Source organism: Mitsuaria sp. GD03876 (assembly GCF_029840635.1).
GTDB lineage: Bacteria > Pseudomonadota > Gammaproteobacteria > Burkholderiales > Burkholderiaceae_C > Roseateles.
Genome location: NZ_JAOCCU010000013.1, coordinates 56,188 through 113,324, shown reverse-complemented (window position 1 = coordinate 113,324; position 57,137 = coordinate 56,188). Strand labels below are relative to the sequence as shown.

At 70.7% G+C, this 57,137-nt stretch carries 46 protein-coding genes (2 of these 46 only partly in view); 31 read left to right on the top strand and 15 right to left on the bottom strand.

Annotated features, from left to right (window positions below):
• A protein-coding gene (locus N5D62_RS10610) for a heavy metal translocating P-type ATPase (protein WP_279757687.1) crosses the window boundary here: on the bottom strand, nt 1–1,070 show its start. It extends 1,156 nt beyond the left edge of the window; the window shows 1,070 of its 2,226 coding nt (coding positions 1–1,070); it begins with the start codon at nt 1,068–1,070; the stop codon falls past the left edge of the window.
• Between the two features lie 372 nt (nt 1,071–1,442).
• Here N5D62_RS10610 and N5D62_RS10605 point away from each other — a divergent pair, with 372 nt between their 5' ends.
• On the top strand, nt 1,443–1,637 hold the full coding sequence (locus tag N5D62_RS10605; protein ID WP_279757686.1) for a heavy-metal-associated domain-containing protein: 195 nt from the start codon (nt 1,443–1,445) through the stop codon (nt 1,635–1,637).
• 10 nt (nt 1,638–1,647) lie between these two features.
• On the opposite strand, the gene N5D62_RS10600 is transcribed toward N5D62_RS10605, so the two are convergent.
• Nucleotides 1,648–3,801: a xanthine dehydrogenase family protein molybdopterin-binding subunit gene (locus N5D62_RS10600; protein ID WP_279757685.1), complete on the bottom strand. Its 2,154-nt coding sequence runs from the start codon at nt 3,799–3,801 to the stop codon at nt 1,648–1,650.
• 2 nt (nt 3,802–3,803) lie between these two features.
• Nucleotides 3,804–4,274 carry a 2Fe-2S iron-sulfur cluster-binding protein gene (locus tag N5D62_RS10595; protein ID WP_279757684.1) on the bottom strand — a complete coding sequence of 157 codons (471 nt, stop codon included), beginning with the start codon at nt 4,272–4,274 and terminating at the stop codon, nt 3,804–3,806.
• Nucleotides 4,275–4,817: 543 nt separating this feature from the next.
• Between N5D62_RS10595 and N5D62_RS10590 the strand changes: the two genes are divergently transcribed.
• On the top strand, nt 4,818–7,571 hold the full coding sequence (locus N5D62_RS10590) for a TonB-dependent receptor (protein WP_279757683.1): 2,754 nt from the start codon (nt 4,818–4,820) through the stop codon (nt 7,569–7,571).
• A gap of 448 nt (nt 7,572–8,019) precedes the next feature.
• Complete coding sequence (locus N5D62_RS10585) at nt 8,020–10,947, top strand: TonB-dependent receptor (protein WP_279757682.1); 2,928 nt, start codon at nt 8,020–8,022, stop codon at nt 10,945–10,947.
• A gap of 76 nt (nt 10,948–11,023) precedes the next feature.
• Here N5D62_RS10585 and N5D62_RS10580 read toward each other — a convergent pair whose 3' ends face one another.
• Complete coding sequence (locus N5D62_RS10580) at nt 11,024–11,968, bottom strand: LysR family transcriptional regulator (RefSeq protein ID WP_279757681.1); 945 nt, start codon at nt 11,966–11,968, stop codon at nt 11,024–11,026.
• Nucleotides 11,969–12,117: 149 nt separating this feature from the next.
• On the opposite strand from N5D62_RS10580, the gene N5D62_RS10575 reads away from it, so the two are divergent.
• Complete coding sequence (locus N5D62_RS10575) at nt 12,118–13,386, top strand: MFS transporter (RefSeq protein ID WP_279757680.1); 1,269 nt, start codon at nt 12,118–12,120, stop codon at nt 13,384–13,386.
• Here the strand turns inward: N5D62_RS10575 and N5D62_RS10570 are convergent.
• Nucleotides 13,355–13,621 carry a hypothetical protein gene (locus tag N5D62_RS10570; protein WP_279757679.1) on the bottom strand — a complete coding sequence of 89 codons (267 nt, stop codon included), beginning with the start codon at nt 13,619–13,621 and terminating at the stop codon, nt 13,355–13,357. The two genes, N5D62_RS10575 and N5D62_RS10570, sit on opposite strands and share 32 nt — an antisense overlap.
• 149 nt (nt 13,622–13,770) lie before the next feature.
• Nucleotides 13,771–14,541, bottom strand: coding sequence for a TetR/AcrR family transcriptional regulator (locus N5D62_RS10565; RefSeq protein ID WP_279757678.1), 771 nt, complete (start codon nt 14,539–14,541; stop codon nt 13,771–13,773).
• Nucleotides 14,542–14,712: 171 nt separating this feature from the next.
• Here N5D62_RS10565 and N5D62_RS10560 point away from each other — a divergent pair, with 171 nt between their 5' ends.
• The 10 genes from N5D62_RS10560 to N5D62_RS10515 all read left to right on the top strand — a co-directional run bounded on the left by N5D62_RS10560 (nt 14,713) and on the right by N5D62_RS10515 (nt 26,374).
• Nucleotides 14,713–16,320, top strand: coding sequence for a carboxyl transferase domain-containing protein (locus N5D62_RS10560; RefSeq protein WP_279757677.1), 1,608 nt, complete (start codon nt 14,713–14,715; stop codon nt 16,318–16,320).
• Nucleotides 16,321–16,351: 31 nt separating this feature from the next.
• Nucleotides 16,352–16,897: a GNAT family N-acetyltransferase gene (locus tag N5D62_RS10555; protein WP_279757676.1), complete on the top strand. Its 546-nt coding sequence runs from the start codon at nt 16,352–16,354 to the stop codon at nt 16,895–16,897.
• On the top strand, nt 16,894–18,102 hold the full coding sequence (locus N5D62_RS10550; protein ID WP_279757675.1) for a dienelactone hydrolase: 1,209 nt from the start codon (nt 16,894–16,896) through the stop codon (nt 18,100–18,102). The genes N5D62_RS10555 and N5D62_RS10550 overlap by 4 nt, the downstream gene beginning before the upstream one ends.
• Nucleotides 18,099–18,914, top strand: coding sequence for an enoyl-CoA hydratase/isomerase family protein (locus N5D62_RS10545; protein WP_279757674.1), 816 nt, complete (start codon nt 18,099–18,101; stop codon nt 18,912–18,914). Before N5D62_RS10550 ends, N5D62_RS10545 begins: the two co-directional genes overlap by 4 nt.
• A gap of 53 nt (nt 18,915–18,967) precedes the next feature.
• On the top strand, nt 18,968–20,299 hold the full coding sequence (gene bioA, locus N5D62_RS10540; RefSeq protein ID WP_279757673.1) for an adenosylmethionine--8-amino-7-oxononanoate transaminase: 1,332 nt from the start codon (nt 18,968–18,970) through the stop codon (nt 20,297–20,299).
• A complete protein-coding gene (gene bioF / locus N5D62_RS10535; RefSeq protein WP_279757671.1) occupies nt 20,289–21,494 on the top strand; it encodes an 8-amino-7-oxononanoate synthase in 1,206 nt (401 codons plus the stop codon). Before bioA ends, bioF begins: the two co-directional genes overlap by 11 nt.
• Entirely contained in the window at nt 21,491–22,216 is a 726-nt protein-coding gene (gene bioD / locus N5D62_RS10530; RefSeq protein ID WP_279757670.1) for a dethiobiotin synthase, read from the top strand. Before bioF ends, bioD begins: the two co-directional genes overlap by 4 nt.
• Before the next feature lie 17 nt (nt 22,217–22,233).
• Nucleotides 22,234–23,313, top strand: coding sequence for a biotin synthase BioB (gene bioB, locus N5D62_RS10525; RefSeq protein WP_279757669.1), 1,080 nt, complete (start codon nt 22,234–22,236; stop codon nt 23,311–23,313).
• 79 nt (nt 23,314–23,392) lie between these two features.
• Complete coding sequence (locus tag N5D62_RS10520) at nt 23,393–25,378, top strand: acetyl/propionyl/methylcrotonyl-CoA carboxylase subunit alpha (protein ID WP_279757668.1); 1,986 nt, start codon at nt 23,393–23,395, stop codon at nt 25,376–25,378.
• Nucleotides 25,379–25,462: 84 nt separating this feature from the next.
• Nucleotides 25,463–26,374, top strand: a complete 912-nt coding sequence (locus N5D62_RS10515; protein ID WP_279757667.1) for a hydroxymethylglutaryl-CoA lyase — start codon at nt 25,463–25,465, stop codon at nt 26,372–26,374.
• 28 nt (nt 26,375–26,402) lie between these two features.
• Here the strand turns inward: N5D62_RS10515 and N5D62_RS10510 are convergent, their stop codons facing one another.
• Nucleotides 26,403–26,849, bottom strand: coding sequence for a VOC family protein (locus N5D62_RS10510; RefSeq protein ID WP_279757666.1), 447 nt, complete (start codon nt 26,847–26,849; stop codon nt 26,403–26,405).
• Between the two features lie 114 nt (nt 26,850–26,963).
• Here N5D62_RS10510 and N5D62_RS10505 point away from each other — a divergent pair, with 114 nt between their 5' ends.
• Nucleotides 26,964–27,545 carry a ComF family protein gene (locus N5D62_RS10505; protein WP_279757665.1) on the top strand — a complete coding sequence of 194 codons (582 nt, stop codon included), beginning with the start codon at nt 26,964–26,966 and terminating at the stop codon, nt 27,543–27,545.
• An 88-nt stretch (nt 27,546–27,633) separates the two neighbouring features.
• On the opposite strand, the gene N5D62_RS10500 is transcribed toward N5D62_RS10505, so the two are convergent.
• On the bottom strand, nt 27,634–28,131 hold the full coding sequence (locus N5D62_RS10500; protein WP_279757664.1) for a hypothetical protein: 498 nt from the start codon (nt 28,129–28,131) through the stop codon (nt 27,634–27,636).
• Nucleotides 28,132–28,278: 147 nt separating this feature from the next.
• On the opposite strand from N5D62_RS10500, the gene N5D62_RS10495 reads away from it, so the two are divergent.
• From N5D62_RS10495 to N5D62_RS10485, 3 genes are all read left to right on the top strand, one after another.
• Nucleotides 28,279–29,778 (top strand): C25 family cysteine peptidase, encoded by a 1,500-nt coding sequence (locus tag N5D62_RS10495; protein WP_279757662.1) that lies wholly within the window; start codon nt 28,279–28,281, stop codon nt 29,776–29,778.
• Nucleotides 29,768–30,094, top strand: a complete 327-nt coding sequence (locus N5D62_RS10490) for a hypothetical protein (RefSeq protein WP_279757661.1) — start codon at nt 29,768–29,770, stop codon at nt 30,092–30,094. Before N5D62_RS10495 ends, N5D62_RS10490 begins: the two co-directional genes overlap by 11 nt.
• Before the next feature lie 196 nt (nt 30,095–30,290).
• Nucleotides 30,291–30,596: a DUF883 family protein gene (locus tag N5D62_RS10485; protein WP_279757660.1), complete on the top strand. Its 306-nt coding sequence runs from the start codon at nt 30,291–30,293 to the stop codon at nt 30,594–30,596.
• Between the two features lie 96 nt (nt 30,597–30,692).
• On the opposite strand, the gene N5D62_RS10480 is transcribed toward N5D62_RS10485, so the two are convergent.
• Entirely contained in the window at nt 30,693–33,053 is a 2,361-nt protein-coding gene (locus N5D62_RS10480; protein ID WP_279757658.1) for an EAL domain-containing protein, read from the bottom strand.
• A gap of 164 nt (nt 33,054–33,217) precedes the next feature.
• Here N5D62_RS10480 and N5D62_RS10475 point away from each other — a divergent pair, with 164 nt between their 5' ends.
• Nucleotides 33,218–33,607: a phage holin family protein gene (locus tag N5D62_RS10475; protein ID WP_279757657.1), complete on the top strand. Its 390-nt coding sequence runs from the start codon at nt 33,218–33,220 to the stop codon at nt 33,605–33,607.
• The gene (locus N5D62_RS10470; RefSeq protein ID WP_279757656.1) at nt 33,607–33,981 is read left to right on the top strand and encodes a hypothetical protein; all 375 of its coding nucleotides are present in this window, start codon (nt 33,607–33,609) and stop codon (nt 33,979–33,981) included. Before N5D62_RS10475 ends, N5D62_RS10470 begins: the two co-directional genes overlap by 1 nt.
• On the opposite strand, the gene N5D62_RS10465 is transcribed toward N5D62_RS10470, so the two are convergent.
• Nucleotides 33,972–36,380, bottom strand: coding sequence for a YgiQ family radical SAM protein (locus tag N5D62_RS10465; RefSeq protein ID WP_279757715.1), 2,409 nt, complete (start codon nt 36,378–36,380; stop codon nt 33,972–33,974). The two genes, N5D62_RS10470 and N5D62_RS10465, sit on opposite strands and share 10 nt — an antisense overlap.
• Before the next feature lie 106 nt (nt 36,381–36,486).
• On the bottom strand, nt 36,487–37,272 hold the full coding sequence (locus N5D62_RS10460; protein WP_279757655.1) for a TetR family transcriptional regulator: 786 nt from the start codon (nt 37,270–37,272) through the stop codon (nt 36,487–36,489).
• Nucleotides 37,273–37,498: 226 nt separating this feature from the next.
• On the opposite strand from N5D62_RS10460, the gene N5D62_RS10455 reads away from it, so the two are divergent.
• The 3 genes from N5D62_RS10455 to N5D62_RS10445 are packed head-to-tail and all read left to right on the top strand — an operon-like array spanning nt 37,499 to nt 43,325.
• Nucleotides 37,499–38,689 carry an efflux RND transporter periplasmic adaptor subunit gene (locus N5D62_RS10455; RefSeq protein WP_279757714.1) on the top strand — a complete coding sequence of 397 codons (1,191 nt, stop codon included), beginning with the start codon at nt 37,499–37,501 and terminating at the stop codon, nt 38,687–38,689.
• A gap of 29 nt (nt 38,690–38,718) precedes the next feature.
• The gene (locus N5D62_RS10450) at nt 38,719–41,904 is read left to right on the top strand and encodes an efflux RND transporter permease subunit (protein ID WP_279757654.1); all 3,186 of its coding nucleotides are present in this window, start codon (nt 38,719–38,721) and stop codon (nt 41,902–41,904) included.
• Between the two features lie 2 nt (nt 41,905–41,906).
• Nucleotides 41,907–43,325 (top strand): efflux transporter outer membrane subunit, encoded by a 1,419-nt coding sequence (locus tag N5D62_RS10445; protein WP_279757653.1) that lies wholly within the window; start codon nt 41,907–41,909, stop codon nt 43,323–43,325.
• A 146-nt stretch (nt 43,326–43,471) separates the two neighbouring features.
• Here N5D62_RS10445 and N5D62_RS10440 read toward each other — a convergent pair whose 3' ends face one another.
• The 3 genes from N5D62_RS10440 to N5D62_RS10430 all read right to left on the bottom strand — a co-directional run bounded on the left by N5D62_RS10440 (nt 43,472) and on the right by N5D62_RS10430 (nt 46,722).
• On the bottom strand, nt 43,472–44,374 hold the full coding sequence (locus tag N5D62_RS10440; RefSeq protein WP_279757652.1) for an NAD(P)-dependent oxidoreductase: 903 nt from the start codon (nt 44,372–44,374) through the stop codon (nt 43,472–43,474).
• A gap of 55 nt (nt 44,375–44,429) precedes the next feature.
• Nucleotides 44,430–45,566 (bottom strand): PilT/PilU family type 4a pilus ATPase, encoded by a 1,137-nt coding sequence (locus tag N5D62_RS10435; protein WP_279757651.1) that lies wholly within the window; start codon nt 45,564–45,566, stop codon nt 44,430–44,432.
• Between the two features lie 112 nt (nt 45,567–45,678).
• Nucleotides 45,679–46,722 carry a type IV pilus twitching motility protein PilT gene (locus N5D62_RS10430; RefSeq protein ID WP_279757650.1) on the bottom strand — a complete coding sequence of 348 codons (1,044 nt, stop codon included), beginning with the start codon at nt 46,720–46,722 and terminating at the stop codon, nt 45,679–45,681.
• A gap of 25 nt (nt 46,723–46,747) precedes the next feature.
• Between N5D62_RS10430 and N5D62_RS10425 the strand changes: the two genes are divergently transcribed.
• The 4 genes from N5D62_RS10425 (at nt 46,748) to N5D62_RS10410 (ending at nt 51,318) form a co-directional block, all read left to right on the top strand.
• Nucleotides 46,748–47,515 carry a YggS family pyridoxal phosphate-dependent enzyme gene (locus N5D62_RS10425; protein ID WP_279757649.1) on the top strand — a complete coding sequence of 256 codons (768 nt, stop codon included), beginning with the start codon at nt 46,748–46,750 and terminating at the stop codon, nt 47,513–47,515.
• The gene (locus N5D62_RS10420; protein WP_279757648.1) at nt 47,512–49,035 is read left to right on the top strand and encodes a diguanylate cyclase; all 1,524 of its coding nucleotides are present in this window, start codon (nt 47,512–47,514) and stop codon (nt 49,033–49,035) included. Before N5D62_RS10425 ends, N5D62_RS10420 begins: the two co-directional genes overlap by 4 nt.
• A 322-nt stretch (nt 49,036–49,357) precedes the next feature.
• The gene (locus N5D62_RS10415; RefSeq protein ID WP_279757647.1) at nt 49,358–50,914 is read left to right on the top strand and encodes a methyl-accepting chemotaxis protein; all 1,557 of its coding nucleotides are present in this window, start codon (nt 49,358–49,360) and stop codon (nt 50,912–50,914) included.
• A gap of 65 nt (nt 50,915–50,979) precedes the next feature.
• On the top strand, nt 50,980–51,318 hold the full coding sequence (locus N5D62_RS10410) for an energy transducer TonB (protein ID WP_279757646.1): 339 nt from the start codon (nt 50,980–50,982) through the stop codon (nt 51,316–51,318).
• A gap of 96 nt (nt 51,319–51,414) precedes the next feature.
• Here the strand turns inward: N5D62_RS10410 and N5D62_RS10405 are convergent, their stop codons facing one another.
• The gene (locus tag N5D62_RS10405) at nt 51,415–54,234 is read right to left on the bottom strand and encodes a hypothetical protein (RefSeq protein WP_279757645.1); all 2,820 of its coding nucleotides are present in this window, start codon (nt 54,232–54,234) and stop codon (nt 51,415–51,417) included.
• A 190-nt stretch (nt 54,235–54,424) separates the two neighbouring features.
• On the opposite strand from N5D62_RS10405, the gene N5D62_RS10400 reads away from it, so the two are divergent.
• The 4 genes from N5D62_RS10400 to N5D62_RS10385 form a co-directional block, all read left to right on the top strand.
• The gene (locus N5D62_RS10400) at nt 54,425–54,946 is read left to right on the top strand and encodes a hypothetical protein (RefSeq protein ID WP_279757644.1); all 522 of its coding nucleotides are present in this window, start codon (nt 54,425–54,427) and stop codon (nt 54,944–54,946) included.
• A 103-nt stretch (nt 54,947–55,049) separates the two neighbouring features.
• Entirely contained in the window at nt 55,050–55,475 is a 426-nt protein-coding gene (locus N5D62_RS10395; RefSeq protein ID WP_279757643.1) for a hypothetical protein, read from the top strand.
• 10 nt (nt 55,476–55,485) lie between these two features.
• A complete protein-coding gene (locus N5D62_RS10390; protein WP_279757642.1) occupies nt 55,486–56,916 on the top strand; it encodes a TolC family protein in 1,431 nt (476 codons plus the stop codon).
• A gap of 23 nt (nt 56,917–56,939) precedes the next feature.
• Nucleotides 56,940–57,137 carry the start of a copper oxidase gene (locus N5D62_RS10385; protein WP_279757641.1) on the top strand. The gene runs 1,215 nt beyond the window's last position, so the window shows 198 of its 1,413 coding nt (coding positions 1–198); its start codon is at nt 56,940–56,942; its stop codon lies off the right edge, out of view.

Below are 57,137 nucleotides of genomic sequence, written 5' to 3'. Positions count from 1 at the left end.
GCCGCGATGCCGAGCACGGCGGGGACGAACACCGCGCTGACGCGGTCCACCAGCCGCTGGATGGGGGCCTTGTGCGCCTGCGCCGACTCGACGAGACGCACGATCCGCGACAGCGTCGATTCGGCGCCCAGGGCGGTGACTTCCACCAGCAGCAGGCCGTCGCCGTTGACGGCGCCGCCGATCACGCGATCGCCCTCGGCCTTGTCGACGGGCAGGCTCTCGCCGCTGATCAGCGACTCGTCGACGGGGCTGTGGCCTTCGCGGATGCGGCCGTCGGCGGGGATGCGCTCGCCGGGGCGCACGACCATCAGGTCCTTCATCCGCAGCTGCGCCAGCGGCACGTCGAGTTCCACCTCGGCGCCGAGGGGGCCGCGACGCACGCGGGCGTGTTCGGGGCGGAGCTGCTTGAGCGCGGCGAGGGCGCTGAGCGTCTGGCGCTTGGCGCGGCCCTCGAGCCACTTGCCCAGCAGCACCAGCGTGATGACGGCGGCGGCGGATTCGAAGTAGAGCGCGCCGCTCATCGATCCCTGGCGAATGAGTTCGTAGAGGCTGAGCCCGTAGGCGGCGCTGGTGCCCAGGGCGACGAGCAGGTCCATGTTGCCGCTGCGGTCCTTCAGCGCGGCCCAGCCGGCGCGATAGAAGCGCGCGCCGAGCCAGAACTGGACGGGGGTCGCGAGCGCGAGCTGCCACCAGCCGTCGAGCATCCAGTGCGTGCCCCAGAGCATGGCGACCATGGGCGCGACCAGCGGCAGGGTGAGCAAGGCGGCCACGAGCACGGGCCAGCCGGTGGCGGACCAGGGAACGGGGGCGGACGGGGTGTCGTCCTCGCCGACGATCTCGTGCGCCTGATAGCCGGCTTTGCCGATGGCGGCGACGAGCGTGTCGGCGCCGACACCGCCGGTGGCGCGGACGATGGCGGACTCGGTCGCGAGATTGACCTGGGCGTCTTCGACGCCGGGCACCTTGCGCAGGGCGCGTTCGACGCGGCCGACGCAGCTGGCGCAGGTCATGCCGGAGACGGCGAACTGCAGTTCGCCGGACGACGTTGGGGCGGTGGTGGCGGTGTTCATGGCTGAAGTCTCAAGCTTGCCATGATGGGAAGGTCAACACCATGCCTCGGATGGCAGAGGGGGACGTTGGCTCGATGGCGGACGGCTCGATGGTGGATGTTGGGTGTTGGATGTTGGATGTTGGATGTTGGATGTTGGATGTTGGATGGCTCGGTGGTGGATGACTCGGTGGTGGATGACTCGGTGGTTCGGTCGAAGGGACCCGGGGCCGCCCGACCGATTTGCGGAACATGTGGAGCGTATGAGGGCGGGGGGCCCCGGGTCCCGGAGACGTGCTCGTTCTCAGGGGTATTCGATCGCGGGGCTTCTTGACCTTCCCATGATGGAAGGGTTTAACCTCTCCGCCGTCGATTTGAAATGAAGGAGTCCGACATGCATGAATTCAAGCTGCCTGACATGAGTTGCGGCCACTGCCTGGCGGCGGTGACGACGGCGGTGAAGGAGGCGGATGGCCAGGCTGACGTGGAGGTGGATCTGGCGCAGAAGACGGTGAAGGTGGAGAGCGACCTGAGCCGGGAGGAATTGGCGGAGGTGCTGGCGGAGGCCGGCTATCCGCCGGCCTCCTGAGGGCGCGTGATCAGCCCTGCTTGAGCGCGTCGCTGTCGAACGGCAGCTGACGCAGCCGTTTGCCGGTGGCGGCGAAGATCGCGTTGGCGACGGCGGGGGCGATCGGCGGGGTGCCGGGTTCGCCGATACCGCCTGGGGCTTCGCTGCTCTGGACGATGTGGACGTCGACCTTGGGCATCTCGTTGAGGCGCAGGACGGGGTAGTCGTGGAAGTTGCTTTGTTCCACCTTGCCGTCCTTGAACGTGATGCGTCCGTACAGCGCGGCCGAGAGGCCGTAGACCACGGCGCCCTCGATTTGCCGGGCGATCGTCTGCGGGTTGACTGTCTGGCCGCAGTCGACGGCGGCGGTCACGCGATGGATCTTGATGGTGCCGTCCTTGCCGACGGAGACCTCGGCGACTTCGGCGACGAAGGTGCCGAAGCTTTCCGCCACGGCCAGGCCGCGGTACCGCCCCTTGGGCGCGGGCCGATGCCAGCCGGCCTTCTCGGCCGCCAGTGCCAGCACGCCGCGGGCGCGGGGTTGCTTTTCCAGCAGCGCCAGCCGGTACTTCAGCGGATCCGCCTTGGCCGCATGCGCGAGTTCGTCGATGAAGCTTTCGATGAAGAACGCGTTCTGCGAATGTCCCACCGAGCGCCAGAACCAGACCTGCGGCCCCGGCTCCGCGCGGCCGTAGGCGATGCGTTGATGGGGGATCTCGTAGGGATGGTCGGCCAGGCCTTCGACGGCCATCGAGTCCACGCCGTTTTCCGGGATTTTCATGAAGCCCGAGGCGGCCATGATCGACGGGCTGGCCACGTCGGCGCGCAGCATCAGCGGCTGGCCCTTGTCATCGAGGCCGGCCTCGAAGCGCACGCGCGAGGTGGGCCGGTAGTAGCCGGCGGCCATGTCGTCCTCGCGGGCGTAGACCAGCTTGACCGGGCTGCCGCTGAGCTTGGACAGCAGCGTCGCGTCGATGGTGAAGTCCGGCGCGAAGCGGCGTCCGAAGCCGCCGCCCAGCAACAGCGTGTTGACCTTCACCTTGGCCGGCGTGACCTGCGCGACCTGCGACAGAATGCCTTGCGCCGGTCCCTGGCTCTGCGTGCCGGCCCAGATGGTGACCTCGTCGCCGCGCACCCAGGCCAGGCAGTTCAGCGGTTCCATGCAGGCGTGCGCGAGGTAGGGCACGTCGTATTGCGCCGACAGCGTGCGGGCCGAGGTCGCCGCGCCGTCCTTCACGTTGCCGGTCTCGCGCGCGATCGCGGTCGCGTTCTGCAGTCCTTCGTCGAGCGTGGTCGAGACCTTGTCGCTGGACAGGTCCGCGTGCTCGCCCAGGTCCCATTCGATGCCCAGCGCGTCGCGGCCCTGCTTGGCGGCCCAGTAGCCGTCGGCCAGCACCGCCACGCCCGACGGGATCGCGATGACCTTGCGCACGCCCTTGACGGCCTTGGCCTTGCCTTCGTCGAAGGCCTTGGGCTTGGCCCCGGCGATCGGCGCGCGCGCCATCACCGCGACCAGCATGCCGTCGACATGCGCGTCGATGCCGAACTTGGCGCTGCCGTTGATCTTGGCGGCGGTGTCGAGCCGCCGCGTCGGCTTGCCCATGATGCGGAAGTCCTTGCGGTCCTTCAGCGCGGGTTTCTCGGGCACCGGCTGCCTGGCCGCGGCGTCCACCAGCGAGCCGTAGGTCGCCTTGCGGCCGTTGGGCCCGATCACCTGGCCGCGTTCGGTGCGCAGTGCCGCGGCGTCCACGCCCCATTGCTGCGCCGCGGCCGCCACCAGCATCTGGCGCGCGGCCGCGCCGGCCTGCCGCACCGGCGTCCAGTGCGCGCGCACCGTCGTGCTGCCGCCGGTGGCCTGCATGCCGAACATCGGGTTGTTGTAGGCCGTGTTGGCCGGCGCCTGCTCGACCGACACCAGCGCCCAGTCGGCGTCCAGCTCCTCGGCCACCATCATCGGGATCGCGGTCAGCACGCCCTGGCCCATCTCGGCCGAGCCGCACACGACGGTGACCTTGTTGTCGGGCGTGATGCGCAGCCAGGCATTGGGCGCGAAGGTGTTGCTCGGGGAGCCGGCCTGCGCCAGCGCCGCGCGGGTCGCCGCCAGCGGCAGCGCGAAGGACACGGTCAGCGCCGCGCCGCCCTTGAGCAGCGCGCGGCGGCTCGGGGATTCAACGGTGATGCCCATGGTCAGCCTCCCTTGGCCAGCGTGGCCGAGGCGTCGTGGATCGCCGCCCGGATCTGGTTGTAGGTGCCGCAGCGGCAGACGTTGCCGCTCATCGCGCCGTCGATGTCGGCGTCGCTGGGCTTCTTCTTGCCGGCCAGCAGCGCGCTCGCGCTCATGATCTGGCCGCTCTGACAGTAGCCGCACTGCGGCACGTCGATCTTGAGCCAGGCCGCCTGCACCGCGCGGCCCGCCGGCGTGGCGCCGACGCCCTCGATCGTGGTGATCTTCTTGCCGGCCGCCGCCTCCAGCGGCGTCTGGCAGGCGCGCACCGGCTGCCCGTCCAGGTGGACGGTGCAGGCGCCGCACAGCGCCATGCCGCAACCGAACTTGGTGCCGGTCAGCTGCAGGTCTTCGCGCAGCGCCCACAGCAAGGGCATCTGCGGATCGGCATCGAGCGTCACCGCCTTGCCGTTCACGGTCATCGAAATGGACATGGGGGGTTCCTCCTGGGGACGCCTGGGCGGACCGCCGCGCCGTCCCTTCTGCAGGGGGTCGGGTCTTGCGGCGGGGTGCGCAAGGGTAGCGCTTTCGTCCCGTCGACGTGCGCCGCCGGTTCATGTCCGGCGCGAGGGCCCGCGGCCTCCGGGATAACCCTGCGGTGAGAACCCGGCCGGGAGAACCCGGCAGGGAATACACGCATGAAAGGGCGCTCAGCGCACCTTGATGGTGCCTTCACGGCCCAGGAGGGTTTTCCCTCGCTTCCGGTGAGGTAACCACCTGTCCCCGACCTTGAATGGCCTGCTTTTGAAGCGGTCGGGCGATGGTCGCCCGAATTGGCGAATAGCGACAGTTTCGTCGTGAAGCTTTGTTGCTGATTTGCAATGCGTGACGGCAGGCATGGGGGATCCCCATCCCCAGAATCCGCCCCCTCGCACCCTCGGGCAACCCCCGCGGCTGCGATCCCGGCGCCGACATGGCGGCCGGTCTCCTCGGCCGATGCGATCCATCCGGCCTTTCATCAAATCGGAAGTGGAAGTATGAGAAAGAACAACCAGCTCTCCCTGTCCCTGAGCGCCGCCGCGGCGCTGCTGTGCTGCGCCCAGGTCGCGCGTGCGCAGGAACAGGACACGACCCAGCTCCAGCGCGTCGAGGTGACCGGCTCCAACATCAAGCGTCTGGCCTCGGAAACGGCCTCGCCGGTGCAGGTCTACAACCGTGACGAGATCCGCCGCACCGGTGCCAACACCGTGCGCCAGGTCCTGGACACGCTGACGTCGACGTCGAGCAACGAGATCAAGGACGACGGCAGCAACACCAGCTTCGCCTCGGGCGCCTCCGGCGTGTCGATGCGCGGCCTGGGCAAGGGCGCCACGCTGGTGCTGCTGAACGGCCGCCGCGTCGCCAACTTCGGCCTGGCCGACGGCGCCAAGGACACCTTCGTCAACGTCGACTCGATCCCGGCCGATGCCGTCGAGCGCGTCGAGATCCTGAAGGACGGCGCCTCCGCCATCTACGGTTCGGACGCCATGGCCGGCGTGATCAACATCATCACGCGCCGCAGCTACAACGGCGTGGGCGTGTCGGGCAGCGTCACCTTCAACGAGCATCCGAGCGACGGCGCCCAGCGCCAGGCCAGCATCGTGGCCGGCTTCGGCGACCTCGACAAGGACCGCTTCAATGTGTTCGCCAACCTCGAGGCGTACAAGCGCGACGGCTACACCGTCGGCGACGTCAAGGACAGCTACCCGGCGTGGCACAAGGGCATCTACCTGCCCTCGTTCGGCGACCCGAGCCTGAACTCGTTCCCCGGCAACCTGCGCGTCAACGGCCAGCGCGTGCCGGTCCAGGGCTGCACGACGCTGAACGCGTCGGGCCAGTGCGTGACCGACGTCAACGGCCTGAACCCGGTTTCCGACCCGGCCGAGCGCGTGAACTTCTTCAGCGCCGGCCGCCTGAAGATCACCGAGGACATCCAGGCCTTCGCCGAGGCGTCCTACTCGAAGACGACCACCGAGTACCGCAACCTGCCGATGGCCATCGGCGCCGGTTCGACCTCGCGCTGGTACGACGGCTACAACAAGGTCGCCCAGTCGGTGCCGCACCCGGTGCTGTCGGCCACCAACCCGGCCAACCCGACCGGCAAGCCGGTGGGCATCGACTACCGCTTCATGGACGATCCGTCCATCTTCAACTACGACGGCACCGGCAAGCAGTACCGCGTCCTGACCGGCCTGCAGGGCACGTTCCGCGACATGGACTGGGAAGTGTCGGTCGGCCGCAATGCCGCCGATGCCGAGAAGCTCAGCCGCTGGGGCTCGCGCGACCTGTTCGCCGCCGTCGCCTCCGGTGAATACAAGATCGGCGGCCCGAACAGCAAGGAACTGCTGGATCGCCTGTTCCCGGTCAACGGCTCCAAGGGCAAGAACCACCAGACCTGGGTGGACGCCAAGCTGAGCGGCGAGCTGATGCAGCTGCCGGGCGGCCCGCTGGCCTTCGCCGTCGGCGCCGAGCACCGCCAGGAAGGCGTGTCGATCAAGTCGACCGACAACGTCCTGCGCGCCGAGATCGTCGGCCGCGGCTCCGTCCTGATCGACGGCAAGCGCAACCTCGACGCCGCCTTCCTGGAGCTGAACGCCCCGGTGTGGAAGGGCCTGGAGCTCAACGGCGCGCTGCGCTTCGACAAGGCCTCGGGCTTCGACGGCCGCGTGTCGCCCAAGTTCGGCGTCCGCTACGAGGTCTCGCCGCAGCTGCTGCTGCGCGGCACGGTGGCCGGCGGCTTCCGCGCGCCCAACATCCCCGAGACGCTGGGCCAGGTCGGCGTGACCGGTTTCTTCAACAACACGGTCGATCCGCGTCGTTGCGAGACCGCCACCAAGCTGCGCGACATCCTGAAGAAGGGCACCGCCGCGGACCAGTCCGACGCCACCGCCGCCTACAACAGCGGCTGCCTGGCCTCGGTGCCGGCCATGATCTCGGCCAACCCCAACCTGAAGCCGGAGACCTCCAAGAGCATCACGGTGGGCTTCGTGTTCGAGCCGACCAAGAACGCGTCGATCGCCGTCGACTACTTCAAGATCGAGCGCAAGAACGAGATCTCCTCGCGTGATCCGTCCTACGTGCTGGCCCGCGAAGGCAAGGCCGGCTACGAGAACATGATCAGCCGCGGTCCGGTCAACGCGCAGGAGCAGGGCTGGATCGACCGCGCCAACCAGCTCTCGGGCCAGAACCTGAGCTGGCCGGCCGGCCAGATCACGTCGCTGCTGCTGCAGTACGAGAACTTCGGCAAGACCGAGACCTCGGGCGTGGACATCGACCTGAAGGGCCGCGTCGCCGCCGGTTCGTTCGGCACGCTGAACCTGGGCGTGGCCGCGACCTACGCGCTGACCTACAAGGCCTGGGACATCGATGCCAACACCTGGCGTCCGAACCAGGTCGGCCTGTACGAGAACCCGCGCCTGAAGGCCGTGTTCTCGGCCGCCTGGAACAAGGGCCCGTGGACGACCGGCCTGCGCTTCAACTACACGTCCAAGACGCAGTTGAACAAGGACGAGGCGGATGCGGCGGACTGGGACCAGGTCGCCTGCCAGACCCGCCTGAAGCCGGGCTCGCTGCCTTGCTTCATCGACGAGGACCTGCGCACCGACTTCAGCCTGAGCTACACCGGCTTCAAGAACGTGCGCCTGTCGCTGAACATCTTGAACCTGATGGGCGACGAGCGTCCGGTCAACCTGCGCGACGGCTACAAGCTGCGTCCGCGTAGCTACAAGGTGGGTGCGTCCTACGACTTCTGATCGCGTCCCGCGATCCGGACGGCGCCCGCGGCGTCGTCCCCACCCTTCAAACCCGGCCCCGGCCGGGTTTTTTCATGCCCGATCGCCGGCCGCCCTGGCTCTTCCGGGCCATCGGCGGCTGGTGCCGGACATGGCTTTCGGCACCGGACATCCGTTATTCATGTCAAACGCCCGACAAATTTGTGTGGCTACTGCCTGCATTTGAGGGGGTTTGTGGGGATAGGGTTCCCCCGCGTTTGACCCATGACTTTCGGGTTTCTTCTTATAGGTCTGTCGCTCTTTTGCTGCGGTGTGAAGCAACGTGTTTTTATAGGTTAACGACACGTTTGAGCTACTGAAAAAATCTCGTCACGCAACGCACCGGGCCCATCGACTCCGGTGCGATCCGCGACGTTCGGGAAGCGGCGCCGTAACACGGCGTCCACGCCATTGTCAGAAGAGGACCGTCATGTCTCGTCAACTTTCTTCCAGGGCCCTGGTCCTGACCAGCATCGCGATCGCCAGCACGCTGGCCTGCGGCGTCGCCGCCGCGCAGGAATCGCAACAGCTCGAGCGCGTCGAAGTGACGGGCTCCAACATCCGCCGCACCGCGGCGGAAGGCACCTCGCCGATCGACCGCATCACCGCGGCCGAGATCCGCGCCAGCGGCGCCAAGACCGCGCTGGAGCTGATGAAGATGGTGCCCGCCGTCGGCACCGACGGCTTCAACGACACGCCGGCGCAGAACGGCTTCTCGCGCGGGGTCGCGACCGTGTCGCTGCGCGGCCTGAGCTCCACCTCCACGCTGATCCTGCTCAACGGCCGCCGCATCGTGCCGGCCGCCTACGCCAACCCCAACAACGGCACGTCGACGCTGTATGACCTGAACTCGATCCCGGCCTCGGCGATCGAGCGGGTGGAAATCTTCAAGGACGGCGCGTCCGCGGTGTACGGCTCCGACGCGGTCGGCGGCGTCATCAACTTCATCACCAAGCAGGACTACCAGGGCATCCAGATGGGTGCGACGGTGGGCGCCAACGACGACGGCGAGTTCTCGCGCCAGACCGTCAACGGCAGCTTCGGCTTCGGCGACTTCGCCAAGGACGGCTTCAACTTCATGGTCGGCGCCGACCTGACGCATCGCGGCCGCACGATGACCCGCGACGTCAAGGACATCCACGCCGACGACTACCGCGCCATCAACCTGCGCCTGAACCCGTACAGCTCCAACGTGTCGAACCAGGCCTTCTTCACGAAGGAATCGGCACCGAACAGCCTGAACTTCCCGCAGAACACGGCCGCCTCGCGCGTCATCAACCAGACCAACTGCGACGCGTCGCGCCTGATCACCGGCGGCGCCGTGCATGGCATCAGCACGCTGCCGCTGCTGGGCCGCACCTTCTGCAACTACAACCTCGACGACTACAACGAGGCGCAGAACAAGGGCACCGACGCGAGCCTGATGGGCCGCGGCACCTTCCGGGTGACCAACGACATCACCGCGTTCGCCGAAGCCGGCTACTCGCGCGTCGAGCGGACCTACCTGGCGCCCTCGCGCACGATCAGCGGCCTGAGCCCGACCAGCAACTTCATCCTGGGCGGCGGCACGGTGCCGAGCTTCCAGGCGATCCTGCCGATCGGCCATCCGGACAACCCGTTCAACAACGACCCGACCCCGGGCCGTGCCTCGGTCCAGTACCGCTTCGAGAACGCCCCGGGCGGCACCGAGCTGGTCAACCAGCAGTACCGCGCGCTGGCGGGCCTGAAGGGCTCGTTCCACAACTGGGATTGGGAAACCGCCCTGCTGTGGAACAAGGCCAAGCGCGAGGAAACCAGCAACGGCTTCTTCAACCTGGACGTGCTGCGCACGCTGCTGACGGGCCGCACGCTGGCGCAGGTCGCTGCCGACCCCAACCTGTCGCCCTCGCTGACCAACAACGCGGACTCGACGATCACCCAGTGGGACGCCAAGGCCTCGACCGAGTTCGGCTCGCTGCCCGGCGGCGCGATCGGCGTGGCGGGTGGCGTCGAGCTGCGTCGCGAGTCGATCGGCATCGATCCGGATCCGCTGAACGCGTCCGGCAAGATCCTGGGCCTGGCCAACACGGCGGTCAGCGGTGGCCGCAACGTCAAGTCGGCGTTCTTCGAGTTCCGCACGCCCTGGCTGAAGAACTTCGAAATGGACTTCGCCGGCCGCTACGACAAGTACGACAAGATGAAGGGCAACTTCGTGCCCAAGGTCGGCGCGAAGTGGACGGTGCTCCCGACCCTGTCGCTGCGCGGCACGTACTCCGAGGGCTTCCGCGCCCCGGCGGTGTCGCAGGTCAGCGCCGGTGGCGCCCAGTTCTTCGTCAACAACCTGATCGACCCGGTGCGTTGCCAGGAAGACGGCGTGACGCCCAAGCCGGGCGCCGCGGCCTCGGACTGCAACAAGACCGTGTCGGGCACGGGCGGCGCCAACCCGGCGCTGAAGCCGGAGAAGTCCAAGAGCCATTCGCTGGGCATCGTGTTCTCGCCCAACAAGCACCTGGACATCCTGGTGGACTACTTCAACATCCGCAAGGAAGGCGAAGTGGCGCTGGGCTCCGCGCAGGACGTGATCGACCACCCCGAGCGCTATGCGCCGAGCGCGCTGCTGCGTGACACCAACCCGGCGCTGCTGCTCAACGGCGTGGCCGGCACCGGCCCGCTGCTGGTGGTGGCGACGCCCTGGACCAACCAGGGCGCGACGGAAGTGTCGGGCGTGGACTTCGAGGTCAAGACCAACCTGACCCTGAAGGAAGGCGTGCGCTGGACCAACCAGCTGCGCGGCACGTACATGACCAAGTACGAGCGCATCGAGCAGCCGGGCTACGCCAGCAACAACCTGGTGGGCACCAACGGCGGCCTGGCCGACTGGGCGACCTCCGCCGGCGACATCCCTCGCCTGAAGTTCCGTGCCACGTCGACCTTCGACATCGACGGCAAGCACTCGATCATGGGCGCGATGAACTGGATCAGCGGCGTGTCCTTCCTGCGTCGCCAGGACGGCACCTCGAACCCGGCGATCGTCTACAACGGCACGACCTGCCAGTACGGCGGCAACAGCTCGGATCCGCGCATCACGAACCGCACGATCCTGGGTGTTGCGCCGACGGCGACCAACGGCCGCGACCTGTACATCAACCGCTATCCGAGCTGCTCGGTGGGCAAGTGGATGACGTTCGACGCCGCCTACACCTACACCGGCTTCAAGGACCTGGCGCTGACGCTGAACATCCAGAACATCACCGACGAGAAGGCGCCGTACTACCCGGCCGCCAACACGGCCGCCACGGTGACCCAGGGCTGGAACGCCGGCATGCACAACGGCACCGGCCGCTACTGGACGCTGACCGCCAGCTACACCTTCAAGTGATCGACGCCGGCTTCGGCCGGCTCGCGCGACAAGGCGAAGGGGGACCGCGAGGTCCCCCTTTTTCATGGGCGATGCTTCATGGACGATGCATCGGCACCCGCACGCGGGCCTGGTCCTTGGAATCCTGGAAGCGCGCCACCAGCGCGTCGATGAACAGCCGGGAGCGCGCCGGCAGCAGCCGCCGCGACGGGAACACCAGTTGCAGCGGGCCGACCTCGCCGGCCCACTCGGGCAGGATCTCGACGAGGCGGCCGTCGTCGAGCTCGTCGACGACGTCCCACACCGCGCGCCGCACCAGCCCCAGCCCGGCGAGCGCCCAGTCATGGGCCTGCTCGCCGTTGTCGGTGACGAGCCGGCCCTGGACGGTGACCGTGCGCGGCGACGCCGACACCGACGCGTCGGCCGGCATGAACAGCCAATCTGACTGCCGGGTCGCGACGCGTTCCTGGAGGATGCAGTCGTGCGCCGCCAACTCGTCGAGCGAGCGCGGCGTGCCGTGGCGGCGCAGGTACTCCGGCGTGGCGCAGAGCACGCGCCGGTTCGGCCCGAGGCGGCGCGCCACCAGCCGCGAATCCGACGGGCCGCCGATGCGCACGGCGCAGTCGAAGCCTTCCTCGATCAGGTCGACCAAGGCGTCGGACAGCGAGACCTGGACGGTGACCTCGGGGTGCTGGCGCATGAACTCGGCGGCCAGCGGACCGACGCAGCGCCGGCCCAGCGCGACCGTCGACGTGATGCGCAACAGGCCGCGCACATGCTGGCGGCCCTGGGCGAGCTCGGCCTCGGCGTCGTCGATGTCGGACAGGATGGATTGGCAGCGCTCGAGGTAGAGCGCGCCTTCATCGGTCAGCGCGAGCCGGCGCGAACTGCGCTGCAGCAGGCGCACGCCGAGCCGGGCCTCCAGCCGTGCCAGCCGCTTGGAGCCGACCGCCGGCGAGAAGCCCAGCTCGCGGCCCGCCGCGGACAGGCTGCCGGCCGCGACGGCGCGGACGAACAGGCGCATGTCATCGAGTTCATTCATCGGGAGGCTCCGCGAGGGAAAGCTACGGCCGCGATCTTCGTGGCGCCACCTTTTCCGTTTTGGAATAGATGGTTGTGCGGCAGCGCGGATTCTCATCCGGATCGGGACAGATCACAGTCCGGGCTCGACAGTCCCCTTTGGAGTTCCCGATGAATGCAGTCTCCCCCGTGGCGGGCGGATCCGATGGCCCGGGCCGCCCCGGCGGCGCGAGCGGCGCGGCCGGTGCGACGGCCACGACGACGGGCGCCACCGGTACCCGCCGCGGTTTCCCGTTGCCGATCCTGGCGTTGGCGCTGGCCGCCTTCGCGATCGGCACCACCGAATTCGTGATCATGGGCCTGCTGCCCGCGATGGCGCGCGACCTGGCGGTGACCTTGCCGCAGGCCGGCCTGCTGGTCACCGGCTACGCGTTGGGCGTGGCGCTGGGCGCGCCACCGCTGGCCGCCCTGAGCGCCGGCTGGCCGCGCAAGCGCGCGCTGCTGGTGTTGATCGCGCTGTTCATCGCGGGCAACGCGTTGTCGGCGATCGGCGATGGCTATGCGGTGGTGATGGCGGGACGGATCGTCGCGGCGCTGGCGCATGGATGCTTCTTCGGCATCGGCGCGGTGGTGGCCAGCGAACTGGTCGCGCCCGACCGCAAGGCCGGCGCGATTGCGCTGATGTTCACCGGCCTGACGCTGGCGAACGTGCTGGGCGTGCCGCTGGGCAACCTGATCGGTCAGGCCTGGGGCTGGCGCGCGAGCTTCGCGGCGGTCGCGGGACTGGGCATCGTCGCGGCGATCGCGCTGGTGGCGCTGCTGCCGAAGTCGCTGGCGGCCAAGGACGCGGCGCAGGCGGGCAACGACTGGTCGGTGCTCAAGCGCCCGCAGGTGCTGATCGCGCTGGCGCTGACGGCGATCGGCTTCGGCGGGATCTTCACCGCGTTCACCTTCATCGCGCCGATGCTGGAGCAAGTGACCGGGCTGACGCCGGGCGCGGTGACGGGCGTGCTGTTCCTGTTCGGGCTGGGCCTGACGATCGGCAACACGCTGGGCGGCAAGCTCGCCGACTGGAAGCTGATGCCGTCGCTGATGGGCATCCTGGTGGTGCTGGCGATCGTCCAGGCGGTGCTGGCGGTGGTGCTGGGCTGGCAGTGGCCGGCGATCGCGACGGTCTTCGTCTGGGGCATGGCGGCGTTCGCGACGGTGCCGGGGCTGCAGATGCGGATGATGCAGCAGGCGCCCGACGCGCCGGCGCTGGTGTCGACGCTCAACATCGCGGCGTTCAACCTGGGCAATGCCGGCGGCGCGTGGCTCGGTGGCTGGATGCTGGAGCACGGCGCGTCGCTGCGCGCGCTGCCGATCGCGGGAACAGTGCTGGCGATCTTGGGGCTGGGGCTGGCGGCGGTCAGCGTGGCGTTGGAGAAGCGTCGGCGCTGAATTCTTCGACGAGTTCGTGCATCTCGCGCATGACCTGCTCATGCGGAATGTCGGGGCGGGGATCCTCGATCGAGAGCCGGATCTGCTCGCGGTACCACTCGTCCCAGGCGTCCTGGTCGAAGTTGTCCTCGCTGATGCGCGGCACGTATTCGCCCGGTGCGGGCGTGGGGATCTGGACGGGCGTCGGGACGGCGCCCAGCAGTTCTTCAGCGGGGAGATTGATGTCGATGTCCACGGGGGGCGGCTCCAGCAGATGACTCGAAAGTCGGAGCCGCCATCGTGGTCGAACCTGGTTCGCCGAACCATGACTCGAACTGCTGGAAATTTGACCTTCCCAGGTCTTGCGCGCCAGCCCGCGCCGTTCGGCGCTCAGCGCGCCGAGGGTCAGGCCTTGTCCGCCGCTCCCGACGGCTCGTCGAGCGCCTGCGCCACGCGCGCCTTCATCCGCCGCAGCGCCTGCAGTTCCTGGTCCGGCGCCTGCAGCGCCGGCCACAGCAGCGCGACCAGGTCGCGCGCCGCGTCGTCCACCTGGATCTGCCGGCCCGCGATGATGACTTCCCAGAGCATGTGCTCCATCGGCCCGAACACCAGCGAGCGCAGCAGCCGCAGCGGGATGTCCTGCCGCACCTCGCCCGCCGACTGCCCGCGCGCCAGCAGGTCCATCAACGGCGCCGTGTAGCGCCGCTGCAAATCCACGAAGGCCGCGCCGAAGTCCTGCCCGTCGCCCCGCGCCACCGGCGCGTCGCGCTTGCGGCCCTCCGACAGCACCAGCTCGCACAAGCCCGTCCCCTGGATCAGGAACAGCCGCAAATGGGTGTGGACGACGAATTCCAGCTGGTCCCGGATCGACCGCTCGCGCGGCAGCCCGGCCTCGATCGCCTCGATGATCTCGTCGTACCAGTCGCCGATCACCCGCATGCACAGCTCGCGCTTGCCGCGGAAGTAGGTGAAGACCGTCGCCTCCGAGATGCCCAGTCGCTGCGCGATCTCGGTCGTCGTGGCGCGGTCGTAGCCGCGCTCGGCGAACACCGCGCGGCTCTCGCGCAGGATGTCCCGCACCCGCTGTTCCGCCTTCGCGCCCACCGGCGAGCGGCGTTGCGCGGGCAGGGCGGCCGCCGACGGCGGCTCGGCGCGGGAAGTGGGCAGGGAGCTCATGAGGGGCGCATTCTCCCGATTTATTGAGCCGGACTCAAGTCCACTTGGAAACCCGTCGCTTCTGCCGTATGCTTCGCGCCTCGCGCTGCTCCGGCGATCCCGGTCTGGCGCCTCAGAACACCGTCCCAGCGCCGAATTGAGCGCGGCTCATAAGTCCGGAGACCCATCCCCATGCCCTTGCTGCCCACCAAGCTCAACGCCCGCTCGGCCGAGTTCAAGGCCAACGCGGACGCGATGCGCGGCCTGATCGACGACCTCAACGCCCGGCTCGCCAGGATCGCCGAGGGCGGCGGCGAGGCCGCCCGCGCCAAGCACCTGGCCCGCGGCAAGCTGCTGCCGCGCGACCGCGTCGAGATGCTGCTGGATCCCGGCACGCCCTTCCTGGAACTGGCGCCGCTGGCGGGCCTGGACATGTATGACAACGCCGCCCCGGGCGGCGGCGTGATCGCCGGCATCGGCCGGGTCTCGGGCGTGGACTGCGTGATCGTGTGCAACGACGCCACCGTCAAGGGCGGCACCTACTACCCGATCACGGTGAAGAAGCACCTGCGCGCGCAGGAGATCGCCGACCAGAACCGCCTGCCCTGCATCTATCTCGTCGACAGCGGCGGCGCCAACCTGCCCAACCAGGACGAGGTCTTCCCCGACCGCGACCATTTCGGCCGCATCTTCTTCAACCAGGCCAACCTCTCGGCCAAGGGCATCCCGCAGATCGCGGTGGTGATGGGCTCCTGCACCGCCGGCGGCGCCTACGTGCCGGCGATGAGCGACGAGACCGTCATCGTCAAGAACCAGGGCACGATCTTCCTGGGCGGCCCGCCGCTGGTGAAGGCGGCGACCGGCGAGGTCGTCAGCGCCGAGGACCTCGGCGGCGGCGACGTCCACACCCGGCTGTCCGGCGTGGCCGACCACCTGGCCGAGAACGACACCCACGCGCTGGCGATCGCGCGCCAGTCGGTCGCGCGGCTGAACTGGCGCAAGCAGGGCGAGCTGCTGACCCAGCCGCCCCGGGCCCCGGCCTACGACCCGGCCGAGCTGCACGGCGTGATCCCGACCGACACCCGCAAGCCCTTCGACGTCCGCGAGGTCATCGCGCGCATCGTCGACGGCAGCGCCTTCGACGAGTTCAAGGCCCGCTACGGCAACACGCTGGTCTGCGGCTTCGCCCACATCGAGGGCATGCCGGTGGGCATCGTCGCCAACAACGGCATCCTGTTCGCCGAGAGCGCCAACAAGGGCGCCCACTTCATCGAGCTGTGCTGCCAGCGCAAGATCCCGCTGGTGTTCCTGCAGAACATCACCGGCTTCATGGTCGGCCGCAAGTACGAGAACGAGGGCATCGCCCGCGCCGGCGCCAAGATGGTGACCGCCGTGGCCTGCGCCCAGGTGCCCAAGTTCACCGTGATCATCGGCGGCAGCTTCGGCGCCGGGAACTACGGCATGTGCGGCCGCGCCTACTCGCCGCGTTTCCTGTGGATGTGGCCCAACGCCCGCATCTCGGTGATGGGCGGCGAGCAGGCCGCGTCGGTGCTGGCCACCGTCAAGCGCGACGGCATCGAGGCCAAGGGCGGCCAGTGGTCCGCCGACGAGGAAGAGGCCTTCAAGGCGCCGATCCGCCAGCAGTACGAGGACCAGGGCCATCCGTACTACGCCAGCGCCCGGCTGTGGGACGACGGCGTCATCGACCCGGCCGACACGCGCCGCGTGCTGGGGCTGGGCCTGGCCGCCGCGCTCAACGCCGAGATCCCGGACACGAAGTTCGGCGTCTTCCGGATGTAAGACTCGCGGTTCCGCCACTGCCCTTGCCCCGATGACCGCCTTCACCCTGCGCCCGCTCGCCGACTCGGACTCGATCGAGGCCCTGACCGCGCTGCTGCACGCGTCCTACGCGTCGCTGGCGGCGCAGGGCTGGAACTTCACCGCCGTCGACCAGAGCGTCCAGACGACGCGCGAGCGCGTGGCCTCGGGCCAGGCCTTCGTCGCGGTGAGCGCCGCCGGCGAACTGGTGGGCACGGTCACGGTGGCGCCGCCCAAGCGGCCCGACGGGCGCTACCTCGGCGACCCGGTGCCGGCCTGCTACCAGCAGCCCGACACCGCGATCCTGGCGCAGCTGGCGGTGCATCCGTCGTGCCGCGGCCAGGGCGTGGCCGAGCGGCTGATGGACGCGGCCGAGGCCTGGGCGCTGGCGCAGGGCTACGCGCACGTGGCGCTGGACACCGCCGTGCCGGCCCAGGCGCTGCGTCTTCGCTACGAGCGCCGCGGCTACGCGCTGATCGGCGACGTGCAGTGGGCCGGCAAGACCTACCGCAGCGTGCTGATGCGCAAGGCGCTCGGCGGCGCGGAGACCCGCGCATGAAGCGCCGCGTCGCCTCGATCGCCGCGCTGTCGCTGGCGGCCGCGCTGGGCCTGGCCGCGAGCGGCGCGCGCGGCGAGGACACGATCCCCGCCGACGCGCACCCGGCGCCGGCCCGCCTGGCCACCGACATCCGCGAGGCGGTGATCCGCGTGCCGGTCGCCGTCGAGAACCACCTCGGCCGCACGCTGCAGGCCGAGCTGATCGTGACGACCTTCCGCCCGAGCGGGCCGGGGCCGTTCCCGCTGGCCGTGATCAGCCATGGCCGGCCGCCGCAGGAGGTCAAGCGCGCCGAGATGCCGCGCCAGCGGCTCGAGTCGGCGGCCCGCTACTTCGTGCGCAAGGGTTTCGCGGTGGCGGTGCCGACGCGCATCGGCTACGGCGAACTGGCCAGCGTCGGCGACCCGGAAGCCAGCGTCCGCTGCGACACGCCGCGCTACGAGACCGCGGCCAAGGCCGCCGCGACCGAGCTGTCGGCGGTGGTGCGCCACCTGCAGTCGACCGCCGACATCGACGCCAGCCACGTCGTGCTGATCGGCCAGTCGCTGGGCGGCTTCGCGACGATCGCCACCACCGGCGAGCGGCTGCCCGGCGTGGTCGCGGCGATCGACTTCGCCGGCGGCCACGGCGGCAGTCCCGACTTGCACGCCGGCGAGCCCTGCCGGCCGGACGAGCTGACGCGCCGCTTCGCCGACTTCGGCCGCCGCGCGGCGCAGGACGGCCAGCCGGTACCCACGCTGTGGGTGTTCACCCAGAACGACCGCTTCTTCCAGCCGCGTTACCAGCACCGCTGGGCCGATGCCTACCGCGAGGCCGGCGGCCAGGTGCTCAAGCGCGAGCTGCCGGCCTTCGGCGAGGACGGCCACCAGCTGTTCGCCCGCGGCAACGACCTCTGGCAGCCGATCGTCGACGCCTTCCTCAAGCCGATCGGCTTCCCGATCCCGGGCGCGATGCCGCTGCCGGTCGACGGCCCGCTGCTCACCGGCGACGTCGCCGAGCTGCCCGCCAGCCGGCTGGCCGCCGGGTATCGCAAGTTCCTCGCCGCGCAGGAGCCGCGCGCCTTCGCGACGAACGGCTCGCGCTGGGGCTATGCCTACGGCGACGACGCCCAGTCGCGCGCGCTCGCGCTGTGCGACCAGTTCACCGACGCCGAGGAGCGCTGCCGCCTCTACGCCGTCAACCGGACCATCGTCTGGAGCAAACCATGACCTCGATCGATTTCCCCACGCCGACGACGCTGCGCGTCGAGCGCTCCGGCCCGGGCGGCGCCGTCGCCCGCGTCACGCTGGACCGGCCCGACGTCCGCAACGCCTTCAACGACACCGTCATCGGCGAGCTGACGGCGGTGTTCGAGGCGCTCGGCCGCGACCCGGCGCTGCGCGCGATCGTGCTGGCCGCCGAGGGCAAGGCCTTCTGCGCCGGCGCCGACCTGAACTGGATGAAGGCGATGGCCGGCTACAGCTGGGACGAGAACCACGCCGACGCCGGCCGCCTGGCCCACATGCTGTGGACGCTCTACAGCTGCCCGGCGCCGGTGATCGCGCGCGTGCAGGGCGACGTCTACGCCGGCGGCGTGGGACTGGTGTCGGTCTGCGACATCGTCGTGGCCACCGAGGCGGCGGGCTTCTGCCTGTCGGAGGCCAAGCTCGGCCTGCTGCCCGCGACGATCGGCCCCTACGTCGTGCGCGCGCTGGGCGAGCAGGCCTCGCGCCGCTACTTCGTGACGGCGGAGCGCTTCGCCGCCGCCGAGGCGCATCGCCTGGGCCTGGTCCATGAACTGGCCGCCGACGCCGAGGCGCTGGACGCCAAGGTCGACGCGCTGGTCGCCGCGCTGCTGGCCAACGGGCCGGCCGCCGTGCGCGCCTGCAAGCGCCTGGTGCAGGACGTGGCCCATGCGCCCATCACCGAGGCGCTGCGCGACGACACCGCGCGCCGCATCGCCGACATCCGCGCCAGCGCCGAGGGGCGCGAGGGCGTGCAGAGTTTCCTTTCCAAGGCCAAGCCGTCGTGGCTGGCCTGACGCGAGTGCCCGCTCGAGCGCCGCGCCGTTGTTTCCCGAGAGCAGGTTTTTGAATGTCCGAAGCAGTACGACAAGACTGGCAGCGCCGCAGCCTCGCGGCGGTCTGGCACCCATGCACGCAGATGGCGCGCGCGCAGGACGTGCCGCCGCTGCCGATCGCCCGCGGCGAAGGCCCCTGGTTGTTCGACCATGAAGGCCGCCGATATTTCGACGCCAACAGTTCCTGGTGGGTCAACCTGTTCGGCCATGCCGACCGGGGCCTGAACGACGCGATCAAGCATCAGCTCGACACGCTGCCCCACGTGATGTTGGCCGGCTGCACGCACGAGCCGGCGGTGCGCCTGGCCGAGCGCCTGTCCGCGCGCACCGGCGGCGCGCTGGGCCACCTGTTCTTCGGCAGCGACGGCGCGTCGGCGGTCGAGATCGCGCTGAAGCAGAGCTTCCATTCCTGGCGCAACCGCGGCCTGGCCGACAAGCGCGAGTTCGTCTGCTTGAAGAACGGCTATCACGGCGAGACCATCGGCGCGCTGGCGGTCACCGACGTGGCGATCTTCCGCGACGCCTACGACCCGCTGCTGATGCGCAGCCACATCGTGACCTCGCCCGACCAGCGGCTGGGCAACGAGGCGCAGGCGCTGGAGGAGATGCGCGCGCTGCTGGCCGAGCGCCACGCGCACATCGCCGCGGTCATCGTCGAGCCGCTGGTGCAGGGCGCCGCCGGCATGTCGATGTATGCGCCGTCCTACCTGAAGGCGCTGCGCGCGCTGTGCACCGAATTCGGCGTGCACCTGATCGCCGACGAGATCGCGGTCGGCTGCGGCCGCACCGGCACCTTCTTCGCGTGGGAGCAGACGGCGCCGGCGTCCAAGTCGGACTGGCCCGATTTCCTGCTGCTGTCCAAGGGCATCACCGGCGGCACGATGCCGCTGTCGCTGGTGCTGACGACCGACGAGGTCTACGAGGCCTTCTGGTCGCAGGACGTGACGCGCGGCTTCCTGCACTCGCACAGCTACACCGGCAATCCGCTGGCATGCGCCGCCGCCAACGCGGTGCTGGACCGTTTCGACGACGGCCAGCTCGCGCGCAACCAGCAGCAGGCCGCGTGGCTGACCGAGGCCTTCGCGCCGCTGGCCGCCGATCCCCGCGTCGCGCACCTGCGCCAGCGCGGGATGATCCTGGCCTTCGACATCAACACGGCGACGACGCCGGCCGTCGAGCGCTTCTCCGAGAAGTTCCACCTGGCCGCGCGCCGGCACGAACTGCTGATCCGCCCGATCGGCCAGACCGTGTACCTGATGCCGCCGTACCTGATCGACGCCGCGACGGCCCGTTTCCTGGCGGATGCCGTGCGCGCCACGCTGGAGGAGGTGCTCCATGCTGCTTGATCACCTGCGCCACAAGCTCGACGCGATCCAGGCGCAGAGCCTGACCCGCTTCACCCGCATCGCCGAGACCGGCACCGCGCCGCACCAGACGGTGCGCGGCGCCGACGGCGTCGCGCGCGAGCTGACGATGTTCTGCTCGAACGACTACCTCGGCCTGGCCGCGCATCCGGCGGTGGCCGAGGCGCTGGCCGAGGGCGCGCGGATCTACGGCGGCGGCTCGGGCGCCTCGCCGCTGGTCAGCGGCCATTCGCGCGCGCACCACGAGGTCGAGGCGCTGCTGGGCCGCTGGTTCGAGCCCCACATCCCCAGCGCCAAGGCGATCGGCTTCTGCACCGGCTACATGGCCAACCTGGCGGTGGTGGCCGCGCTCGGCGACGCCGACGCCGAGATCTTCAGCGAGACGCTGAACCACGCCTCGCTGATCGACGGCACGCGGCTGGCCAAGGCGCCGGTCACGCGCTACGGCCATTGCGACGTCGACGCCCTGCGCGCGCTGCTGGCCGCCAGCACGGCGCGCGTCAAGCTGATCGTCACCGACGCGGTGTTCAGCATGGACGGCGACATCGCGCCGCTGCCGGCGCTGCTGGCCGCGGCCGAGGAGTTCGACGCCTGGCTGATCGTCGACGACGCCCATGGGCTGGGCGTGCTTGGCGCGACCGGCGTCGGCACGCTGGAGCACTTCGGCCTGCGCAGCGAGCGGCTGATCGTCGTGGGCACGCTGGGCAAGGCGGCCGGCCTGGCCGGCGCCTTCGTCGTCGCCCACGAGACGGTGACCGACTACCTGCTGCAGGCGGCGCGCAACTACATCTTCTCGACGGCCTCGCCGCCGGCGGTGGAGCACGCGCTGCTGACCAGCCTCGCGCTGATCCGGAGCGACGTCGGCGACGCGCGCCGCGCCGCGCTGCGCGCGCTGCAGGCGCGGCTGCGCGCGGGCATCGGCGCGCTGCTCGACCGCCATCCGACGCTGACCTGGCAACTGGCCGATTCCCGGACGCCGATCCAGCCGCTGATCGTCGGCGGCAACGCCGAGGTGATGGCGCTGGCCGCCGCGCTGGAGCGCGAGGGCCTGCGCGTGCCGGGCATCCGCCCGCCGACGGTGCCCAAGGGCGAGGCGCGGCTGCGCATCACGCTGTGCGCCACCCACACCGAGGCGGATGTCGATCGCCTGGTCGCCGCGCTGGAGGCCTGCGCATGAGCACGCTGCATCCGCTGCATGGCTTCTTCATCACCGGCACCGACACCGAGATCGGCAAGACCCGCGTCACCGCCGGCCTGACGCACGCGTTCGACGCGCTGGGCCGCCGCGCGACGCCGATCAAGTCGCTGGCCGCCGGCCAGGAGCGCGGCGCCGATGGCCACTGGGTCAACGAGGACGTCGCGCTGCTGCATGCCGCGCAGTCGCGGGGCCTGTCGATGGACGAGGTCGGCCCGCTGCAGTTCCGCGAGCCCTGCGCGCCGCACATCGCCGCGAAGCTGGAAGGCCGCGCGATCGACCGCGCCGCGCTGCTGGCGGCGATCCGCCGCTCGGCGTCCAAGGGCGACCTGGCGCTGGTCGAGGGCGTCGGCGGCTTCCGCGTGCCGCTGACCGACGACTGGGACACCGCCGACCTGGCCGTCGACCTGGCGCTGCCGGTGGTGCTGGTCGTGGGCCTGCGGCTGGGCTGCATCAACCACGCGCTGCTGACGGCCGAGGCCGTGCTGGCGCGCGGGCTGCGGCTGGCCGGCTGGGTGGCCAACACCGCCGATCCCCATCAGCCGCACGTGGCGGACAATCTGGCCGCCTTGCGCGCGCGCCTCGACGAGGCGCTCCGCGCGCCGTGCTGGGGCCATGTGCCCCGGCTTGAAGACCCCTCTCCCGCGGCCGTGGCCGCGCACCTGGCGCAGCCGCAGTTGCTGAACGCCCTGACTGCCTTTTGAGGCCTGAAAGCATGACGATGAAGCAGACCGTCAACCAGATCCAGACGCTGACCCCGACCACCGACGACCAGCGCCGCAACGCCACCCCCTGGACGGTGAACGAGATCGCCGCGCTCTTCGAGCTGCCGTTCAACGACCTGCTGTTCCGCGCGCAGCAGGTGCACCGCGAGCACTTCGACCCGAACGCGGTGCAGCTCTCCACGCTGCTGTCGATCAAGACCGGCGGCTGCGAGGAGGACTGCAAGTACTGCCCGCAGTCGGCGCACTTCGACACCGGGCTGAAGGCCGAGAAGCTGATCCCGCTGCAGGAGGTGATGGAAGCCGCCCGCGCCGCCAAGGCCAATGGCGCGACCCGCTTCTGCATGGGCGCGGCCTGGCGCTCGCCCAAGGAGCGCCACCTGGAGGCGATCGGCGAGATGATCACCGAGGTCAAGGCGCTGGGCCTGGAGACCTGCCTGACCGCCGGCATGCTGGGCGACGGCCAGGCCGAGCAGCTGCGCGAGGCGGGCCTGGACTACTACAACCACAACCTGGACACCTCGCCGGAGTTCTACGGCCAGATCATCACGACCCGCACCTACCAGGACCGCCTGGACACGCTGGAGCGCGTGCGCGGCGTGGGCCTGAAGGTGTGCTCGGGCGGCATCGTCGGCATGGGCGAGACCCGCCGCCAGCGCGCCGGCCTGATCGCGCAGCTGGCCAACCTGGATCCGTATCCGGAGTCGGTGCCCATCAACAACCTGGTGCAGGTCGAGGGCACGCCGCTGGCGGGCACCGCCGCGCTGGACCCGTTCGAGTTCATCCGCACGATCGCGGTGGCGCGCATCACGATGCCGCGCGCGATGGTGCGCCTGTCCGCCGGCCGCGAGGAGATGCCCGAGACGATGCAGTCGCTGTGCTTCCTGGCCGGCGCCAACAGCATGTTCTACGGCGACAAGCTGCTCACGACCAGCAACCCGCAGGCCGAGAAGGACCGCCAGCTGATCGCGCGCCTGGGCATGCACTGCGCGACCGAGGCCGAGCTGAGCGCCGACGCCGAGTCCGGCTGCGCGCCCGCCGGCGAGGGCGCCGCGGCGTCCTGCGGCCACCGTCACTGATCCGCGCCGCCTGAGCGCACCCGGCGCGCGCCGGCCACGAGCCGGCCGCGCCGAGGCCCCGATGCATGAGGAGACACCCGTGTTCAAGAAGATCCTGATCGCCAACCGCGGCGAAATCGCCTGCCGCGTCGCCGCCACGGCCCGCCGCCTGGGCGTGAAGACCGTCGCCGTCTATTCGGACGCCGACGCGCGCTCGCGCCACGTGCACGCCTGCGACGAGGCGGTGCGCATCGGCGGCCCGGCGCCGCGCGACAGCTACCTGCAATGGCAGCGCATCCTCGAGGCCGCCAAGGCCACCGGCGCCGAGGCGGTCCACCCGGGCTACGGGTTCCTCAGCGAGAACGAGGAGTTCGCGCAGGCCTGCGCCGACGCGGGCCTCGTGTTCATCGGCCCGCCGCCGTCGGCGATCCAGGCGATGGGCCTGAAGGCCGAATCCAAGCGGCTGATGGAGCAGGCCGGCGTGCCGCTGGTGCCGGGGTATCACGGCGCCGACCAGGATCCCGCGCTGCTGCGCCGCGAGGCCCAGCGCATCGGGTATCCGGTGCTGATCAAGGCCAGCGCCGGCGGCGGCGGCAAGGGCATGCGCGCGGTCCACGCGGATGAGGAATTCGACGCCGCGCTCGCGTCCTGCAAGCGCGAGGCGATCAACAGCTTCGGCGACGACGCGGTGCTGATCGAGCGCTACGTCCAGCGTCCGCGCCACATCGAGATCCAGGTCTTCGGCGACAGCCACGGCGATTGCGTCTACCTGTTCGAGCGCGACTGCTCGGTGCAGCGCCGCCACCAGAAGGTGCTCGAGGAAGCGCCCGCGCCCGGCATGACCGCCGAGCGCCGCGCCGAGATGGGCGCCGCCGCGGTCGCGGCCGCGAAGGCGGTCGGTTACCAGGGCGCCGGCACGGTGGAGTTCATCGCCGAGCAGGACGGCCGCTTCTACTTCATGGAGATGAACACGCGGCTGCAGGTCGAGCATCCGGTGACCGAGGCGATCACCGGGCAGGACCTGGTCGAGTGGCAGCTGCGCGTCGCCGCCGGCGAGCCGCTGCCGCTGAAGCAGGACCAGCTGCGCATGCACGGCCACGCGATCGAGGCCCGCATCTGCGCCGAGAACCCCGAGGGCGGCTTCCTGCCCGCGACCGGCCGCCTGTCGGTGGCGCGCTGGCCGGCGCACGTGGCCTTCGAACGCGGCGGCGTGCGCATCGACTCGGGCGTGGGCGAGGGCGACGAGATCAGCCCCTTCTACGACTCGATGATCGCCAAGCTGATCGTCTGGGGCGAGACGCGCGAGCAGGCGCTGGCGCTGCTGGACGCGTCGCTGCGCGATACCCACATCGTGGGCCTGCACACCAACGTGGCCTTCCTGCGCCGTTGCGCGGCGACGGCGTCGTTCGCGAACGCCGACCTCGACACCGCGCTGATCGAGCGCGAGAAGGCCGTGCTGTTCGGCCAGCCGGGCCTGCCGCTGGCGGACGCCGCGGCCGCGGTCGTCGCGCACACGCTGGCGGAAGAGGCGACCACCGAGTCCGCCGACCCGTGGAGCCGCCGCGACGGCTGGCGCCTGTTCGGCGCGGCGCAGCGGCGATTCGAGCTGGACGTCGACGGCGAACATCACCAGGTGCTGCTGTCGCGCCACCATCACGGCAGCCTGTCGCTGACGGTGGGCGGCGAATCGATCGCGCTGGCGCTGCGCTCGGCGGGATTGGAACGGCATGAGCTCTACCTGGGCGAGCGCCGCGTCGCGGTGTCGACCTACAAGGTCGGCGAGCAGGTGGCGGTGTTCGGCGCGCACGGCTCGGCGCTGGTGACCGAGGTCGACGTCATCGCCCACGCCGGCGAGGGGGGATCGGAAGGCGGCCGGCTGACGGCGCCGATGCCCGGCAAACTGGTCGCTTTCCTGGCGCAGGCCGGCGACACCGTCGCCAAGGGGCAGCCGCTGGCGGTGATGGAGGCCATGAAGATGGAGCACACGATCACCGCGCCGCGCGACGGCGTCGTGGCGGAGCTGCTGTTCGCGGTCGGCGACCAGGTCGGCGACGGCGCCGAGCTGCTGCGCCTGCAGGCGGCTTGAGACGAATCTCCCTCACCCCAGCCCTCTCCCGCGGTGCGGGAGAGGAAGCCAGACAGAGCGAATAGCCAGCCCAAGGAATCAGCCATGACGACATTGCCCAACCGAGTGACGCTGGTCGACGTCGGCCCGCGCGACGGCCTGCAGAACGAGAAGGAGAACGTCGGCACCGCCGACAAGGCCCGGCTCGTGTCGATGCTGCAGGACGCCGGTCTCAAGGAGATCGAGGTCACCAGCTTCGTCTCGCCGAAGTGGGTGCCGCAGATGGCGGACAACACGGCGGTGATGGCGGCGATCGAGCGCCGGCCCGGCGTGCGCCACAGCGTGCTGGTGCCCAACATGAAGGGCCTGGAGGGCGCGCTGCCGACGAAGCCCGACGAGATCGTCGTCTTCGCCGCGGCGTCGGAGGCCTTCTCGCAGAAGAACATCAACTGCTCGATCGCCGAGAGCATCGAGCGCTTCGCCCCCGTGGTCGCGGCGGCGCACGAGGCCGGCATCAAGGTGCGCGGCGCGTTGTCGTGCGCGGTCGGCTGCCCGTACCAGGGCGACGTGTCGGCCGACGAGGTCGAGCGGGTCGTGAAGCTGATGAAGGAGATCGGCGTCGATCACCTGGGCGTGGCCGACACGATCGGCGTGGGCACGCCGCGCAAGGTGCAGGCCGCGATGGAGCGGGCGTTGAAGCATTACCCGCTGGTCGAGCTCAGCGGGCATTTCCACGACACCTACGGCCAGGCGCTGACCAACATCTACGCCTGCCTGGAGATGGGCATCCACACCTTCGACGCGAGCGTCGCGGGCCTGGGCGGCTGCCCCTATGCCAAGGGCGCGACCGGCAACGTCGCGACCGAGGACGTGGTGTTCCTGCTCAACGGCCTGGGCATCGAGACCGGGATCGACCTGGACCGGCTGGTCGACGCCGGCGCGTTCATCTCCGGCGTGCTCGGCCGCCCCCCGGTGTCGCGCGTGGGCAAGGCGATCCTGGCCAAGCGCAAGGGGTGAGGGCCGGGGCCGTCGGCCCCGCCGATCCTCAGCCCCGGACCCGCTCGACGAACCACCACAGGTGGCCGTCGAGGTCCAGGACGCCGTAGCTCTTGTCGGCCCAGTACTCGGGGCCGTAGTCCTCGACCTTGGGTTCGTAGACGATCTTCGCGCCGGCCTGGCGCGCGCGCTCGCAGTGCGCGACCGCGTCGTCGACGTAGACCATCAGGCTCTGCGTGTTCGCCCCGTCCAGCGACTTCGGGCTGCGCAGCGGGATGCCGAAGCGCTGCGAGCGCTCGCCCGCGCCGCCCTCGCTGACCATGATCAGCGCCTCCCCGTAGATCAGCTGGCTGTGGACGACCGAGCCGTCGTCCCCGTCCACCCGCAACTGCACCTCGAAGCCGAAGGCCTCGCACAGCCACGGGATCGCCTTGGCGGCGCTGTCGTAGAACACGGCGCTGGACAGACGCGGCCAGCCGGCGGGCGTGGGTTTCATCGCAACTCCCTGGCAGTTCTCGAATGGGGGAAGCCTTCAGCATAACGAGTGCATCTCGAACCGGGCCATCGACCCCTCGACCAAGACGCCTTTCAACGCCCGAAAGGCCCATCGATGAAGGTCTCCCTGCGACAGATCGACGGTCCCTGGACCGCCGGCTACGTGCTGGACCGGCACCTGCTCCACAGCGTCTACGTCGGCGACGACAGCGACGGCCACGCCCGCTTCGACCACACCCGCACCGAGGTCGGCGAGGCGCTGCACCAGCTCAAGCATCGCGGCGACAAGGGCCAGGCCGAACCGCTCGCCCGCGCGCTGCGCACGCACCTGGTGCCGCGCTTCGGGCCGATCGGGTTCATCGTGCCGATGCCGGCCGCGCGGGTGCGGCCGTGGCAGCCGGTCGCCGCCGTCGCCCGCGCGCTGGCGATGTCGCTGCGCGTGCCCGCCTTCGAACGCCTGCTGCTGAGGACCCCACTGACCGCCCCGCTGAGCGACCGGCCGACGCGCGAGGAACGCCTCGCGGCGCTGTCCGCCAGCTTCTCGCTGCATGACGAGATCCGCAACCAGGGCCTGTGGAACGTGCTGTTGATCGATGACACCTGCGACAGCGGCGCGACGCTCGAGGCCGCCAGCCTGCTGCTGCGCAAGTACCGCAAGGTGGACCAGCTGTACGTCGCCGCGCTCACCTGGAAATGATCGGCCACCGGATTCCCGTGGATGGCGTCGCGCTTGGACGAGGGGACCGCGATGGCGCCCGGCGAGGCGACGGCCGCGGTCGCGCCGCTCAGCCGGCGGCGAGCGTCTTCTCGACGCTGTCGCGGAACTTCGTCGCGCGCTCGGCGTCGGACTCGGCCTCGATGCGCTCGCAGCACAGCTCGACCCAGGACATGAAGCGGCTCTCGGTGTCGACCTGGCGCACCAGGTCGCGCAACTCGCCCTCCCGGCCGGCCAGCATCCGCGTGACCAGGTCCAGCGCGAAGAACTTCGTCGACACCAGCCGCTTCGCCCGGTCCTGCGCCGCACGCGCCGCCGCCCGGAGCTCGCCGACCTCGCGGGCGTCGATCAGCGGCGGCAGTTCCACCAGCCCCTGGTCGACGAGCTGCTTGAGACCGTCCTCGCCCAGTCCCAGCCCTTGGCCGAGCCGGCGCAGTTCGTCCACGTCGCGCTTGCCGTCGACGGTGATCAGCAGCGCCCGCAGCGCGCCCGGCAACTGCCGTTGCCCCGGCGCCAGCAGCTGGCGCGCGAGGTCCGTCTTGCGGGGAGGTGTAACGGAAGTTTGCATGGCGGGACCGGATGTTGCGGAGCCGCCATGCAGGCTTGATGACAGTCCGGCGTGGTCCTCCCCAATCCGTGCGTTGCCGCACGGCCTCGCCCTTCCGACAATCGACGCCGCCCGGAACCATCGGGCGCCTTTCTCCGAAAGAGAGCCATGGACAAGTTCGTGATCCTCCACCGCGGCGCGCTGCGCGCGAAGTACGGCGCCGCGGCGCTCAAGAAGATCGAGGCCGCGCTCAAGCGGCTGGTCCGGCAGGACAAGCGGCGTGGCATCGACACGACGCTGGCGGCGGTGGACGTGGCCTCGGAGATGAAACCCTACGGCGCGCGGCCGATGCCGGCCAAGCCGGACGCGCGCTCGCTCAAGGCGGTGATCGACGCGCTGGCCAAGGCGCGCCAGCCGCACTACTTCCTGCTGCTCGGCGGACCGGACGTGCTGCCGATGGTCCCGCTGAAGAGCCCGACGCCGTCGGACGGCGATCCCCATGTCCCGAGCGACCTGCCCTACGCCTGCGAGAGCGGCTACAGCACCGATCCGAACCGCTTCCTGGGCCCGACACGCGTCGTGGGCCGGCTGCCGGACCTGCCCGGCGCGACCCGGCCCGACCTGCTGCTGCAGCTGCTCCGGGCGGCGACCGAGCACGAGTCGCGCCAGCGCCAGGACTTCGCCACCAGCTTTTTCGGCCTGTCGGCCGAGGTCTGGCAGGCGTCGACGCGGCAGAGCCTGGACAACACCTTCGGTCCGTCCAATCCGCTGCACCTGTCGCCGCCGGACGGCCCGTCCTGGACCAAGGCCGAGCTGGCGCCGCGGATGCACTTCATCAACTGCCACGGCGCGGACCACGACCCCTCGTACTACGGCCAGCACGGCGAGCAGTTCCCGGAGGCGCTCAGCTCGGCGGCGGTGAAGGGCCGGGTCAGCACCGGCTCGGTCATCGCGGCCGAGTGCTGCTACGGCGCCCAGGTCTTCGATCCGGCGCTGGTGGACTCGGGCGAGTGGCCGATCTCGGTGCGCTACCTGGCCGACGGCGCCGCCGCCTTCGTCGGCAGCACGACGATCGCCTACGGCCCCAGCGTCGGCAACGGCTCGGCCGACCTGCTGTGCCAGTACTTCCTGCAGCGGGTGCTGGCCGGCGCGTCGACCGGCCGCGCGCTGCTCGAGGCGCGCCAGCAGTTCGCCGGCGCCCGCACCCACCTGGATCCGGTGGACCTGAAGACGCTGGCGCAGTTCTACCTGCTGGGCGATCCGTCGCTGCAGCCGGTGACTTTCGTCGGCCACGCGCTGACGAAGACCAAGGCGTTCAAGCAGGCGTTCGCGACGGTGCAGGACCGCGGCGTGCGCGGCCTGCGCCGCGAGCGGCTGGAGCGGGAAGGGCGCAACCTGGCACGCTCGCTGCCGCGCCTGAAGGCCGTCGACGCCCGGCCCGCCGCCGCCGTGACCCGCGCGGTGACGCCGATGCTGCGCGAGTCCGGCCTGTCGCCGGCCGATTGCCAGCTCACCAGCTACCAGGTCGTCGGTGCCCCGGACCTCCGGGTGGTGCACGTCTATACCGCGACGCTGCCGGCCGCAGACGCGACGATGCGGCCGCTGTCGCTGGTCGCGACCGAGCAGGGCGGCCGGCTGCTTCACGTGAGACGCATGCATGCCCGCTGAGCCTGTCGATCCCGAGGATCCCGCCGACGCGGGGCGGTCGCCCTCCACGTCCCCCGACGGGGTGGAGACCCTGCGCGGCCGGGTGGTGCGCGACCGCGTCGCCACCGGCAGCAAGAGCGAGCACGTCGCGATGCTGCTGGCGCTGCCCGACGACACGCGGGTGCCGCTGCGCCGCGCCGGCGGCAATCCGTTCCACGACCCGGTGCTGGCCGCGCTGGAGGGTCAGGTCTTGATCGTCGAAGGTGAACGGCGCGCCAGCTATTTCCTGGTGCGGCGCCACACGGTTTGCGACGACGATGCGGGGTCGTCCGGCTGAACCTCGGCCGCCCTTGCCCAGGCCGGGAGCGCCACATGCCCCTGCCGGGACCATGGTTCGCGCAGCGGCAAATCCGCGCGTCGCGGTCGGACACCCATCGGGATGACTTGCCCGATATCGCTCGACAGACGTACAACCGGACTTCGTTCCGCGCCGATGCGCTTTCGTTTCACCCATCCAACAAGGAGTACTGCTCATGGCCAAGACCTCTTCCTCCGATCGCCTGCTGGCTGACCTGCACCAGGTGGTGACGGACGCCGAGTCGCTGCTGCGCGCCACCGCCGACCAGACCGGCGCCGGCGCGTCGGAGCTGCGGGCCCGCGTGCAGTCGACGCTGGACCGCGCCAAGTCCAGCCTGGGCGACTTCCAGTCCGCCGCCGTCGAGCGCGCCAAGGCCGCCAGCAAGGCGACCGACGACTACGTGCACGACAACCCCTGGCAGTCGATCGGCGTGGCGGCCGGTGTCGGCCTGCTGCTGGGTCTGCTGATCAGCCGTCGCTGACGCGGCGGTCTGCCGGGCAGGCGGCGCTCACGGGCCGTCTGCCGAGGGCGCGCCGCCGGGGCGGCGCGTTCCGACGGCTGGCCGAGGCGCCGGCCGTCACCGTCCGCCGTTGACCGGCGTGACGACCGGGACGCTGGCCGTCGCGGCGCTCGGCGCCAGGCACGGCGCCGGTTGGGGCGCCGGCGCGCTGGCCGGCGTCGGATTCGTTTGCCAGGGCTTGGGCGCGGCCAGCCAGCGCTCGAGGTCCTCGCCCGGCATCGGCTTGGCGAACAGCCAGCCCTGACCCTCGTGGCAGCCCAGCGCCAGCAGGTGCAGGCGCTGTTCCTCGGTCTCGATGCCTTCGGCGACGACGCGCATCCCCAGGCTGCATCCCAGGTTCACCACCATCTGCGCGATCGTCGCGCCGGCGGCGGAGCTCTGCGCCTCGCGGACGAAGGCGCGGTCGATCTTGAGCCGCTCGACGTCGAGCCGGCGCAGCTGGCTCAGCGACGAGAAACCGGTGCCGAAGTCGTCGATCGCCACCGAGGCGCCGGTGCCGCGGATCTCCGCCAGCACGCGCAGCACGGCCGAGACCTCCTCCATCGCCATCGACTCGGTGATCTCCAGCTCCAGCGCGGCGCCCGGCACGTCGGCATCGGCCAGCGCGCGGCGCACCGTGTCGATGAAGGCCGGATGACGGAACTGGGCCAGCGAGATGTTCACCGCGATGCGGAAGTCGGCATGGCCGGCGTCGCGCAGCTGGCGCACCTGGTGGCAGGCGGTCCTCAGTACGAATTCGCCGATCGGCACGATCAGGCCGGACTGCTCGGCCAGCGGGATGAACTGGTCCGGCGGCACGAACTTGCCGTCGGCGGTGCGCCAGCGCAGCAGCGCCTCGGCGCCGATGACGCGCTGCGAGCCCAGTTCCACCTGCGGCTGGTAGACGACGAACAGCCGGCGTTCCTCGAAGCTGGCGCGCAGGCCCTTGAGCAGCTTGAAGCGCTCGCGGGCGTCGACGCCCATCTCCGCCGAGAAGTACTGCGACGCGCCGCGGTTGCCCGCCTTGGCGCGCTTGAGCGCGATCTGCGCGTCCAGCAGCAGCTCCGAGCCCAGCGCGCGCGACTGCGCCAGCCGCACCAGCCCGGTGGTGGCGGAGAGCTGCAGCCGCTCGCCGGCGACGGTGAACGGGTCCTCGAAGACCAGCGCGATGCGGTGGCCGTTGACCATCTCGTCGGGACCGAGCAGGCCGAAGGCGTTGGACGAGATCCGCGCCATCGCGGTGTTGAAGCCCAGCCGCTGCGCCAGCCGCTGCGACACCGCCTGGAGCACCTGGTCGCCGAAGCGGTGGCCGAAGGCGTCGTTGACGTCGGCGAAGTCGTCCAGGTCGATCAGCGCCAGCGTGATGCCCTCGGGCGTCTTGAGGTTGTGCTCGAGCAGCTCGATGAAGCGCGTGCGGTTGGGCAGCTGCAGCAGCGGGTCGTTGTAGGCCTGGTCCGTCAGCTGCGTGTAGAGCATGACGTTCTCGAAGCCGACGGCGATGTTGGAGCAGAAGGCGCGCAGCAGCTGGCGGTCGAGCTCGTCGAGCTCGCGCTGCACTTCGACCAGCGCGGCCATCGCGCGGCCGCTGGGCAGGCCGAAGAACAGGACGGTGCAGCCCTCTTCATGCAGGTTGTGGCCGGCGGCCAGGCAGCGCGCGAGCAGGTCCCGCACCTTGCCCACCGGCACCGCGCGCAGCGGCCGGTTGATCAGCGAGCTGTACTGGCCGGCCGCGGCGATGACGCGGGCGTCGCCGGACGCGTCGTTGTGGGCCTGCACGCAGACCAGGCCCTCGGGCAGCGTGCCCAGCAGCGCGCACAGCTGCGTGACCACGCCTTCGGCGAAGCGGTGCAGCCCGTGCTGGCGGCCGAGCTCGGTGCTGGCCTCGACGATCATCTCCAGGCCCTGCCGGTTCGCCTCCAGCGCGCGGATCTGCCGGTACGAGCGGATCGCGGCGGTCAGCACCGTGTAGAGCCGGGTGCGGGTCAGCTCCGACTTGGTCTTGTAGTCGTTGATGTCGTAGGTCTGGACCGTCTCGATCTCCGGCGCGTAGCCGGGCTGGCCGGTGCGCAGCACGATGCGCACCGCGCGCAGGCGCAGTTCGTCGCGGATGTGGCGCACCAGCTGCAGGCCGGCGTCGTCGGACTCCATGACCACGTCCAGCAGCACGACGGCGATGTCGGGTTCATGGCCGAGCAGCGAGCGCGCCTCGGCGGCGGACTTGGCGTGCAGGAAGGCCAGCGGCTGGCCCTCGACCTGCAGGCCCTGCATCGCGAGCTCGGTCGCCTTGTGGACGTCGGTGTCGTCGTCGACGATCAGCACCCGCCAGGGCTTGCGGGGGGGCGCGTCGTCCACGGCCGCATGCTCGTGGTCGTCCAGGAACTGCAGCAGGTCGTCGTCTTCGACGACGGCGGAGTGCGGCGTGTGCTGGCGATCAGGCATTGAATGAACCTTGTCAGGCCGGCGGCGCGCGGCGCGCGCAACCAGGCGTTACCGCACTTTAGCCCAAGGCCTGAGGCGCGATTGGACAAAGAACGCCCTCGTTTCCCCCGATTCAGTGATAGCTTCCGCGTTCCGGGAGGCCGGACACAGAGGAGAAACATTCGATGGAATCACGCGATCCGGGGCTGACGGAGCGGCTGCGTCGCATCGCCGAGCGCACGCTGGAACTGGCCCGCGTGCGGCTGGAATTGCTCGGCGTGGAACTGCAGGCGGAGCTGCTGCGGCTGTTCGGCGCGCTGACCGCGTTGCTGCTGGCGCTGCTGCTGGGCGTGGCCGCGCTGCTGATGCTGGTCGTGGCGTTGCTGCTGTGGGTGCCGGACAACTGGCGGGCCCCCCTGGGTGCGGGGCTCGGCGCGGCCTTCCTGATCGGCGCGGTGTCGTCCTGGTACTGGGCGAAGCGGCAACTGGCGACGGGCCGGCCGTTCTCGGCCAGCGCCGCGGAACTGGCGCGCGACCAGCGCGCCGTCGCGCCCGATACCGGAGATCAACCGTGATGTGGGGCGACGCGGGCCAGCGGCTCAAGCTGCGTCAGCTCGAGCTGCAGCTGCGCAGCGCGGAGCTGCGGGTGGGCCTGGTGCGCGACCTGCAGGCGCTGGAGCGCCCGATGCAATGGGCCGAACGCGGCCATGGGCTCTGGCGGCTGGCCGGCAGCCTGCCGCGGCTGTGGCGCACGGTGGCGGCGCTGGCCGCCGCGGGCGGCCTGGCGGGGCTGGTGCGCGCGCTGCGCCGGCGCGACGCCGACGCGGTCGACAGCCCGCCGGGGCGCATCGCCCGGGTCTGGGCCTGGGTCAGCCTGGGATGGAAGGTCTGGCAGTGGGTGAAGCCGGGACCGGCGCCGACGGCGCCGTCCGCTGACGATCAGCGCTGACCGCGCTTGGCCGCCGGCTTGGCCAGGGGCTTGCCGCGCGGCGCCGGCTTCGCGCCGGTGACCCGCGGCGGCAGTCCGGTGTGCTGCGTCAGGATCTGGCCGGCGCGCGGCTTGTTCGGCGCGACCTTCTGGCCGGCCTGCGTCGAGTTCTTGCGCCGCGCCGACTCGTAGCCGCCGTCGGTCGCCGGCTGGAAGGTCGGGATCAGGTGGTGCTTGCCGTTGCCGATCAGGTCGGCGCGGCCCATCTCCTTGAGCGCCTCGCGCAGCAGCGGCCAGTTGCTCGGGTCGTGGTAGCGCAGGAAGGCCTTGTGCAGGCGCCGGCGCCGCTCGCCCTTGACGATGTCGACCGGCTCGCTCTCGCGGGTGATCTTCTTCAGCGGGTTCTTGCCCGAGTGGTACATCGCCGTGGCCGTGGCCATCGGGCTCGGATAGAAGGTCTGCACCTGGTCGGCGCGGAAGCCGTTGCGCTTGAGCCAGAGCGCGAGGTTCATCATGTCCTCGTCGGCGGTGCCCGGGTGCGCGGCGATGAAGTAGGGGATCAGGTACTGCTTCTTGCCGGCGGCGGCGCTGGCGGCCTCGAACAGCTGCTTGAAGCGGTCGTAGGTGCCGATGCCCGGCTTCATCATCTTGGACAGCGGGCCGCCCTCGGTGTGCTCCGGCGCGATCTTCAGGTAGCCGCCGACGTGGTGCGTCACCAGTTCCTGGATGTACTCGGGCGACTCGATCGCCAGGTCGTAGCGCAGGCCCGAGCCGATCAGGATCTTCTTCACCCCGCGCAGTCCGCGCGCGCGGCGGTACAGCTTGATCAGCGGGCCGTGGTCGGTGTGAAGGTTGGGGCAGATGCCGGGATAGACGCAGCTGGGCTTGCGGCAGGCGGCCTCGATCTCGGGGCTCTTGCAGCCGATGTGCCACATGTTGGCGGTCGGGCCGCCCAGGTCCGAGATGATCCCGGTGAAGCCCTTGACCTTGTCGCGGATGTCCTCGATCTCGCGAATGATCGAGTCCTCGCTGCGGCTCTGGATCACGCGGCCCTCGTGCTCGGTGATCGAGCAGAAGGTGCAGCCGCCGAAGCAGCCCCGCATGATGTTCACGCTGAAGCGGATCATTTCCCAGGCCGGGATCTTGGTGGCGTGGTCGTGGCTGCCGTTCTCGTCGGCGTAGACCGGATGCGGGCTGCGCGCGTAGGGCAGGTCGAAGACGTGGTCCATCTCGACCGTGGTGAGCGGGATCGGCGGGGGGTTGAGCCAGACGTCGCGGTCGACGCCGCCGGACGAATGCCGCTGCACCAGCGCGCGCGCGTTGCCCGGATTCGTCTCCAGGTGCAGCACGCGGTTGGCGTGGGCGTAGAGCACCGGATCGCCCTTGACCTGCTCGAACGCGGGCAGGCGGATGACGGTGCGGTCCTTGGGCGTGACCAGCGCGCGGCCGTCGCTGCCGTTCCTGGCCAGCGTCTGGCGCACGATCTTGATCGGCTTGATCTCGGGCATGCCCGGCTGCGGCGCGGCACCCGTCGACGGGGCGCCCGCGGCGCCGGCGGCCTGGGCCTGCTCCTGTTGCTTGGAGCAATCGGTGCCCTGGTCGGCGGCCGCTTCCTCGGTCGTCATGTAGGGGCTGAGCAACGCGTCGACCTTGCCCGGCGCGTCGACGTCGGTCGAGTCGATCTCGAACCAGCCGTCCAGCGACGCGTCGTCGGGCCGGCGCATGAAGGCGGTGCCGCGCACGTCGGTGATCGACTCGATCGGCTTCTTCTGCGACAGGCGGTGGGCGATCTCGATGATCGCGCGCTCGGCGTTGCCGTAGACCAGCAGGTCGGCCTTGGAGTCCACCAGGATCGACCGCCGGACCTTGTCCTGCCAGTAGTCGTAATGGGCGATGCGGCGCAGCGAGGCCTCGATGCCGCCGATGATCACCGGCACGTCCTTGAACGCCTCCTTGCAGCGCTGGGTGTAGACCAGCGTCGCGCGGTCCGGCCGCTTGCCCGCGGCGCCGCCCGGCGTGTACACGTCGTCCGAGCGGATCTTCCGGTCGGCCGTGTAGTGGTTGATCATCGAATCCATGTTGCCGGCCGCCACGCCGAAGAACAGGTTGGGCTTGCCCAGCGCCTTGAACGCGTCCGCCGAGTTCCAGTCCGGCTGCGCGATGATCCCGACGCGGAAGCCCTGTGCCTCCAGCGTGCGGCCGATCACGGCCATGCCGAAGCTGGGGTGGTCCACGTAGGCGTCGCCGCTGACGATGATGATGTCGCAGCTGTCCCAGCCCAGTTGCGTCATCTCCTCCCGCGACATCGGCAGGAACGGCGCGGGACCGAAGCGCTTGGCCCAGAACGGGCGGTACGAGGTCAGCGCCTTCTGGCCGGTCTTCTTCAGATCGGACAGCGGGCGGGTGGGCGGAGGAGCGATGGACACGGCGGCGGCTCGGACGTGGGCAACCGGGTATTGTCGCCGCACCCTGGGGTTCACCCCAGGGCACCCCGCGCAAATGCAGGGCTTTCCACCGGAATTGCGCTCAATCGCGAGGATGGACGGCCGCGTCCGGGGCCGGGGGCGTGTCGTCCGCGGGGCTGGCGTCGTCCCGGGGCAGGCCGCCGGCGCCCTGCGGGCCGGGCGCGGAACATGCCGCCTGGCGGCCCAGCGCGCCGCGTTCCGCCGCCGTCAGCGGCGGGAAGCGGTTCGGCACCGCCACCGTCAACGAGGAGAGGTAATGCTCCAGCCGCGCCTGTCCGACCTCGATCAGGTCGAAGGCCTCCGGATCCAGGATCCAGTGATGCAGCAGCCCGCCGATCAGCGCCATCAGCCCGATGGCCGCCTGGTGCGCGTCGACGTCCGCGGGCAACTGGCCGAGCGCCTTGGCGCGCTCGAACGCGTCGCGGTTGTGGGTGGTCCATTCGCGGTGCGCGGCCACCTTGCGGCCCCGGATCGAGGCCATCTCCCCGACGAACTCCACCCGCAGGTTGGCGATCTCGAAGGCCCGGCGTGTGCGAGCGTTGAACACCGCGCAGTGCATGACGTTCATCAATCGCAGGCGCAGGTCGTCCAATGGCCGCTCGGGATGGGGCGTCACCGACGCCTCGAAGTCCTCCTCCAGCGGCATGGTGGCGCGCTCCATCATCGCGTTGAAGAGCTGGACCTTGTCTTCGAAATGCCAGTAGACGGCGCCGCGCGTCACGCCGGCGGCCTGCGCGATGTCCTGCAGCGAGGTCCGCGAGACGCCGCGCTCATGGAACAGCTGTTCCGCGGCGTCGAGCAGGCGCTCGCGCGTCTCCTGGGCTTCCTGTTTGGTTCGACGTGCCATGCCTCGATTGTAGGAGCACGTTCCAGAAACATACATGCATGAATGTATGTATATACTGCGCGGCTTCGGGTCGAACCGTACCGATGCCGTACGTCGTGGCGGTAGGTGCCATGGTTGGCTGACCCATCTGAATCTGTACTGCGAGAGGAATCCCATCGTGATGTCTACCCCTCTGACAAAAGCAACGCCGGGGTCGGAGCGCCCGGGCCTGAAGGCCGGCGCGCGCATGCTCTACCTGTTGCCGCTGGTGATTTCGATCGCGGCGGTGCTGACCGCCTGCGGCAAGGACGAGGCGGCCGGCAAGGGCGGCCCGGGCGGCGGCATGCCGCCGGCCAACGTCGGCGTCGTCACGGTGGGCCAGCAGCCGGTGGCGCTGCAGACCGAACTGCCGGGCCGTGTCGAGGCGCTGCGTACCGCGCAAGTGCGCGCTCGCGTCAACGGCGTGATCCTGAAGCGTCTCTTCACCGAGGGCTCCGAGGTCAAGGCCGGCCAGGCGCTGTTCCTGATCGACCCGGCGCCGTACCAGGCGCAGCTCGACAGCGCCAACGCCAACCTCGCCAAGGCCCAGGCCAACGAGGCGCAGGCCGCCGCGCAGGCCGCGCGCAACAAGCCGCTGGCCGACGCCAAGGCGATCAGCCAGCAGGAATACATCACCTCGGTGGCGACCGCCAAGGCCGCGACCGCCGATGTCGCCGCCGCCAAGGCCGCCGTCGTGCAGGCCAAGCTGAGCCTGGACTACGCCCATGTCTACGCGCCGATCTCGGGCCGCATCGGCCGCGCGCTGGTGACCGAGGGCGCGCTGGTGGGCGCGGCCGACGCCACGCAGCTGGCGCTGATCCAGCAGGTCAGCAGCGTCTACGTGAACTTCACCCAGTCCGCCAACGAGGTGCAGACGATGCGCCGCGCGCTGGCCGCCGGCCAGCTGCGCAGCGCCGGCGCCAACGCGGCGCAGGTCGAGATCGTCGGCGACGACGGCAACGTCCTGCCGCGCGCCGGCAAGCTGCTGTTCACCGACCTGACGGTCGACCCGACCTCGGGCCAGGTGACGCTGCGCGCCGAGGTGCCGAACCCGGACGGCCTGCTGCTGCCCGGCCAGTACGTGCGGGTGCGCGTGGCGCAGGCGGAACTGCCCTCGGCGGTACTGCTGCCGCAGCAGGCGGTGACGCGCGGCTCGACCGGCGACACGGTGCTGGTGGTCGGTCCCGACAACAAGCCCGCGCCGCGCAAGGTCAAGATCGGCAACGCGATCGGCAACCAGTGGGTGGTGCTGGACGGCCTGAAGTCCGGCGAGAAGGTCATCGCCGACGGCTTCCAGAAGATGTTCGTCCCGGGGGCGCCGGTCAATCCGGTGCCGTTCAACCCGGCGAGCGCGGCCTCGGGCGCCGCCCCGGCGGCCTCCGCCGCGGCCAGCCGCTGAGCGCCTGACGCTCCGGAAGGATCCAAGACATGGCACGTTTCTTCATTGATCGCCCCATCTTCGCGTGGGTGATCGCCCTGTTCATCCTGGTCTTCGGCGGGGTGGCCGTCACCCAGTTGCCGGTGGCGCAGTACCCCACGGTGGCGCCGCCCTCGCTGGTGATCGCGGTGACCTACCCCGGCGCCTCGGCCAAGACCCTGGACGAGGCGGTCGTCTCCGTCATCGAGCAGGAGCTCAACGGCGCGCCCGGCCTGGCCTACATGGAATCGATCAGCCAGGCCAACGGCACCGGCTCGATCACGGTGACCTTCGAATCGGGCACCAACATCGACCTGGCGCAGGTCGAGATCCAGAACCGCCTCTCGCGCGCCACGCCGCGCCTGCCGGCGGCGGTCACGCAGCAAGGCGTGCGCGTGGACAAGTCGCGCTCGAACTTCCTGCTGTTCGTGACGATGGCGTCCAAGGACGGCTCGATGGACCCCATCGCGCTGGGCGACTACGCCGCCCGCAACATCGTTCCTGAAATCCAGCGCATCCCCGGCGTCGGCCAGGCGCAGCTGTTCGGTTCCGAGCGCGCGATGCGCATCTGGCTGGATCCGGCCAAGATGCAGTCGTTCAACCTGAGCCCGGCGGAGGTGAGCGCGGCGGTCGCGGCGCAGAACGCGCTGGTGCCCGCGGGCGTGCTGGGCGACCGGCCCAACACCAGCAGCCAGACGATGTCGGCCACGATCGTCGTCAAGGGCCAGCTCGAGGACAAGGCGCAGTTCGAGAAGATCGTGCTGCGCGCCAACACCGACGGCTCCAAGGTGCTGCTCAAGGACGTCGCGCGCATCGAGCTCGGCGGCCAGAGCTACGCCACCTACACCCGCCTGAACGGCCAGCCGTCCACCGGCATCGGCGTGCAGCTCTCGCCCACCGGCAACGCGCTGGGCACCGCCACCGCGATCAAGAAGCGGATGGAGGAGCTCAAGAAGTACTTCCCGGCCGGCGTGGACTACACGGTCCCGTACGACTCGTCCAAGTTCGTGAAGATCTCGATCTCCCAGGTGGTCGAGACGCTGATCGAGGCGATCGTGCTGGTGTTCCTGGTGATGTACCTGTTCCTGCAGGACTGGCGCTACACGCTGATCCCGACGCTGGTGGTGCCGGTGGCGCTGCTGGGGACCTTCGGGGTGATGCTGGCGCTGGGCTTCTCGATCAACGTGCTGACGCTGTTCGGCATGGTGCTGGCGATCGGCATCCTGGTCGACGACGCGATCGTCGTCGTCGAGAACGTCGAGCGCATCATGAGCGAGGAGGGCCTCAGTCCCCGCGAGGCCACCAAGAAGGCGATGGGCCAGATCTCCGGCGCCATCATCGGCATCACCACGGTGCTGATCGCGGTGTTCGTGCCGATGGCGTTCTTCGCCGGCTCGGTGGGCAACATCTATCGCCAGTTCTCGCTGGCGATGGTGGCGTCGATGGCGCTGTCGGCGCTGATGGCGCTGTCGCTGACGCCGGCGCTGTGCGCGACGCTGCTCAAGCCGGTCGAGGCCGGCCACCACCATGAGAAGCGCGGCTTCTTCGGCTGGTTCAACCGCGGCTTCTCGCGCACCGCCAAGGGCTACGAGGGCTGGGTCGCCAAGCTGCTCAAACGCAGCGGCTCGATGATGGTGGCGTTCGCCGCGATCGTGGCCGTCGTGGGCTGGCTCTACATCCGCATGCCGACCTCGTTCCTGCCCAACGAGGACCAGGGCTACCTGATCGTCAACGTGCAGCTGCCCCCGGGCGCGACGTCCAACCGGACGGAAGCGGCGGTGGCCGCGGTCGAGAACTTCCTGCACAAGCAGCCGGAAGTGGCCGACACGATCGGCGTGATCGGCTTCTCGTTCTCGGGCCAGGGCCAGAACGCGGCGCTGGTGTTCGTGCCGCTCAAGCCCTGGGAGGAACGCAAGGGCAAGGACCACAGCGCGCAGGCGCTGGCCGGCCGGGTGATGGGCGCGATGATGGTGGGCGTGCGCGACGCGTTCATCTTCCCGCTGTCGCCGCCCCCGATCCCCGAACTGGGCACGGCCACCGGCTTCGCGCTGCGGCTGCAGGACCGCGGCGGCCTCGGCCACGAGGCGCTGCTGCAGGCCCGCAACCAGCTCATGGGCATGGCGCAGAAGAGCAAGGTCATCACCGGCATGCGGCCGGACGGCCTGGAGGACGCGCCGCAGCTGCAGATCGACATCGACCGCGAGAAGGCGCAGGCGCTGGGCGTCGGCTACGACACGATCGCGCGCACGCTGGGCATCCAGCTGGGCTCGACCTACGTCAACGACTTCCCGAGCACCGGCCGCATGCAGCGGGTCGTGGTGCAGGCCGACGCGCCCAAGCGCATGACGCCCAACGACGTGCTGGCGATCAACGTCAACAACGCGCAGGGCGTCAACGTGCCGCTGTCGGCCTTCGCGACCAGCCACTGGATCACCGGCCAGATGCAGGCGACCCGCTACAACGGCTATCCGGCGATGCGCCTGGCCGGCGACGCGGCGCCGGGCGCCTCGACGGGCCAGGCGATGAAGGAGCTGGAATCGATGATCCAGCAGCTCCCGCCGGGCATCGGCTACGAGTGGACGGGCCTGTCGCGCGAGGAGCAGCTGTCGGGCTCGCAGGCCGGCATCCTGCTGGCGTTCTCGCTGCTGGCGGTGTTCCTGTGCCTGGCGGCGCTGTACGAGAGCTGGTCGATCCCGCTGTCGGTGATGCTGGTGGTGCCGCTGGGCCTGCTGGGCGCGCTGGCCGGGGCGACGCTGCGCGCGATGCCCAACGACGTGTACTTCAAGGTCGGCCTGATCACGATCATCGGCCTGTCGGCGAAGAACGCGATCCTGATCATCGAGTTCGCCAAGGACCTGCAGGCGCAGGGCAAGGGGCTGGTGGAGTCGGTGCTGGAGGCGGCGCACCTGCGCTTCCGTCCGATCATCATGACCTCGATGGCCTTCATCCTGGGCGTCACGCCGCTGTTCTTCGCCTCGGGCGCGGGCTCGGCGAGCCAGCGCGCGATCGGCACCGGCGTGCTGTCGGGCATGGTCACGGCGACGCTGCTGGCGGTGGTGTTCGTGCCGGTGTTCTTCCTGGTGGTGCGGCGCTTCTTCAAGGGCAGCGAGCGCCAGCAGAAGCTGTACGCGCATGAACTGGACGGCCCGGACGCCGGCAAGGCGATCGCGGCGGCCAAGAACGCCGATGGAGTGTGAGCATGAAGAAGAACAAGTTTTCCCTGCTGGCCGCGGCGGCCGCGACGGTGGTCCTGCTGACGGGCTGCGTGAACCTGGCGCCGGATCACCAGCGCCCCGACGCGCCGGTGGCGCCGCAGTGGCCGCAAGGCCCGGGCGCCGAAGCGGGCGACGCCAAGGCCGCGACCGAGCTGCAATGGCAGCAGTTCTTCCGCGACGAGCGGCTCAAGCAGCTGATCGAGCTGGCGCTGAAGAACAACCGCGACCTGCGCATGGCGCTGCTGAACGTGGACGTGGCGCGGGCGCAGGCCAACGTCACCGCGGCCAGCCGCTGGCCGACGGTCAACGTCGGCCTGTCGGCGCAGCGTTCGCCGCAGACCACGTCCAACGGCGACAGCAAGATCGTCAACGTCTACCAGGCGGGCCTGCAGGTCACCTCGTACGAGATCGACCTGTTCAGCCGCGTGAAGAACCAGAGCGCCGCGTCCTTCGCGCAGTACCTGGCCACGGGCGAGGCGGCGCGGTCGGCGCAGATCAGCCTGGTGGCCGGCGTCGCGTCGGCCTACCTGGCGGTGCAGGCGGACGAGGAGCTGCTGGCGCTGACGCGCCAGACGCTGGCCACGCGCGAGGACAGCCTCAAGTTGATGCAGCTGAAGTTCGACAACGGCGCGGCGTCCAACCTGGACCTGAGCACGTCCAAGTCGTCGTATGAATCGGCGCGCGCCACGCTGGCGCAGGCCGAGCGCACGCGGCAACAGGACCTGAACGCGTTGACGCTGCTGGTGGGGCAGGTGCTGCCGGAGGCGCTGCCGGCGTCCAAGCCGCTGGGCGACCAGACGATGGGCGCGCTGCTGGCGGGGTTGCCCTCGCAGGTGCTGGTGGACCGGCCCGACGTGCGGCAGGCCGAGCAGCAGCTGGTGGCCTCCGAGGCCAACATCGGCGTGGCGCGCGCGGCCTATTTCCCGAGCATCACGCTGACGAGCAGCGTGGGCACGGCCAGCGGCGCGCTGAAGGACCTGTTCAGCCAGAGCGCGTGGAGCATCGCGGGATCGGCGCTGATGCCGATCTTCGACGCAGGCCGGGTGCGCAACAACGTCGCGGCGGCGAAGGCGAACCGCGAGATCGCGGTGGCGCAGTACGAGAAGGTCGTGCAGACGGCCTTCAAGGAAGTGGCCGACGCGCTGGCGGGCCGGGCGACGCTGGACGAGCAACTGCGCGCGCAGGATGCGCAGGCGCAGGCGGAAGCCACGCGGCTGCAGCTGGTGGACCTGAGCTTCCGCAACGGCGCGGCATCCAGCCTGGACCTGCTGGACGCGCAGCGGGCGAGCTTCGCGGCGCAGCAGCTGGCGCTGCAGGTGCGCCTGGCGCAGCTGCAGAACCAGGTGCAGCTGTACAAGGTGCTGGGCGGCGGCCTGGACGCCGCGCCGCGTCAGCCGGGCTGACTCACACGACCCTCACCCCAGCCCTCTCCCGCAGTGCGGGAGAGGGGGCCTCGTGAGACCGGTTAGCCCTGCGAAGGCGTGATGGTGTCCGTGGGGGTGGTCCCCTCGCCCCCGGGAGGGGGAGAGGGTCAGGGTGAGGGGGCGTTTCAGCGCAGCCGCTTGATCAGGCTCGAGGTATCGAACCGCCCGCCGCCCATTTCCTGGACGTCGGCATAGAACTGGTCCACGAGCGCCGTCATCGGCAGTCGCGCGCCGTTGCGGCGCGCCTCGTCGAGCACCAGCCCGAGGTCCTTGCGCATCCAGTCCACGGCGAAGCCGAAGTCGAACTTGTCGTCGACCATGGTCTTGCCGCGGTTGTCCATCTGCCAGCTCTGCGCGGCGCCCTTGCCGATCACGTCGAGCACCAGCGCCATCGGCAGGCCGCTCTTCTGGCCGAAGGCGATCGCCTCGGACAGCCCTTGCACGATGCCGGCGATGCAGATCTGGTTGACCATCTTGGCCAGTTGCCCGGCGCCGGCGTCGCCCACGCGGGTCACCGCCTTGGCCAGGTGCAGCGCGTACGGGCGCACGCGCTCGAAGGCGGCCTCGTCGCCGCCGCACATCACGGTCAGCGCGCCGTTCACGGCGCCGGCCTGGCCGCCGGAGACCGGCGCGTCGACGAAGTGCGCGCCCGCGCCCCGCGCCGCGGCGTACAGCTCGCGGGCGACCTCGGCGGAGGCGGTCGTGTGGTCGACGAAGACGGCGCCCGGCTTCATGCCGGCGAGCGCGCCGTCGGCGCCCAGCACCACCGAGCGCAGGTCGGCGTCGTTGCCGACGCAGCAGAAGACGATGTCGGCGTCCTTGGCCGCCTCGCGCGGCGTGGGCGCCGCCTGCCCGCCGAACTCGGCCACCCAGGCCTGCGCCTTGGCGGGCGAGCGGTTGTAGACGGTGACCTGCTGGCCGGCCTTGGCCAGGTGGCCGGCCATCGGGAAGCCCATCACGCCGAGTCCGAGGAAGGACACGCGAAGGGGCGGGGTCGATTCGTAGGAACGCTGGCCGATGCTGCTCATGGAGGGACCTGTCGGTGGGAATTGAGAACCCGCCGATTGTGGCCCTCCCGTGCCCTCAGACGATGGTCAGGTGCTCGGTGCCGGACGACAGATCGCCGCTGCGCGCCCGCTCGCTGTTGAGCTTGATCTGCAGCCGCAGGTCGTTGACCGAGTCCGCGTTGCGCAGCGCGTCCTCGTAGGTCACCTTGCCGAACTCGTAGAGGTCGAACAGCGCCTGGTCGAAGGTCTGCATGCCGAGCTCGCGCGAGCGCTTCATGATCTCCTTGATCTCGCCCACCTCGCCCTTGAAGATCAGGTCCGACACCAGCGGCGTGTTCAGCAGGATCTCCACCGCGGCGACGCGCCCCTTGCCTTCCTGGCGCGGCAGCAGCCGCTGCGACACCAGCGCCTTCAGGTTCAGCGACAGGTCCATCAGCAGCTGCGCGCGGCGCTCTTCCGGGAAGAAGTTGATGATCCGGTCCAGCGCCTGGTTGGCGCTGTTGGCGTGCAGCGTGGCCATGCACAGGTGGCCGGTCTCGGCGAAGGCCACCGCGTGCTCCATCGTCTCGCGGTCGCGGATCTCGCCCATCAGGATCACGTCCGGCGCCTGGCGCAGCGTGTTCTTCAGCGCGTGCTCCCAGCCCTCGGTGTCCAGGCCGACCTCGCGCTGGCTGACGATGCAGTTCTTGTGCGGGTGCACGAACTCGACCGGATCCTCGATCGTGATGATGTGGCCGTAGGTCGTCTCGTTGCGATGGTCGACCATCGCGGCCAGCGTCGTGCTCTTGCCCGAGCCGGTCGCGCCGACCAGGATCACCAGGCCGCGCTTGGTCTGGGTGACGTCCTTCAGGATCGGGGGCAGGTCCAGCGCCTCGATCGTGGGCAGCGTCTGCGGGATCGTCCGCAGCACCAGCGCCACCTGGCCCTGCTGGATGTAGGCGTTCACGCGGAAGCGCCCGATGCCCTGCGGCGAGATCGCGAAGTTGCACTCCTTGGTGCGCTCGAAATCGGCCGCCTGCTTGTCGTTCATGATCGCCCGCGCCAGCTGCAGCGTGTGCTGGCCGGTCAGCGGCTGCGGCGACACCTTGGTCACCTTGCCGTCGACCTTGATCGCCGGCGGGAACTCCGCCGTCAGGAAGAGGTCGGAGCCCTTGCGCGACACCATCAGGCGCAGCAGGTCGTTGATGAACTTGGTGGCCTGATCGCGTTCCATGGCGAGGTCCTGTCCTGTGTGCGCCGGTGCCGTCGGTCAGTCGCTCGCGGCCCGGTCGGTTGTCGTGGGGAATCGATGCGGCCGCGGCGCAGGCGCGTCGCGGCGGGTCGCGTCAGCCCGGGAAGTTCTCCGGCATCTTGGCCTTGGCGCGCGCCTCGGCCGGCGAGATCACGTTGCGGCGGACCAGGTCGGTCAGGTTCTGGTCCAGCGTCTGCATGCCCAGGCTGTTGCCGGTCTGGATCGACGAGTACATCTGCGCGATCTTGTTCTCGCGGATCAGGTTCCGGATCGCGGAGGTGCCCAGCATGATCTCGTGCGCCGCGACCCGGCCGCTGCCGTCCTTGGTCTTGCACAGCGTCTGCGAGATCACCGCCTGCAGCGACTCGGACAGCATCGCGCGGACCATGTCCTTCTCCGCCGCCGGGAACACGTCGACGATCCGGTCCACCGTCTTGGCCGCCGACGAGGTGTGCAGCGTGCCGAAGACCAGGTGGCCGGTTTCCGCCGCGGTCAGCGCCAGGCGGATGGTCTCCAGGTCGCGCATCTCGCCCACCAGGATGCAGTCCGGGTCCTCGCGCAGCGCCGAGCGCAGCGCGTTGGCGAAGCTCATCGTCTGCGGGCCCACCTCGCGCTGGTTGACCAGGCACTTCTTGGACTCGTGCACGAACTCGATCGGGTCCTCGACGGTGAGGATGTGGCCGTACTCGTTCTCGTTGAGGTGGTTGACCATCGCGGCCAGCGTCGTGGACTTGCCCGAGCCGGTCGGGCCGGTCACCAGCACGATGCCGCGCGGCTTGGTCGCCAGCTCGGTGAACACCTTCGGGCAGTTGAGCTGCTCCAGCGTCAGGATCTTGCTGGGAATGGTCCGGAACACGGCGCCCGCGCCGCGGTTCTGGTTGAAGGCGTTGACGCGGAAGCGCGCCAGGCCCTGGATCTCGAAGGAGAAGTCGCATTCCAGCGTCTCCTCGTACATCTTGCGCTGGGCGTCGCTCATGATGTCGTAGACCATGTCGTGCACCTGCCGGTGCTCGAGCGGCTCGACGTTGATGCGGCGCACGTCGCCATGGACGCGGATCATGGGCGGCAGCCCGGCGGACAAGTGGAGGTCGGAGGCCTTGTTCTTGACCGAGAATGCCAGCAGTTGGGTGATGTCCATGGGATGAAGAAAAGCGTTGGCGATTATGGCGACGATCTCCGAGAACATACAACAGCTCCATGGCCGCATTGAGAGGGCTTGCCTGCAGGCGTCGCGGGCCGTGGACAGCGTCACGCTGCTGGTGGTAACAAAGACTTTCCCCGCCCCGGATGTGAGAGAAGCATTCGAGGCGGGAGAGCGCCGCTTCGGCGAGAACTACGTCCAGGAGGGCGTCGACAAGATCGACGCCCTGGCCGATCTGCGCGCCGGGGTCGAGTGGCACCTGATCGGCCCGCTGCAGAGCAACAAGACCCGGGTCGTGGCCGAGCGCTTCGACTGGGTGCACAGCGTGGACCGGCTCAAGATCGCGCAGCGGCTCTCGGAGCAGCGGCCGGCCGGGCTGGCGCCGCTGAACGTCTGCCTGCAGGTCAACATCAGCGGCGAGGACTCCAAGAGCGGCCTGGCCCCGGCCGAGGTGGCCGAGGTGGCGCGCGCCGTCGCCGCGCTGCCGAACCTGCGGCTGCGCGGCCTGATGGCGATTCCCGAGCCGGCGGACACGCTGGAGGCGCAGCGCGTGCCCCACCGGGCGCTGGCGGCGCTGATGGCGGCGCTGAACCGCGACCTCGGCTTGTCGCTGGACACGCTGAGCATGGGCATGAGCGCCGACATGGATGCCGCCATCCTGGAAGGCGCCACGATGGTGCGGGTCGGCTCGGCGATCTTCGGCGCCAGAAGCCGTCCGGCGGTCGAGCCGCCCGGGTCCGCGTCCACCTCCCCGTCCATGCCGGCATCCGGAGCGCGGGGCCAGACATGAACCCGCTGCAGCGCCCCGACGACCTGGTGCCCGAGACCCCGGGCAGCCTGTCGATCCGGGCGCTGTGGCGCGAGGGCCGGCCCGGCGAGCGCCGTTGGATCCTCGGCGGCTGGGCGGCGACCGTCGTCGCCTGCGTCTGGCTGGGGCTGCTGACCGTGCGGCAGGCCTGGTCCGGCATTCCGGTGGACCTGGGCGGCACCACCGTCTTCCTCACCCTGTATCCGCCGATCCCGCTGTGCCTGTGGTGGACCCTGTGCCTGGGCTGGCGCTGGGGCGCGGTGCCGGCCTGGCTGGCGACCTTCGTGCTGGCGCTGGACGCCGGCATGTCGCCGGCCTGGGCGCTGGTCTTCGCCTGCGCCAACCCGCTGGGCCTGGGCGTGCTGGCGCTCGGCTACCGCGCCGTCGGCGCCGCGCGCGGGCTGCGCAGCCTGCGCGCCTGGTGGTTCTTCGTGCCGCTGTGCTTCGTCGCCGCGGTGTTCAGCTCCGCCGGCGCGCTGATCTGGAGCTTCAGCCGGGACCTGCCCGCCGAAGGCCAGTTGTCGATCTGGCAGGGCTGGTGGCTGGGCGCCTTCCTGCAAAGCGTGCTGCTGGGCGGGCCGCTGATGGCGCTGACCTGGCCGCGGCTGTCGCGCTGGATCGCGCGCCGGCCGGCGCTGTTCACGCCGCCGCCCAGCGGGCGCCGCGCGATGGGCCTGGGCCTGCTGCTGGCGATCGTGCTGGCGGTGCAGGGCTACGGGCTGGTCAGCCTGGGCCTGGGCTCGCTGCAGCTCAAGGCGGCGCTGGGCAGCCGCGACTGGATGACGCTGGAGGAGGCGTCGCGCGCGATGCTCGGCACCGCCTGGGTGTTCTTCTGGGTGTTCACGCTGATCGTGCTGTTCGTGGCGCAGTTCGGCTACCAGGCGCTGTCGCGCTGGCTGCGCTCGACCGAGGCGCTGGTGACGCAGCTGGCCAAGGTCAACGCGGAACTCGAGCAGCGCTCCCGCACCGACGGCCTGACCGGCCTGGCCAACCGCATGGCCACCGAGGAGGGCCTGCGCGCGCTGCTGCGCACCGTGCGCCGCTACAAGACGCCGTCGGCGCTGCTGATGCTGGACATCGACCGCTTCAAGCAGGTCAACGACCGCCACGGCCATGCCGCGGGCGACGCGGTGATCCGCGCCCTGGCCGAGGTGCTCAAGGCGTCCTCGCGCGACGTGGACCTGCCCGGGCGCTTCGGCGGCGAGGAGTTCGTCGTCGGACTGGCCCACACCGACCTGCCCGGCGCGCACCGCTTCGCCGAGCGGCTGCGCGAGCGCATCGCCGTGTCGCCGGTGGCGATCGACGCCGGCGAGGGCGGCGTGGCCGCGATCGCGTACACCGTCAGCATCGGCGTGACAGTGCTGCGCGCGGACGACGCCGGCATCGAAGCCGCCTTGCGCCGCGCCGACGAGGCGATGTACCGCGCCAAGCAGGCCGGCCGCAACCGCGTGGAATGCGACGGCCCCGCGGACGGCCGGGGCGACCCGGCTGGCAAGGCCTGACCCCGCGCGGCGGGAGGCCGCGTCGGTTACGACGCCGGTACGAGGTCGGAGGCGCCGGATCGCGACGGAATGTGCAGGTTTCGTGAAACCGCGCCGAGCGCCGTATTAGGGCTTCTACCAAGAGGGTGAGACCGCCGTTTTCATTCAGTTGCAAGTGCCGCGTCAGAATTCACGGGCCCCGAAAACCGGCATGGATTACCCGAATCAAGTCCAACGATGATCGCGCCGAAGCCGATGGTCGGTCCGCACCGCAAGCGCCACGAGCGCCAGCGAGTCGCCCGCGGTCCGGCCATTCAACAACTCATTCGTTGCGAGGGAATCGATGTCGTTTCTGTCCCGCCTGCGTATCGGCCAGCGCCTGACGCTGAGCTACGCGCTGCTGATCCTGCTGCTGGTCGTGATCGGCGCCTTCGGCGCCCACAACGCCAGCCGGCTTTCCCATGACCTGAGCACGACGGCCGATTCCAGCCTGGTGAAGATCGCGCTGGCCAACGCGCTGGAAAGCGACGTCAACGTGATCGCCCGCGCCTCGCGCGACCTGCTGCTGCTCGACACCGCCAATGCGATCAAGCGCCAGAAGGCCGACATCGCCAAGGCGCTCGAGGACGGCCAGCAGCAGCTGTCCGCGCTCGAGGGCAAGGTCTCCGACGCCAAGGACAAGGATGTCGTGGCCAAGGTGCGCGAGCACCAGGCCAAGTTCGTCGACTCGGTGTCCAAGTTCCTGAAGGTGCAGGCCGACGGCAGCCCCGACGAGGCCCGCGAGGCGCTGATCAAGGACGTGCGTCCGGCGCAGAAGGACTACCAGGACGCGCTCAAGAGCCTGGTGGACCTGCAGTTCGCCAACGGCCGCGAGCTGGCCGAGGGCGGCGCCAAGCTGGCCAACCAGTCCATCCTGATCACCGGCGTGCTGGTCGTGATCGCCGTGGTCATCGGCGGTGTCGGCGGCCTGACGATCGCCCGCTCGATCATCGTGCCGGCCCGCAAGGCCAAGGACGCCGCGCAGGCGATCAGCTCCGGCGACCTGTCGCAGCACATCGAGGTCGAGGGCTCCGACGAGCTGGCGCAGATGCTGCACGCGATGCGCGACATGCAGACCGCGCTGTCCGGCGTGGTCGCCAGCGTGAGCGCGGCGGCGGGCGAGGTGGCGCAGAACTCCAACGAGATCGCCGGCAGCAACGTCGACCTGTCGGACCGCACCGCGCGCTCCGCCGAGAGCCTGCAGAACACCGCCGCGTCGGTCGAGCAGATCGCCTCCAACCTCAACGGCGCCAGCGAGCTGACCCGCAAGGCCGCCAGCATCGCCACCAAGGCGCGCCAGTCGGCCTCGGCCGGCGGCACGGTGGTGAGCCAGGTCGTCTCGACGATGGAAGAGATCAGCGCGAGCTCGCGCAAGATCGGCGACATCATCGGCGTCATCGACGGCATCGCCTTCCAGACCAACATCCTGGCGCTGAACGCGGCGGTGGAAGCCGCCCGTGCCGGCGAGCACGGCAAGGGCTTCGCGGTGGTGGCGTCGGAAGTGCGGGCGCTGGCCTCGCGCTCGGCGCAGGCCGCCAAGGAGATCAAGGTGCTGATCCAGGAATCGTCCGTCAAGGTCGAGAACGGCACCGCCCTGGTCAACAACGCCGGCGCCACGATCCGCTCGGTCGTCGACGAGGTCAACAACATGGGCCAGCTGATCGAGGAGATCTCGCACTCGGCCCAGGAGCAGGCCGCGGGCGTGGGCGTCGTGAACAACGCGATGAACGAGCTGGACCGCGCCACGCAGCAGAACACCACGCTGGTGGACGAGCTGACCCGCTCCACCGACTCGCTGCGCGACAGCAGCTCGCGCCTGGTGCAGGCCGTGGGCTTCTTCAGCACCGCGCGCTCGGCCTGATCGCCGCTTCCCCAGTTCCTACCGGAAACCCCGCTTTCCTCACCCAAGACGTACGAGGTCCCAAGATGAGCAAGAACCTGACCCACACCGTTTCCCGCACCCTGCTGGGCCTGGCCGCCGCGCTGGCCCTGGCCGCCGGTGCCCACGCCACCCCCAAGGTCGTCAAGAAGGTGCCGCCGGAGTTCCCGGCCGAGGCCGCCCGCCAGTCGATCTCTCAGGGCTCGGTCCGCGCCAAGATGAGCATCGAGCCTGACGGCAAGGTCTCCGGCGTCGAGATCCTGGAAGCCGAGCCGCGCAAGGTCTTCGACAAGGCCGTCACCCGCGCGCTGATGGACTGGAAGTTCGAGCCCAGCGGCCAGAAGGAGACCCACGAGGTCAAGCTGGTGTTCAAGAACGAGGACTGAGCCCGACGCCGACGATCCGTCGACGGATCGTTTGCCCAGGTTTCCCCCGGAGGGCCGCGTGAGCGGCCCTTTGTCATGGCGCGCCGTCGGCGCGCATCACTGCGTGTTGCGCCGGGGCCGCTTGGCGGGCGGACCCTCCGGGTCCCCGGCCGCCGCGCGTTTCCTGTCGGCGACCGCCCGCACCTGAGCGGCTATCCCGTCCAGCGCCGGACGCAGCAGGTCCAGGCGGGCCTGGCGCCAGGACGCGTCGATCTGCGTCATGAGCCCGTCCGCGCGCGCCAGCGCGACGGATTCCTCCTCGCCGTCCTCCAGGGCTCGTGCGTAGTCGTCCTGCGCCGCCTGCCGGCTCGCGGCGAAGGCCTGGCAGTCGGGCTCCTGGTCCAGGCGAGACTGGAACATCGCCCCCAGCGGATCGTCCCGGGCCGACAGCAACTGCACGACGCCGGGGAAACCCGCCTCGACCTCGGCCGCGACCAGCGCGAGCGCCTCGCGCCGGAAGGTCTCGCGCCGGGCGGGCGAGTCCCAGTCCGCGCCTTCCACGCAGGCGCCGAAGAGCGGCTTGTCGCTCACGCGGACGCGGTCGGCGCCGAGCACCTCCGCCAGCACGCGCGACACATGCCAGCGCAGCACCATGGCTTCCTCGAGCACCTCGTCGAAGCCTGGATGGCGCTGGACCCGGTCGGCATCGGCGCGCGCCAGGCAGGCTTGCAGGAACGCATTGCCCGCCACGTCCGCCACGGTGGCGGCCTCGGCCGCATCGCGCTGCGCCGCCATGGCCGACAAGGTCAGCATGCCGGCATCCGCGCAGGGGCCGAGCGGCTGCCCGGCCATCGCCCGGCAACGGGCCGCGAAGGCGGCGTCCTGGCTCAGGCCGCTCACGATGGTGCCCAGGTGGGCGCACAGGGCCACGTCGTCGGCGCTGAACTCGTGGAACCCGGCCCGCTGATGGCGCACGCCGGCGATGTAGCGGAGCACCGGCTCGCCGTCCGGCGGCACGTTCACGGCCTGGGCGCGCAGCGCGGGCGGGATGCGGCCGCCGGGCCACAGGTCCCGGATCGGCGCCAGGCACTGCCGGTTGGCGTTGCGGCGCCGATGGAACATCTGGCCGGGATGGGCGGGATCGGCGATCCATTCGGGCGGCAACGCGGCGGGGTCGATGCCACCCTGGCTGTCGGCCAGGCGGACCAGGTACAGCGCCGGCATCGCGGCGGCCAGCCCGGCGATCCGCCGCGCCATGTCCGCCGGCGCCAGCCGGCCGGTCTGGCGCAGGGTGGCCACGGCGATGTCCGCGTCCCTCAGCGCCTCGGGCAGCGCCGGCCCCATCAGCGCCGGCGCGGGCGCGTCGAGGTGCCGCACGCCGAGCCGGTCCAGCAGGCCTGCGACCGACGGCCCCGACAGCAGCGCTTCCCCTCGCCATCGCAGGGTGCCGCGGTCGCCCAGTTCGTCGGGCGGCGCGAGCGCGCGCAATGCATCGCCAGGCGGCGGCTCGGCCCCGCCGGCGATCAGCGCCGCCGGGAGCTGGAGCGGGCGGCCGGGATGGAACGTCCGTTCCGACAACCACTCGACCCAGCCTTCGCGCCGGAGCGCCTCGGGGCCGGAGGCTGCCCTGGCCCAGGTCACCAGCGCTTGCAAGGCTTCGGATTCCTCGGCGTCGCGCGCTCGCAGTTCGATGCCGCTGCCGTCGGCCGTGACCGCCATGGCCGTGATCCGACGCAACGCGCAGTTCAGGGTCCGCTGGATGAGCTCCCCCTCCGCGAGGGAGGGGGACGGGCCACCGTCGTCCGCGGCGAGGTGGCGGCCCAGCAGCCCCAGCGTCCGCCGGAACAGTTCCTGCTCGGTCACCGTGAACGCCGCGGGCGACATCTCGTCGAGGCGGTCTCGCACCACCATCGCGTTCGCTCGCCAGGGCGCCGTCGTGCGGAACTCCCGGCCCGGCGCCGGCGTGCCGGGCGCGAACGAATCCACCGCGGGTAGCCAGCCGACCGACCTCATCGATGGCAGCGTGGCAGTTGCGGCTGCAGCTGCAGCTGCAGCTGCAGCTGCGGTTGCGGTTGCGGTTGCGGTGGTGGCGGGATCCGCCTCTGGCCGCACGCGCCGCGCCGGCAAGGGCGCGAGGCCGTTGCCGGGAGTCCGGCGAACCAGCAGCGCGTTCCTTCGAAGACCGGACGTGGCGGGATCGGTCACGGAGAGGGCGCCGGGCTCCGAACTCGAGACGCTGACCGTGTTGTCGGACGGGGAGAACACCAGTCCGGCGCCGGGCGTTGGCGGCGGACCGTCCGAGTCGTGCCGCGACGACAGGACGAACGAGGCGGCCCCGTCGGTCCTCGCGCTCGACAAGGGCGAAGGCCCCGACGCGTCCGCGCCGCCGCGTCCCGGCGTGGGAGGAATCGATGGCAGGCTCCACTGCCGGTCCAGCGACGGCGGCGTGGGGACATCGGGCGACGGATGCCGCGCCGCGGGCAGGCGCGGCACCGCCAATCGCTGCTGCGCGGGAGACGGCATCGACGCCGCGGTGTCCAGCACGGCGGTGATGGCGGCGATCCGTTCGGCGAGCGTCGCCCCTTGCGGGGCGGCTCCGTGGGCCGCGACGCGTGCCGCCTGGGCGTCGCTGCGCAGCACGCGATCGACGAGATGGCAGACGTGCCGCGCCCACGCGGGATCGGCACGGAATCCGCCGGCGTCGGCCTCGGCGATCCAGTTGGCCAGCAGGTCGGGCAGCCGCGTGCTGGTGAAGCGGCCCCAGACCAGTTGGCCGTCCGCCGAGGACGGGGCTGCCGCAGCGAGGGCGGCGAGGGCGGCGGTCGGGTGCTCCGACCGCGTTTCCCTCAGCCACTGGCCCAGGAGATAGCGCACTTCACCGGCACCGTCGAGGCCGGTGACAGCCCAGCGCGCGAAGACCTCATTGGCCGACGACACGTCGAGGAGCGCGGTGGTCGGGTCGCGCTCCGTGGCCGCCCCGGCGGCCGAATCCGGTGGCGCGTGCGGCGAAAGCGCCTCCGGTGTCGCACCGGAAGATGTGCGAGGCGAACAAGGCGTGTTCAAGGGGAAGGGCATGGCATCGGAGCAGGAAGCGGTCGAATCCGGTAGTGGCCTACACTCACGCCCCATGTCCCGCCGCCCCGCGTCCGCCCCGCGACGGCTCCTCTGGAGCCGGTGGCTGGTGCTCGCGCTGCTGAGCCTGACGCTGCCGCTGCAGGGCGCGCTCGCCGCGACCATGGGCATCGGGATGGCGCTGATGGCGTCGCACTCGACGGACACCGTGATGACGATGCCCAGCGACTGCCACGACATGGCGTCGATGAACACGGGCGCGATGGACATGTCCGGCATGGACCACGGCACCGCCATGGACCACGGCGCGATGGGCCATCCCTCGGATTCCGGCGCCGGCCACGCGCTGATGAGCGCTGATCACGCCGGGTCGCAGGACGACGGCGCGCATTCGGCGTCCGACCATTCCCACTGCGGCATCTGCCTGCAGTGCTGCATCGGCGTCGCGCTTCCGATCGCGCCGCTGACCGTCGCCGCGCAGGACCTGCGCGACGCGGCGCCCTCGCTCGGCGCCGTCGGCGCGCCCGAGCAATCGCCGCAGCCGCTCGAGCGGCCGCCAAAAACCTTCCTCGCCTGAACGCCGGCGTCCCCGCCACTGACGGGACGCCGCTCGCGCCGACCCGCGCCCGCGACCGATCGCGGCGCCTCGGCCCCGATCCCCGTTCCTTCGCGAGGAAGCCATGTCTTCTCGAGTCCCGCCGGCGTTCGCGCTGGCCGCCTGCCTGGGCGTCATCGGCGCGGCGTTCGCCGCCGAGCCGCCGCCCGATCCCACCGATGCCCGCGTGAATTCGCGCGCGCCGCTCCCGCCGCCACCCTCCGCGCCATCCAGCGCCGCCGTCGCCGACCCCGGCGTCGGTGACTGGCGCGACGCCAACCGCCGCGTCCACGAGGCCGGCGGCTGGCGCGCGCTGCTGCGCGAAAGCCGTGCCGCGAACGCGCCCGCGACTCCGGCACCGGCACCGGCACCGGCACCGGCACCGGCCGCGCGGTCGTCCGCATCCGTGCCTGCCTCCGCATCGGCATCCGCTGCGCCCTCGGCGCCAGTCCGCTCCGCATCGACGCCGGCCCCGGCTCCGGCATCGGACCGCGGCCATCACTCGCATTGAGGAGCGCTCGATGTCCTTCCATCACACATCCGGGCGGCTCGCCATCCCGCTGCTGCTGGCGCTGACGCTGTCGGCCTGCGCCTCGCTGTCGCCAGAGCAGGCCGCCGCGCCGGTTCAGCAGAAGAGCCGCGACTGGCTCGGCGCCGAGCTGCCGCTGCAGCGCACCGACGACCAGCGCGCCGCCGCCCGCGAACGCGCCCAGGCGCTGCTGGCGCGGCCGCTCGACGCGCAGGGCGCGGTGCAACTGGCGCTCCTCAACCACCGCGGCCTGCAGGCCAGCCTGTACGGCCTGGGCATGGCGGACGCCGAGCGCGTGCAGACGCTGCTCTGGCCGAATCCGGTGCTGAGCATCGGCCGCATGGTCCGTGGCGACGAACGCGAGATCGAACGCGGCCTGGAGTTCAACCTGCTGCGCCTGCTCGGCCGCGGCGCCCGGCAGGAGGCCGGCGCCCGCGCGCTCGAGCGCGAACAGGCGCGCGCCGCGCAGCAGCTGCTCGATGTCGCCGGCCAGGCGCGCCGCGCCTGGGTGCAGGCCGTCGCCTCGCAGGAGCAGCTGGGGCACGTGCGCACGGTGCTCGACTCCGCGTCGGCCGGCGCGGAGCTCGCCGCGCGGATGCGGCAGGCGGGCAATGTCAGCGCCCTGCGGCTGGCGCGCGAACGCGCGGTGCTGGCCGAGGCGCAACTCGCGCTGGAGCAGGCCAACCTGCAGGCGGTGCGCGATCGCGAGGCGCTGGTCCGGGCGATCGGCCTGTGGGGCGACGACGTCGCCACGCTGACCTTGCCCAAGCGGCTGCCGGACGTGCCGGCCGAGTTCCGCGCCGCGGACGACCTGGAGCGCCAGGCGGTCGCGCAGCGGCTCGACATCCTGGCCGCGACGCGCGACTCGGCGCAGCTCGCCGCGCAGCTCGGCCTGACGCGCCAGACCGGCCGGGTCAACGTGCTCGAACTCGGCCTGCAGCGCAACAGCAGCAACGAGGAGCCGACGCAGCGCGGCGTCGAGCTGACCGTCGAGCTGCCGCTGTTCGACTGGGGCCAGGCGCGCGTCGCCGGCGCGCGCGAGGCCTACGGGCAATCGCTCGAACGGGCCGCGCAGGTCGCCATCGAGGCGCGTTCGGAAGTGCGCGTCGCGCGCGCGCAGGCCGAGGCGGCCTGGCGCATCGCGCGGCGCCATCACGACGAGGTGCTGCCGCTGGCCCGCCAGGTCTCCGACGAGACCCTGCTGCGCTACAACGGCATGCTGGTCGGCGTGATGGACCTGCTCGCCGACGCGCGGGCCCAGGCCCGTGCCGTGTCCGCGACGCTCAACGCGCAGCGCGACTACTGGCTGGCCGAATCGGCGCTGTCGCAAAGCCTGCTCGGCCCGCTGGGCGGCGCCGCCGCCTCCCCTGTTGCCTCGTCCGCCGCCGCCTCGCCCGAAGCGGCCGGCGGCGCCGCGCATTGAGCGCGGTTCCGAAAGGATTCCCGATGATTTCCCGACGAAACCTCTTCGCGCAGGTCGCCGCCGGCGCCGCGCTGGGCGCGGCCGGCGCGGTCAACGCGAGCGGCGTCTCGCGCGTCGCGATGGCGGCGCTGCCCGAGCCCGCCCAGCGCGACAACGCCGACACCGCGCCGCCGCTGGCGCCGCCCAACGGCCGGCCCTACAACCCGGTGGTCACGCTCAAC

Excerpts from the sequence above, each read along its gene's own strand:
- N5D62_RS10605 (WP_279757686.1), top strand. The coding sequence starts at position 1,443 with ATGCATGAATTCAAGCTGCCTGACATGAGTTGCGGCCACTGCCTGGCG.
- N5D62_RS10600 (WP_279757685.1), bottom strand. The coding sequence starts at position 3,801 with ATGGGCATCACCGTTGAATCCCCGAGCCGCCGCGCGCTGCTCAAGGGC.
- N5D62_RS10595 (WP_279757684.1), bottom strand. The coding sequence starts at position 4,274 with ATGTCCATTTCGATGACCGTGAACGGCAAGGCGGTGACGCTCGATGCC.
- N5D62_RS10590 (WP_279757683.1), top strand. The coding sequence starts at position 4,818 with ATGAGAAAGAACAACCAGCTCTCCCTGTCCCTGAGCGCCGCCGCGGCG.
- N5D62_RS10585 (WP_279757682.1), top strand. The coding sequence starts at position 8,020 with ATGTCTCGTCAACTTTCTTCCAGGGCCCTGGTCCTGACCAGCATCGCG.
- N5D62_RS10580 (WP_279757681.1), bottom strand. The coding sequence starts at position 11,968 with ATGAATGAACTCGATGACATGCGCCTGTTCGTCCGCGCCGTCGCGGCC.
- N5D62_RS10575 (WP_279757680.1), top strand. The coding sequence starts at position 12,118 with ATGAATGCAGTCTCCCCCGTGGCGGGCGGATCCGATGGCCCGGGCCGC.
- N5D62_RS10565 (WP_279757678.1), bottom strand. The coding sequence starts at position 14,541 with ATGAGCTCCCTGCCCACTTCCCGCGCCGAGCCGCCGTCGGCGGCCGCC.
- N5D62_RS10560 (WP_279757677.1), top strand. The coding sequence starts at position 14,713 with ATGCCCTTGCTGCCCACCAAGCTCAACGCCCGCTCGGCCGAGTTCAAG.
- N5D62_RS10555 (WP_279757676.1), top strand. The coding sequence starts at position 16,352 with ATGACCGCCTTCACCCTGCGCCCGCTCGCCGACTCGGACTCGATCGAG.
- N5D62_RS10550 (WP_279757675.1), top strand. The coding sequence starts at position 16,894 with ATGAAGCGCCGCGTCGCCTCGATCGCCGCGCTGTCGCTGGCGGCCGCG.
- N5D62_RS10545 (WP_279757674.1), top strand. The coding sequence starts at position 18,099 with ATGACCTCGATCGATTTCCCCACGCCGACGACGCTGCGCGTCGAGCGC.
- bioA (WP_279757673.1), top strand. The coding sequence starts at position 18,968 with ATGTCCGAAGCAGTACGACAAGACTGGCAGCGCCGCAGCCTCGCGGCG.
- bioF (WP_279757671.1), top strand. The coding sequence starts at position 20,289 with ATGCTGCTTGATCACCTGCGCCACAAGCTCGACGCGATCCAGGCGCAG.
- bioD (WP_279757670.1), top strand. The coding sequence starts at position 21,491 with ATGAGCACGCTGCATCCGCTGCATGGCTTCTTCATCACCGGCACCGAC.
- bioB (WP_279757669.1), top strand. The coding sequence starts at position 22,234 with ATGAAGCAGACCGTCAACCAGATCCAGACGCTGACCCCGACCACCGAC.
- N5D62_RS10515 (WP_279757667.1), top strand. The coding sequence starts at position 25,463 with ATGACGACATTGCCCAACCGAGTGACGCTGGTCGACGTCGGCCCGCGC.
- N5D62_RS10510 (WP_279757666.1), bottom strand. The coding sequence starts at position 26,849 with ATGAAACCCACGCCCGCCGGCTGGCCGCGTCTGTCCAGCGCCGTGTTC.
- N5D62_RS10505 (WP_279757665.1), top strand. The coding sequence starts at position 26,964 with ATGAAGGTCTCCCTGCGACAGATCGACGGTCCCTGGACCGCCGGCTAC.
- N5D62_RS10500 (WP_279757664.1), bottom strand. The coding sequence starts at position 28,131 with ATGCAAACTTCCGTTACACCTCCCCGCAAGACGGACCTCGCGCGCCAG.
- N5D62_RS10495 (WP_279757662.1), top strand. The coding sequence starts at position 28,279 with ATGGACAAGTTCGTGATCCTCCACCGCGGCGCGCTGCGCGCGAAGTAC.
- N5D62_RS10490 (WP_279757661.1), top strand. The coding sequence starts at position 29,768 with ATGCCCGCTGAGCCTGTCGATCCCGAGGATCCCGCCGACGCGGGGCGG.
- N5D62_RS10485 (WP_279757660.1), top strand. The coding sequence starts at position 30,291 with ATGGCCAAGACCTCTTCCTCCGATCGCCTGCTGGCTGACCTGCACCAG.
- N5D62_RS10480 (WP_279757658.1), bottom strand. The coding sequence starts at position 33,053 with ATGCCTGATCGCCAGCACACGCCGCACTCCGCCGTCGTCGAAGACGAC.
- N5D62_RS10475 (WP_279757657.1), top strand. The coding sequence starts at position 33,218 with ATGGAATCACGCGATCCGGGGCTGACGGAGCGGCTGCGTCGCATCGCC.
- N5D62_RS10470 (WP_279757656.1), top strand. The coding sequence starts at position 33,607 with ATGTGGGGCGACGCGGGCCAGCGGCTCAAGCTGCGTCAGCTCGAGCTG.
- N5D62_RS10460 (WP_279757655.1), bottom strand. The coding sequence starts at position 37,272 with ATGGCACGTCGAACCAAACAGGAAGCCCAGGAGACGCGCGAGCGCCTG.
- N5D62_RS10455 (WP_279757714.1), top strand. The coding sequence starts at position 37,499 with ATGCTCTACCTGTTGCCGCTGGTGATTTCGATCGCGGCGGTGCTGACC.
- N5D62_RS10450 (WP_279757654.1), top strand. The coding sequence starts at position 38,719 with ATGGCACGTTTCTTCATTGATCGCCCCATCTTCGCGTGGGTGATCGCC.
- N5D62_RS10445 (WP_279757653.1), top strand. The coding sequence starts at position 41,907 with ATGAAGAAGAACAAGTTTTCCCTGCTGGCCGCGGCGGCCGCGACGGTG.
- N5D62_RS10440 (WP_279757652.1), bottom strand. The coding sequence starts at position 44,374 with ATGAGCAGCATCGGCCAGCGTTCCTACGAATCGACCCCGCCCCTTCGC.
- N5D62_RS10435 (WP_279757651.1), bottom strand. The coding sequence starts at position 45,566 with ATGGAACGCGATCAGGCCACCAAGTTCATCAACGACCTGCTGCGCCTG.
- N5D62_RS10430 (WP_279757650.1), bottom strand. The coding sequence starts at position 46,722 with ATGGACATCACCCAACTGCTGGCATTCTCGGTCAAGAACAAGGCCTCC.
- N5D62_RS10425 (WP_279757649.1), top strand. The coding sequence starts at position 46,748 with ATGGCGACGATCTCCGAGAACATACAACAGCTCCATGGCCGCATTGAG.
- N5D62_RS10420 (WP_279757648.1), top strand. The coding sequence starts at position 47,512 with ATGAACCCGCTGCAGCGCCCCGACGACCTGGTGCCCGAGACCCCGGGC.
- N5D62_RS10415 (WP_279757647.1), top strand. The coding sequence starts at position 49,358 with ATGTCGTTTCTGTCCCGCCTGCGTATCGGCCAGCGCCTGACGCTGAGC.
- N5D62_RS10410 (WP_279757646.1), top strand. The coding sequence starts at position 50,980 with ATGAGCAAGAACCTGACCCACACCGTTTCCCGCACCCTGCTGGGCCTG.
- N5D62_RS10400 (WP_279757644.1), top strand. The coding sequence starts at position 54,425 with ATGTCCCGCCGCCCCGCGTCCGCCCCGCGACGGCTCCTCTGGAGCCGG.
- N5D62_RS10395 (WP_279757643.1), top strand. The coding sequence starts at position 55,050 with ATGTCTTCTCGAGTCCCGCCGGCGTTCGCGCTGGCCGCCTGCCTGGGC.
- N5D62_RS10390 (WP_279757642.1), top strand. The coding sequence starts at position 55,486 with ATGTCCTTCCATCACACATCCGGGCGGCTCGCCATCCCGCTGCTGCTG.